This window comes from Embleya sp. NPDC020886 (assembly GCF_044333915.1).
Classification (GTDB): domain Bacteria; phylum Actinomycetota; class Actinomycetes; order Streptomycetales; family Streptomycetaceae; genus Embleya.
Map to the genome: position 1 here is coordinate 1 of NZ_JBIRRX010000015.1, position 57671 is coordinate 57671.

Sequence of the window (57671 nt, forward strand, 5' to 3'; positions counted from 1 at the left end):
ACCGTTTCGGCGGCTTCGCTTTCCTCGCTTTCGGCTTCCACCGCGTTTCCGCGCTTTCCGCCTTCCGGACTCTAGCAGATCCTGCGACCCGCTTTCCGTCCGTTGCTTTCCGCCTTCGAAACTTTCGTTTCTTCGGCTTCCGGCTCTTCGAGCTTAGCAGATTCGGTAACCCGTTTCTGCCACGCTCCGGCCGATTGGGAATTCCAAAACCACACGCACAAGAACAGCAAATAGCCCAACCCGTCGCGAATGAACGCGACCGATGATCGAGTAATTCGATGGTGATGCTGCGGCAGGAATGCGATCCTTGACGGACGCCCCGCTCGACTCTGGCAGAGACTACCAGACTGTCGCGCCGTTGAACAACTTTGCGACAACCCTTCGAATCTACGTGTGCGGCCGGTGGACTGTCAAGATCACCCCTTCAGGCGACCATCGGCAGTTCGTCCGCGACGTCCGAGGATGCCACATCCCCCTGCTCCCCGGCGAATTGGCCTCGGCGGCCCAGGATCACCACGTAGCCCAGGAACAGGGCCTCGGCCGTCACGCCGATCGCGATGCGGCCCCAGGTCGGCAGGCCCGACGGGGTCACGAATGCCTCGATGACGCCGGAGACGACCAGGACCAGGGCCAGGCCGAGGGCCATGCCCAGGGCGATGCGGCCCTCCTCGGCGATCGCGCGGGCCCGGGTGCGGGGGCCCGGGTCGATCACCGTCCAGCCCAGGCGCAGGCCCACGCCCGCCGCGATGAAGACCGCGGTGAGTTCGAGCAGGCCGTGTGGGGTGATGAGGCCGAAGAACACGTCCAGGCGACCCGCGTCGGCCATCAGGCCGGCCGAGATGCCGACGTTCATCGCATTGCTGAAGACGATGTAGATCACCGGCAGGCCGAGCAGGATGCCCAGGGCCAGGCAGCCGGCCGTCACCCACGCGTTGTTCGTGGCCACCTGGGCGGCGAAGGAACTCGCGGGGGCGCTGGAGTAGTAGGTCTCGAAGTCCCCACCGGGGCGGGTCAACCGGCGGATGTCCTCCGGGGCGGCGACCGCGTCGCGGACCGCCGGGTCGTGGGCCACCCAGGCGGCGATGATCGAGGCCAGTGCGACGAAGACCAACGCGGTGACGCCCCACCAGCGGCGACTGCGGTAGACCGCGACGGGGAATCGAACGGTCAGGAACAGCACCGCCTCCCGCCAGGCCGGAGTACGGGGGGCGGTGACCGCCGAGCGGGCTCGCGCGGTCAGGGTGGAGAGTCGGCCGACCAGCACCGGGTCGGGCGCGGCGGAGCGGATCGTCGACAGGTGGGTGGCCGTGCGGCGGTACAGCGTCACCAGCTCGTCCACCTCGGGGCCCGACAATCGCCGCCGGCGGCGGGTCAGTTGTTCCAGGCGTTGCCACTCGTGGCGGTGTACCGCGACGAACACGTCGACATCCATACGGTGCATCCTCTCTGGGAGTGGCATCGACGCACACACTGGAGGTGGACGTGTCCGAGCTCGTCACGGGGGAGGCGGTCGCGCTCGACCTGCGGCCGGCCCGGTTGCCCAGTCGGGCGATCGCGATGGCGATCGACGTGGTCGCGCAGGTGGCGCTGCTGCTGCTCGCGGTCTGGCTGGTGTCGCTGGCGGTGCCGGTCGCGGACGAGGCGCTCGCGACGGCGTTGTTGTTGTCGATTCTGGTGTTGGTCGTGGTCGGCTGGCCGGTCGCGTGGGAGACGACCAGTCACGGGCGGTCGCCGGGGAAGATGGCGCTGGGGCTTCGGGTGGTTCGCGACGACGGCGGGCCGATTCGGTTCCGGCACGCGTTGGTGCGGGCGTTGATCGGCTTCTTCGCGGATTTCTGGACCACGTTCGGGTGTGGCGCGGTGTTCTCTTCGCTCGCCTCGAAGAACGGCAAGCGGCTCGGCGACATGGTGGCCGGGACGTTCGTGGTGCGGGAGCGCACTCCCGGCGCGCGGCACTTGCCGCTGCCGCTGCATCCGGCCGCGTCGGCGTGGGCGACCGGGATCGAGTTGTCGGGGCTGTCCGACGATCTGGCCTTGGCCATTCGGCAATTCCTGTCGCGGCGGGGTGATCTGGATCCGGCGATAGAGGCGTCGCTGGGCCTGCGGCTGACGGCGGATACCGCGAACCGGATCGGTATCGGCCCGCCACCCGGAATGCACCCGGTGGTGTATCTGGCCGCGGTATTGGCCGAGCGGCAGCGGCGGGACTGGGAGCGGTACGCGGGCGGGCCGCGTGGTTTCGCCGCCGAGGCTCCCGCGGGTGCCGGGGCCGCGGCGTGGATGCCCGCGCCGCCGGCGGCACCCGCCGCGGCACGGCCGTCGGAGCCGGCTCCGGGTCGGACGCCGGCCTGGGCGCCGGTCCACGAGCCGGCCCCCGCGCCCGAGCCCGCTCAGCCGCCCGCCACCCCTGCCGGCACCACACCCGAGGTTCGACCCGCCCCGGTCGTACCCCCCGCCGATCCCGAGCGCGGACCGCGACCCGGGTTCACCCCGCCGTCGTGATCCGCCTGTTCGGGGGTGTGTCGAGGGCTTCGAGTTCGATGCCGGGGGCGGCGAGGACCACGTCGCCGCTCAGGTGCACGGTCGTGCGCTCGCCGGTGGCCAGGTCGTCCACCTCGTAGCGTTCGACGAGCAGGCCGTCGTGGGTTTCGACCTCGGCCAGGGTCCAGGAGCGGTCCACCGTGTGTGCCGCCAGCACCGGCTCGGTCAGCGCGATCAGGCGCAGCCGCGCGGAGCCGCCGGGGGCCAGGTTCAGCAGGGTCGCGGTGGCGATCAGGAAGGCGGGCGAGCGACCGGTGAAGCCGGCGGCCTTCGCCTCGGCCTCGATCGCCGGCTCGTCCACGTTCGGATCGGCCGCGCCGCGCAACCACACCACCCCGGCCGCGCCGTCCACGACCGTCGCGCCGCCGCGCACCCGCCAGCCACCGGCGAGCGCCTCCAGGCGCAGTGGCCGGCCGCGCGCGTCCAGGGTCAGGTCGATGCCGCTTCCGGTGTAGCGCCACCCGATCGGGCCGGGTGCGCAGGAGAAGCGTTCCTCGCCGAGCGGGGTGCCGTCGTGCGGGTCGTGGAAGGAGTAGGTGCCTGAGGGCATGCGCGGACCCTACGACACGCTGGGTTCGCCGGCGGCCACCACGCGCAGGAGCAGGGCGGTGAAGGTGGCCCGCTCGGCGGGGTCGAGCGGGGCGAGCAGTTCGTCCATCGCGGCGTCCACGAGCGGTTCCTGGCGGACCAGCCGCTGTTCGCCGGCGGGAGTGGTGGTGATCGCGTTCTTGCGCCGGTCGCGGGGATCGGGGGTGCGGGTGACCAGGCCGTCGGTCTGGAGAGCGTTCAGGATCGCGACCATGTCCTTGGGGTCGATGCCCACCGCGCGGGCGAGTTCGGCCTGTGCGACCGGGCCGTACTCGCGGACCGCGATCAGCACCAGGTGGTGCAGCATCGGCATGCCGTCCGAAGCCAGTGCCTCCCGGACCAGTCCCCGGCCGTGGGCGGCGGCGCGACCGAGCAGCCAACTGGGCAGGGCGCGGATCCGGGCGGGGGCGGGCAGCTTGTCGACCATGGGGGCAGCCTACCCGGAGAATCGTTGGACTTTCCCACGACCGAGTGCATATCGTTGGGGTTCCCCATGATGTTCGCCAGGTTCTCGGAGGTGTGTGTGCGTCGCGTTCGCTATTACGAGTACGGCGGTCCGGAAGTGTTGCGGGTGGAGGAGGCCGAGGCGCCCGAGCCGGGGCCGGGCGAATTGCTGATCCGTACCGAGGCGATCGGGGTGGGCCTGCCGAGCGTGCGGAAGGTGCGCGAGGGTGGGCCGCCGCTGCCCGGGGTGTTCGGCGGGGAGGTGGCCGGCGACGTGGCGGCGATCGGTGCGGACGTCACCGGATACGCGGTCGGGGATCGGGTGGTCGCGATCTCGTTCACCAACGCCTATGCCGAACTGGCCCCGGCACCGATCTTCACCGCGTCGCACATCCCGGCCGCCGCGAGCACCGTGGACGCGGTCGCGCTGGTGCGCGGCGGCCAGGTCGCGCTCGCCGCACTGGCCTCGGCCGGCTCGGTCGAGGGGAAGTCCGTCCTGGTCACCGGCGCCGCGAGCGGGGTCGGTCATCTGGCCGTGCAACTGGCCCGGGTATGCGGCGCCCGGCGCGTGGTGGCGGCCGTCGGCTCGCTCGACAAGGCCGACTTCCTGCGCGGTCTGGGCGTCGACGACGTGGTGCCCTACGACGCCCGGTCGTGGGGCGAGCCGGTCGACGTCGTGCTCGACGGGGTCGGTGGTGACGTACTGCCGCGCGCGGTGGCCGCGCTCGCGCCGTTCGGACGGCTGGTCTTCTTCAACTCCGGCGGCGGAACGGTGCCCGCGTGGGAACTGCTCGCGGGCGCGCGGACGATCACCGGAATGTCGATGGCGCGGTTCGCCACCGCGTTTCCGGAGCGGTACGAACGGCACGGGCGGGAACTGTGGGACCTGGCGGCGGCGGGCCGGCTCCGGGTCGCGGTGCACGAGACGTTCGCCCTCGCGGACGCGGCGAAGGCGCACGCGGTGATCGAGGCGCGCGCCAACCTCGGCAAGGTCGTGTTGCGACCGTAGGCGGCCCGGCCGGCTTGCTCGCTCGACCGCCGCGAGCGTTCGCCTCGGGGCACGGCCCGAGCTTCGGCGCGACCCGACCGGCTCGCTACTCGCTCACCCGCCGCACTGCGCGAGCATCGCCTGCTTGTCCGCGTCGGTCACCGGCAGGTCGTACTTGATCGAGACCTGCGCGTAGCGCACCACATACGAGCAGCGGACCACCTTGTTCGGCGGCAGCCACGTGGCCGGGCTCGAATCGCCCTTGCCGCCGTTGATCGGGCCGTCCACCGCGAGCAGGTTGAGCGGATCGTTGGCCAGTCGGCGGCGCTTGTCGGCGTCCCACTGCGCGGCGCCCATCTGCCAGGAGGCGCTGAGCGGGACCACGTGGTCTATCTGCACCGCGGACGCCTTGGCCTTGGTGAACGCTATGTCCTTGCCGGAGTACGGATCGGGCAGCGTCATCGTGTTCACGACGCAGCCCTTGTCGTCCTTCCACCGGGTCCCCTGGCCGTCCCGCTTGAGGATGTCGTCGCGGGTGTCGCAACTGTTCCTGCCGAAGGGGACGTCGGTGACGCTGTCGGTCCAGGCCGGCCCGTACTTCTGCCGGTCGTAACCGGTCTGCGGGCCGCGGGCCTTGGTGTTCACCCGCCCGATCAGCGTCCGGGCCCGGGTCAGGTCGGCGGCCGAGGTCAGCGGCGCCAGGCCCGGGCCGGTGCCTTGCTCGTTCTGCAGCGGGTCGACCGCCGAGCCGCCGGCCGGGGCCGAGGCGCCCGCGGCGGACTTGGACGACTCGGCGCCGGCCGCGGGTTCGGCCTTGGAGCCGTCGCCCTGACAAGCCGTCAGTGCGGCGCCGGCCAGCAGGACGGAGATGGATATGTGCGCGCGCCGTTGCATGCGACCGCCCCCCGAGGGATGTCGTGGTGTCGTTGCCCGATGGTGGTCCGGAAACAGGCCGGGCGGCGCACGATCCGTGCGCCGCCCGGCCTGTCGAAACGATCGGTGTCGAACCGATCGAGGTCGATGTCGGTGCTCGGCACCGACGGTCGGGATCAGTAGCGGTAGGCGTCCGTCTTGTACGGGCCCTCGACCTTGACGCCGATGTAGGCGGCCTGCTCCTCGGTCAGCGTCGTGAGCTTGACGCCCAGCGCGTCCAGGTGCAGGCGCGCGACCTTCTCGTCCAGGTGCTTGGGCAGCACGTAGACGCCGACCGGGTACTCCTCGGGCTTGGTGAACAGCTCGATCTGCGCGATGGTCTGGTTCGCGAAGCTGTTGGACATCACGAAGCTCGGGTGACCCGTCGCGTTGCCCAGGTTGAGCAGCCGGCCCTCGGACAGCACGATCAGCTTCTTGCCGTCGGGGAACGTCCAGGTGTGCACCTGCGGCTTGACCTCGTCCTTGACGATGCCCGGGATCTTGGCCAGACCGGCCATGTCGATCTCGTTGTCGAAGTGGCCGATGTTGCCGACGATCGCCTGGTGCTTCATCCGCTGCATGTCGGACGCCATGATGATGTTGAAGTTGCCGGTCGTGGTGACGAAGATGTCACCGATCTCGACGACCTCGTCCAGCGTGGTGACCTGGTAGCCGTCCATCGCCGCCTGGAGCGCGCAGATCGGGTCGACCTCGGTGACGATCACCCGGGCGCCCTGGCCGCGCAGCGACTCGGCCGAACCCTTGCCGACGTCGCCGTAGCCGCAGACGACCGCGACCTTGCCGCCGATCAGCACGTCGGTGGCCCGGTTGATGCCGTCGATGAGCGAGTGGCGGACGCCGTACTTGTTGTCGAACTTGCTCTTGGTGACCGAGTCGTTGACGTTGATCGCCGGAAAGAGCAGCGAACCGGCCTGGAACATCTCGTACAGGCGGTGCACGCCGGTGGTGGTCTCCTCGGTGACGCCCATGATCCCGGGGGCCATCGCGGACCACTTGCCCGGGTTCGCCGCGAAGCTCGCGCGCAGCAGCGCCAGGAAGACCGTGTACTCCTCGGAGTCGGCGTCGGTCGCGTCCGGGACGGCGCCGGCCTTCTCGAACTCGACGCCCTTGTGCACGAGCATCGTGGCGTCGCCGCCGTCGTCGAGGATCATGTTCGGACCGTCCTGGCCGGGCCAGTTCAGCGCCTGCTCGGTGCACCACCAGTACTCCTCCAGGGTCTCGCCCTTCCAGGCGTAGACCGGCACGCCGCGCGGCTCCTCGGGGGTGCCCTCGGGGCCCACCGCGATGGCCGCGGCAGCGTGGTCCTGGGTGGAGTAGATGTTGCAGGAGACCCAGCGCACCTCGGCGCCGAGCGCGACGAGCGTCTCGATCAGCACCGCGGTCTGCACGGTCATGTGCAGCGAGCCCATGATCCGGGCGCCGGCCAGCGGCTGCGACGCGGCGAACTCGCGACGGATCGACATCAGTCCGGGCATCTCGTGCTCGGCGAGGGTGATCTCCTTGCGGCCGAACGCGGCGAGGGAGAGGTCGGCGACCTTGAAATCGCCGTCGAGCTGCGAAGCCATGGTTGGATCCTTCTGCGGAGGGGGTGGATGGGACTGGAGACACACCGGTGCCGCGGGCGCCGATGCCGTGCCATCCAGTCGGACACTTCTGTGCCTACGGGTCCCGGACCCGACCGCCCTCTGCAGCGACTGTCGTTGTGCGCCAACGACGTTAACACCTCAGTGGTCGGCGATGTGCGGGTCCTTGCCCCCGGGCGTGGCCTCGGGGTCGGCGCCGCGCGCGGCCTCGTCCGGACGGTATATGTCCGGCTCCAGGTAGATCACCCGGGCGATCGGCACGGCCGCGCGCACACGTGCCTCGGCGGCGTCGATCGCCCGGGCCACCTCGGCCGCGGTGTCGTCGTGGTTGACCGCGATCTTCGCGGCGACCAGCAGTTCCTCCGGGCCCAGGTGCAGCGTGCGCATGTGGATCAGCCGCTCGACGTCGGGACCGGCCACGATGGCCGCCTCGATCGCCCGGACCGTCTCCACCCCTGCGGCCTCGCCGAGCAGCAGGCTGCGGGTCTCCAGCGCGAGCACGATCGCGATCAGCACCAGCAGCACGCCGATGCACAGCGTGCCGATCCCGTCCCACACCCCGTCACCGGTGGCCACCGCGAGGCTGACCCCGGCCAGGGCCAGGACCAGGCCGATCAGCGCGCCGAAGTCCTCCAGCAGCACGATCGGCAGCTCGGGCGACTTGGCCCGGCGGATGAACTGCGGCCAACTCAGCGCGCCCCGGTGCAGGTTGGACTCGGCGATCGCGGTCCGGAAGGAGAAGGCCTCCAGCACGATCGAGAAGACCAGCACGCCGACCGCCCAGTACCAGCTCTTCAGTTCGTGCGGATGGGCGATCTTCTCGTAGCCCTCGTAGATCGCGAACATGCCGCCGACGGAGAACAGCACGATGGAGACCAGGAAGCCGTAGATGTAGCGCTCGCGGCCGTAGCCGAAGGGATGTTCGGGCGTGGCGTTGCGCTGCGCCCGTTTGCCGCCGACCAGGAGCAGCACCTGATTGCCGGAGTCGGCCAACGAGTGCACGCCCTCGGCCAGCATCGACGAGGACCGGGTGAAGGCGAAGGCCACGAACTTGCCCACCGCGATGCCCAGGTTCGCCGCCAGTGCCGCGACAACCGCCTTGGTTCCGCCACCCGCGCTCATAGGTCGACTCCCACCCGTTGGTTGACCATCGTCGTCGGCCGCCGACTACCGTTCGTCGGCGATCAGTGTGCCATCGGGCACGCGCCTACTCCGGCAGGCTTGCCTCGATGTGGCCCGCGTCGATCGCGCCGCGGTGCTCAGGGGCACGGGACGGTCGCCCGGAAGACCAGGCCGTCGTCCCCCTCGACAGTGACCGCGACGCGCGGTTCACCCGCGCGAACGTACACCGATTGGCCGCGCGCCAGGTCGAGCACCGCGCCGTCCGCGCCGGTCGCGGTCGCGGCGCCGCGCACGCACAGCAGGATCTGCGGGCCGGCGGTGTCCAGCAGGTACGGCGCACGGCCCGAGGTGGCCCGCAGTCGGGAGAGCCGGAAGTCGGCGACCGGGGTCGCGTAGACCTCCTCGCCCGGGTCGACCTCGGTCGGCTCGGGGCCCAGGATCTCCACCGGGCCGGCCCGGAAGGCCATGATCCGCAGCAGTTCGCCGACGTCGATGTGCTTGTCGGTCAGGCCGCAGCGCAGCACGTTGTCGGAGTTGGCGAGGATCTCGACCACGACGCCGTGCAGGTAGGAGTGCGGCATGCCGGCCGCGAGGAAGACCGCCTCGCCCTCGCGCAGCCGGATGTGGTTGAGCAGCAGCGCCACCGCGACGCCCGGGTCGCCCGGGTGGCGCTCGGCCAGGCCCGCGACCGCGGCGCAGGCCCCCGCGTACGGGGATCCGTTCGCGGCCAGCCGGCGGCAGGCGGCGGCGACCGCGTCGACCACGCCGATTCGCAGGCGGGCGGGCAGCATGAGCACGTGCGTGGTCGCCGCGCGCAGTGCCGCCTCCTGGTCCGGGTTTCGCAACGCCCGTGCGAACGGGGCCAGTTCCGGGACGTCGAGGGCGTCGAGGAGCTTGAGCGTGCCGGCGATCTCGCGGTAGCCGACCAGACCTTCGAAGTCGCCGAGCGCGCAGATCATCTCCGGCTTGTGGCTGGAATCGCGGTAGTTGCGGTGCGGGGCGTCGATCGGGACGCCGCGCGCCTCCTCCTCGGCGTAGCCGTGCCGGGCCTGGAGCGCGTCGGGGTGCACCTGGAGCGAGAGCGGTTCCTCCGCGGCCAGCACCTTGAGCAGGAACGGCAGGCGCGGGCCGAACCGGGCCGTGGTGTCCGCGCCGAGTTCGCCCTCGGGGTCGGCGGCGATCAGCTCGACCAGCGAGCACGGCCCCTGCCCCCGGTCGATCTCGGAGGGCGCGCCCGGGTGGGCGCCCATCCACAGCTCGGCCTGCGGTCGGCCGCTGGGGGCGACGCCGAGCAGTTCGGGGATGGCCGTGAGGGAACCCCACGCGTTGGCGCGGATCCGGTTGACGAGGCGGTCCATGGCTAGCGGGGACCACCTTCGGTCCAGGAGAACAGGCCCGGTACGGCGGGGCCGACGCCGGTGCCCAGGGCCAGGTAGACGGCGGCGAAGTCGGTCACCGCGATCAGCTCGGCGAGCCGTTCCAGCGGGCTGCCGCCGCGGGCGCCGACCTCGCCGACGGCGGACTGGCCGAGCGCGCCCAGCGTGCGTCGGGCCCGGTCCAGGGGCGCGGCGGTGTCCTGGTCGTCGTGGTCGACGAGCAGCACCGGGTACATCCGCACCGGCTCGGGCTCGTCCACCCGGTCGCGGAAGAAGTCGTCCGGGTCGGCGACGTCGGCCGCGTCGCCGGCGGTGAAGACCCGGTCCTGGTAGCGGCCCGCGAGGGGCAGCGCGCCGGACAGCGCGGGGGTGGCGGCGACGCCGACGCACATCGTCGCGAAGCGCTCGGCGGCCACACCGGCGACGGTGCCCGCGCCCCAGATCACCGGGATGGTGCCGGCGATCGCGACGGCCAGCCCCTTGGCGGGGTTGAGGTAGGCGTCGGCGGCGGGCCGGCAGCGGGTGCTCGCCTCGTCGAGGCGGTCGGCCATCGCGTCCACGCTCGCCAGTGCCTCGCCGGGGGCGAACGCGCTCGCGCCGACCGCGCCGGTGAGCGCCAGGAGCGCGGTGAACAGCGGCCAGAACGCGGTCTGCGCGGCGAACACGGTGTGATCGGCGTAGCCGGTCGTGCCGACCGGGGCGGCGTCGACGGGAACCGGGACCACCACACCGCGGGACTGCTGCACGGCGGCGTCGAGCGGCGACCCGGCGGGAGTGGCCGCGGCCACCTGGCAGCCGCGTCGGTACGCCTGCCCGGCGAGTTCGATCAAGCCGGGCTCGTCCCCTCGACCGGCCAACAGCACGAGGTCCATCGGACCGGCCCAGCCGGGCAGCACGCCGCCCGCCGCGAGCACCAGCGGCAGCGCCGCGTCCGCGCCGGTGACCGCGCGCAGCGCATGGCCCAGCGGCCCGTACGCGGGCGCGGCCAGGATCACCGTGCGCGGGCGGTCCCGGGGCGCGATCGCGGCGGGCACCGCCTCGCGCGCGGCCTGCACGGCCCGGCGCACCTGTGCCCCGGCGCCGGCCAGGGCGCGCAGCGTGTCCGCCGCGTCGGCCCGGGCGATGCCGTCCTGGTCGTCCAGCAGGCCCTCGTCGAGGATGTTCATGCCCGCGCGGTACCGGGCCGGCGGGCCTCGTCCACGAGCAGCACCGGAATGTCGTCGACGACCGGGTACACCAGTGCGCACGCGGAGTTGTCGCAGGCCAGCGCGGCGTCCCCGTCCCGGTGCAGCGAGGCGTGGCAGACCGGGCAGGTCAGGATCGCCAACTGCGACGGTTCCAGATTCACGACATCTCCCACTTTTCCGGCCGGCCGCGCCGATTCGTACCCACTCGCCCCGATTCGGCGCGGCGGCCGTCCGATTGAACCCACCACACTACCGAGCCGACCGGTCAGCCCCGGACGAGTGCCAGCACCTCGTCGCGGACCGCGATCATCGTGGGCTCGTCGTCGGCCTCGACATTGAGCCGCAACAGCGGCTCGGTGTTGGAGGCACGCAGGTTGAACCACCACCGGTCGGCCACCACGGTCATCCCGTCCAGGTCGTCCACCACGGCGGTGGGTCGGCCCTCGAACGCGGCGCGCACCTTCGCGGTCGCGGCCGCCTGGTCGGCGACCTCGCTGTTGATCTCGCCGGACGCCGGGTAGCGGTCGTACTCGCTCGCGAACACGGACAGCGGCAGGCTCTGGCCGCCGAGCGCGGCGAGCACGTGGATCGCGGCCAGCATGCCGGTGTCCGCCCGCCAGAAGTCGCGGAAGTAGTAGTGCGCGGAGTGCTCGCCGCCGAAGATCGCGTCGGTCTTCGCCATCTCGCCCTTGATGAACGAGTGGCCCACCCGGGTGCGCACCGCCCGGCCGCCGTGCTCGGTGACGATCTCCGGGACGGCACGCGAGGTGATCAGGTTGTGGATGATCACCGGCGCGTCCTCGCCGTTCGCCCTGGCCCGGGCGATCTCGCGGACCGCGACCAGCGCGGTGACCGCGGACGGCGAGACCGGGTCGCCGTTCTCGTCGACGACGAAGCAGCGGTCGGCGTCGCCGTCGAAGGCCAGGCCCAGGTCGGCACCGCTCTTGCGTACCTCGGCCTGGAGGTCGACCAGGTTCTTCGGGTCCAGCGGGTTGGCCTCGTGGTTGGGGAACGAGCCGTCCAGCTCGAAGTACAGCGGGACGATCTCCAGCGGCAGCCCGCTCGCGGCGCCCAGCACGCTGGGCACGGTGTGTCCGCCCATGCCGTTGCCCGCGTCCACGACCACCTTGAGCGGTCGGATGCCGGTCAGGTCGACCAGGCCCAGCAGGTGCGCGGCGTAGTCGGCCAGCACGTCGTGCTCGGTGATCGTGCCCGGTTCGCCGGTGTACTCGGGCACGCCCGCCTCGGCGAGCGCGCGGATGTCGGCCAGGCCGCTGTCCTGGCCGATCGGGGCGGCGCCCGCGCGGCACATCTTGATCCCGTTGTACTGCGCGGGGTTGTGGCTGGCGGTGAACATCGCGCCGGGAAGGTTCAGGCTGCCACTGGCGAAGTAGAGCTCGTCGGTGGAGGCCAGGCCGATGAGCGTGACGTCCGCACCCTGGGCGGCGGCGCCGGCGGCGAACGCGCCGGACAACTCCGGCGAGGACGGCCGCATGTCCCAGCCGATCACGATCGCGTCGGCCCCGGTGACCCGCACGAACGCCGCGCCCAGTGCCCGCGCGGTGTCGGCGTCCAGTTGCTCGGGGACCACACCCCGCACGTCGTACGCCTTCACGATCTGGGAGAGGTCGCGCACCCGAAGACTCCACTCGCTTGGCCGCGGTCCCGATTCGCCGCGGTAATGGCCGTTGACCGTCGATCCCTGCCCCGCGGACGACGCATCAGACCCTATCGGCCGGCGGTCAGCTCTCGGGTGAGCGCAGAACGCGCAGGTGACCGCGCCGACCGGCCTCGGGACGGCCGTCCCGGTCCGGCGGCTCGGGCGCGGGTTGCGGGGGTTGTGGCGGGCGGGCGGCCTCGCGCACGGCGTTGGCCAGCGCCTCGAGGTCGTCGCTGCTGGGCTTGCCCGCGCTCGGATCCGGCGCCAGGCGCACGACATCCCAACCACGCGGCGCGGTCAGCCGCTCCGAGTGCTCGGCGCACAGGTCGTAGCAATGGGGCTCGGCATAAGTCGCGAGAGGGCCCAGGACGGCCGTGGAGTCGGCGTAGACGTACGTCAACGTGGCGACTGCGGTTCGGCCGCAGGCGGTCCGCGAACAGCGACGTACAGGGCTCACGACGATGGACGGTACCGCAAGCGGGCCGAACCCGCGTCGTATCCGGGTGCGGTGTGACTCACGTGTCGCTCCTCACAGGGTGCGGACGGCGTCTCGCACCGCCGTTCGGCGCCCCGATCCGAGTGCGAACGAGCCCGCCCGGACCGATCCGCATCGGGCCGGCAGGCCCTAAGCTCGTCCCGTGCACAACGAGCACTCGGTCCCCTCTTCTCCTCGTGAGCGTGACCGGCGGCGCCGTAGTCGGCGCGACCGGCACGGCCGCGGCATGCGCGGTCCGCTCGCCCCGCCCCCCGTGCCGATCGCGCTGACTCGCGCGCAGCGGTTCGACGACCTCGCCGCCGACGTCGTCGAACGGCTCGCCAAGCGCTGGCCGCAACTGGAGGAGGTCCGCTTCGCGGTCCTGGACGTGCCCGAGGCCGAAACCGCGGTGAACGGCGACGAGGCGGTGGCGCTGGGCCGGCTGGTGCCGGCGACCAAGGGGGTCCCGGCGACGATCATCTTGTACCGCCGCCCGCTCGAACTGCGCGCCGAGGGCCGCACCGAGCTGGAGATGCTGGTCAACGACGTGCTCGTGGAGCAGGTCGCCGACCTGCTCGGGATGGATCCGGACACCATCGACCCCGACGACTGAGCGGCAGGCAGGAAACGACCCGGCCCGGGTCCCCGTCGAGGGGAGCCGGGCCGGGTCTTTTTCCGCGTACGGCGGCGCTACTTCTGCGGGACCAGCAGGGACAGGTCCTCGCGCGCGTTGGGCACCACGACGGTCTCGGTGGTCGGCACGAACGGCTGCACCGTGAACGCGGCGGTCTTGCCCATCGTCTCGGTGATCGTGCGCACCGCGTGCACCGGCTGCGAGCCCGGCAGCGGTTCGGCGATCACCGCGAACCGGGCGGCGCCGGGGGGCACCGGGGCGGGCACCTGGATCGTGGTGCCGGCCGGCACCTCGACGTCCGCGGACACCGGCTCGCCCTTGTCCCCGATCGAGGTGAGTTTGACCTTGGCCGGGCCCTTGGGCGCGGTGAGCGAGACGGTGCCGGTGACCGCGCCGCCGGAGCGGTTCTCCGCGACCACCGCGCGTCCGGCGAGTTCGGGCGTGGCGGCCAGGAAGGCCACCTCGGCGTCCGCTCCGGTGCCCTGCACCACCCGCACGCCGGCGATGATGTCCGCGCGTCCGGAGGTGAGCCGCAGGGCGCCCGCGTCGCTGCGGTTGACCGGGCCGAGGTCGATCACCGTCAGCTTGGTGCCCTTGACCTCGGTGCTCTCGTGCTCGACCGGCTTGAAGGTGTTCACCTTGCCGGCCACGGACAGTTGCACGTCGGTGTTCTCGCCGCTGGGCGAGAGCAGCATGAGCTGCACGTTGCCCGCGTCGCCGGTGATCGCGGGCAGGCCGGTGATCACCAGGTTGCGGCCCGGCGCCCCGGCCGAGGGCAGCCAGTCGGTGCCCACCGCGCCCTCCTGGTCCCGGATCGCCGCGCCGACGCGGCCGGTGCGGGCGATCACGTGCACCGCCACGCCCGGGAAGACCGCGCTCGGGTTGAGCGTGCGCAGCAGCACCGGCAGCGTCGCGCCGGGCGCCAGGGACAACCCGCGGCCCGCCTCGGCGTCGATCGGACCGTTGGGCCCGAACAGCTCCACGTCGACCACGGCCGGCGTGTCCTTGCTGTTGGACAGGTACAGGTACGCGTCGCGGTTCTCGGCGGTGGAGGTGCCCACGAACCAGCGGTCGGTGGTCGGCGCCTCGCAGGCCAGGCCGGCCAGGCCGCGACCGGCGCCGCTGGGTACCCGGGTGACCGCGCCGGCCGTGAAGCCCGGCGCGAACGCCCCCGCGGCGTTGCCCACGAGCGGCGGGACGTCGATGTTGTCCACGTTGAAACTCGCGAGCTTGCCCGGGGCCTCGACCTTGGTGCGTGCCTTGGTGCGGTCGCCGAGTTCGACGACGCTCGCCTCACCGCCGCTCGTGGGGTTCTGCGCGGGCGGGGTCAACGCGGAGACCACGGTCGAGCTGCCGGGCAGCTCGCGGATCGTCGGACAGCTCAGCTCGGACTGCTGCATCGGCACCCGGCCCGCCGCGGGCGGCGGTGCCGCCTTGCTCTCGGTCGGGCGGGTGACGATCGCCAGGCCGACGACCGCGGCCAGCAGCGCGACGACGACGGCCAGGGAGAGGGTGGTGCGCTTCACGGGCGGTCTCCCTGCGAGGGCGGCGGCCAGGGTTGGTCACCCGGGCTCGGCTCGGGCGGCCAGCCGCCGCCTTGGTCCGGGTAGGCGTTCGGGTCGTACTGCGGCGCGGGCACCACGTTGCCGTACTCGTCGTAGACGGGGTGCTGCGGCTGGGGCGGGACCCAGCCGTAGGAGCCGGCCGCGTCCGACCCGTCCGGCGCACCCGGCGCGGCCGGGGCGCCCTGGTCGTACTGGTAGCCCTGGTAGTCCGGGTAGCCCTGGTACTCCTGCCCGTAGTCCTGCTGCGGGTACTGCTCGTAGGCCGGTGTCGCGGTGGCGTCGTAGGACGCGCCGTTCCACGCCTCCACCGGCACCGGCGCCTCGGCCGGGTCGGTGCGCTGCTCGGGGAAGCCGAACGCGTCCGAGCCCTCGGCGGCCACCGCGACCGGTACCGCCTCCGGGGCCGGCACCGGCTCCTCCGACTCGGCCTTGGCCCGCCGGGCGCGGCGCCCGGTGCCCTCACCGGCGGCCGGGGCCGCCGGGGCGTCGGCTTCCGGCAGGTCGTCGTCGGTGCCGCGTCGACGGGCGGGCAGCGCCATGACGAACACGACGAACACCAGGACGCCCTGGACGAGCAGCCAGATGCCGTGTCCGCCGGACGAGTGCACGATTTCGAGCCGGCCCGCCTCGGGCCGCAACTCGAAGCCCTGCGCCCAGCCGTCCAGCGTGCGGGCGGTCAGCTTCCGGCCGCCCTGGGTGGCCTCCCAGCCCGAGTCGGCGCGCTCCGCGAGTCGCAGGATCCGACCCTGGGGGCCGGCCTCGATCCGGGTGGACACGCCCTCGCGGGTGGAGGGGACGGCCGCGCTGCGACCGTCGGGGTCGACGATCAGCGCGCGGCCGACCGGATATTGCAGACGCCACAGGGTGGCGCCCTGGGTCGCGCCGACCCGGGCCAGGCCCGGCGTGCCGTCCAGGCGGGCGGCCAGTTCGCCGCCCACCGGCGGCTTGAGCTGCACGAACTCGATGCCGTACGGGGCGAGCATGCTCGCGCTCGCGCCGCCGCCACCGGAGAGCAACTTGCCCAGGAACGTGTCGAACTGCCGGTACGTGGACGCCTTGGGCGCCAGTTCGGCGTCGCCGAGCACCGGGCCCGAGCCACGCACGATCGTGTAGGCGACGTTGCCCGGCTCGGGCGAGGTCAGCACCAGCGTGCGCGGATGGCGCGGCCCGGCGGCCTCCTCGGCCACGAACGCGGGCACCACGACCGGGTCGCGGCGCTCCAGCGGCCCGTTCGCGCCCTGCCACAACCAGACGCCGGCCGCCGCGACCGGGGTGAGCCCGGCCAGCACGGTCAGCACCACGGCGGTGGGCTGGCGCCAGCCGAAGCTGCCGGCCGCGACCCGGGTACGGGCGTCCTCGGCGCCGACCATCGCCGCGGCGACGTAGCCGAGCGCGATCACCACCACGGCCGTGCCGGGCCAGGCGGGCACCTTGTCGCCGGTGGCCTCGACGGTGAGTTCGACATGGCTGACCACGATCGCCAGGAGCAGGCCGACCAGGGCCACCGCCCACGCGCCCAGCACCGCCGCACGCCGCGAGTCGCGCAACAGCGCGGCCAGCGCCACCAGCAGCAGCGCGCCGGTCAGCCACAGCGGCAGGGTGCCGGGACCGCCCGGGTCCAGGAGCAGCAGGCCGACCGGGCTGGTGCCCTTCTCGGCCAGCGCGTCGCCGGCCAGCCCGGGCTCGGTCAGGAACAGCTTGGGGTTGCCCGCCAGGGCCAGGGTCCACGGGCCGAGCAGGACCAGCGGGGTGCCGAGCACGACGCCGATGCGCACCAGCAGGCCCGGGCCCGGTCGCGGGCCGAGCAGTCCGGCGAAGGACACCCCGACGGCGATCAGCGCGAGCAGCGCGACCGCGAGCCACAACAACGGGGCGAACGCCGCCGCGACGGCCAGCGCCAGGCCGGTGGCCCAGCCGGCGCGCATGGACGGCTTGAGGTCGCCGGCGCCGAACACCTGGGCCGCGCCGCGCGCGACCACGGGAGCCAGCACGAGGGCGACCGCGGTGCCGATCCGACCGGAGGCGATCGCGCCGGTGGCCACGGGGGTCAGCGCGTACACGGCCGCGCCCCACACCCGCACGCCGGGCGCGGACACCAGTCGGCGGGTGCACAGGTAGGCGCTGATCCCGGCCAACGGGACGCTGCCGATCAGCAGTACCGCGACCGCGGTGCCGGCCTTGCCGAACAGCAGGGTCGCGAACGCGGCGAGCGCGCCGACATAGGGCGGGGCGCTCGCCGCCTCGCCGAAGCCGACGCCGTGCCAGGTGTCGCGGTAGCGGTCCCACAGATCCGCCGCACCCTCGGGTGGGGGCAACAGGGCGCCGCCGAACAGGCTTCCGCCGCCGAGCAATTCGCGGGCGGCGAACAGGGTGATCAGGGTGAGCGCGACGGCGAGCGAGAGTCCGGGGCGGCGCATCAGCACGCGCAGCTTGACGAAGCTCTCCGAGTCGAGCGACTCGGCGTCCTCGTCGACCGGGCCCGATTCCGCGCTGCTGTGTCGGCCGGAGCGGGTCTCCGGCTCCTCGCTGCGCCGCAGGTTGCCCAGCAGCCCCTCGGCGGCATGGCGCACGGTGGCCGCGCGGCTGGGGAACAGGTCGCCCAGGTCCTTGTCGGACGTCGTCCGGGTGCGGGCCCGGGCCCGGCGCGCGGACAGGAATCCGCCGGGGCGCAGCAACACCGAGATGGTGCCGAGCAGTTCGTCCAGGGCCATGCCGGGCAGCTTGCCGAGCAGGTAGCCCAGGCTGCGGAACAGACCGCCGAACAACAGCCGGAACCAGAGCAGCGGCCAGCCCGCGCCGGTGGTGTTCGCCAGCAGGGTGTAGGCGGCCCCCGCGCGGTCCACCCGGTGCGGGCGGTTCGCCGCGACGTCGATCGGTCGGCGCTCGCGCGTGGCCGCCTCGGCGTGTTGCACCACCGCGTCCGGCACGATCACCACGCGGTGGCCGGCGGCGTTGACCCGCCAGCCGAAGTCGGTGTCGTCGCGCGAGAGCGGCAGGTGCGGGTCGAAGCCGCCCAGACCCTCCCACACGTCGCGGCGCACCAGCATGCCCGCGCTGGAGACGGAGAGCACACCGCGCACCGCGTCGTGCTGGCCCTGGTCCTGCTCGCGGCGCTCCAGGCCGGTCCAGCGTCGGCCGCTGCCGGTGAGGGTGGTGCCGACCTCGAGGAGTTGCCTGCGGTCGTACCAACTGCGCACCTTGGGGCCGAGCACGGCCGCGGAGGGCAGTTCGTCGGCGGCGCGCAGCAGCAGGTGCAGCGCGTCGGGTGCGGGCTCGCTGTCGTCGTGCAGGAGCCACAGCCACTCGACCGGTTCGGTCGACCGCGGCGGGCGGTCCTGGTCGGTGTCGCCGTACGGGTCGGACGCGTCGTACGCGTCGATCCGATAGGGCAGGGACGCGGGATCGAGGTGCGGCGCGGCACGCAGGGCTTCACTCACGGCGGCACCGAACGCGGTCCGTCGCTCGGCGTGCAGCACCGAGCCCTGACCGAGCGCGTCCTCCAGCAGACCGGCCGAGGCATCGGTACTGCCGGTGTCGACCGCGACGACGCGCTGGACCGGGCGCTCCTGACCGAGCAGGCCGGTCAGTGTGCCGGGCAACCAGCGTGCCCCGTCATGGGCGACGAGGATCGCGGTGACTATGTGCCGTGAAAAAGCCGGAGCTTGCGCGTATGCCGACTGATGGCTGAAAAGTGACATCGAGTGCGGTGACCCCGGGGGGCTCGAAGCGGCGTGGTACCAGCGGTCCGGCATCCGGCCGAACGGCGAACACACTACGCGACGGGCACCCCGCGCCCGCTCTGCTCGGGGTCGCGGCCTCGGCCGACGCCCCTGGGCGGGCGATGCTCAGCGGGCGTCGCTCAGACGGCCGCCTTCTTGAGTCGGCGCCGCTCGCGTTCGGACAATCCGCCCCAGATGCCGAAGCGTTCGTCGTTGGCCAGCGCGTATTCCAGGCACTCGTCGCGCACCTCGCACGCGAGGCAGACCTTCTTGGCCTCTCGTGTCGAGCCGCCCTTCTCCGGGAAGAAGGACTCGGGGTCGGTCTGCGCGCACAGTGCCCGCTCCTGCCAACCGAGCTCCTCCTCCTCGCTCTCGCCGTCGGCGACCAGTAGCTGGAACAGCTCGCCCATCGCGTGCCTCCTCGACCCGTTTTTGCGTCCCCGTGATTAAGCCGTTACCGGTAACGGTTCACGACGTGTGTGAAATTACAAGCGCGTCGTTGCTGCGACGTCAAGCCGGGCTCTGCTATTAGGGCGGGGATTCACTCCCCGGGACCACAGCAATCCGGATTGACCACATAAATGGACAGATCCGGACAAGCACTGTGCCATGCGATCGCTTCGACGTTCCGGGCGGGAGCGTACCGGCGGGAGTCGCGGCGACATTCGATGCCAACCCGTGATGACCTCTGCAATGGACTACGCCTCACACCGTCCGCGCAGTTCCCGGGACGGGCCCGAAAACCGCGATGATGACCGAGGTCACACATCGACGTCGCTTGCCGATGTCACCCGGAAATGGGCCTCCCCGTGCCCTGCGGGCTTCAATCCCTTCCCAGGATTCCTCACCCGAATCGGGCAGCGGGCGTCCGATTGGGGTGCGGAGCGGCGCGGGCGCACCGCGGCGAGTTGACACGGCCACCCCGTAGACGGTCTTCTTTTCCCATGTCCGCACGCTGCAGCCGGTACCGGAGTCGTCCTGTCGACGTCCGTCGGGTGTTCAGCGCGCTGTGTCCGCCGTGCGACCACGTGTACAGCTGTTGTCCGGGCTGTATCGCCTGAGGACGCCTTTTCGGCTGTCCTCCGCGCAAGCGGCGGCACTCTTTTCCCCCTTTATCGGCACGGCCGTTCGATTCGGTCGAATGTCCGTTCGGGATGTTGTCGGCCGCTCGCGTGTTCGCTTTCGCTCCGTCGCGTTCGCCTGATCCGCCGCGCCAGAAACAAGCGCAGACATCTCGAAGGACTCCCCTATGTCCAGCGACATCACCGTCGCCGGCGACCCGCTCGCCGCCCCCGCCGTGCTCGCCCTCCCCGTCGCTCCCCCCGTGCGTCCGGCCGTCGCCCGGCTCGCCGCGCTCGCCCGGCAGCATGCCGGCCTGGTCGCGGCCGAACTCGACCAGGTCCGCTACGACCCGATCTCCCGCTGGTACAAGCGGCTCGCCGCGACCGAGGACATGGAGGTCTGGCTGCTGAGCTGGCTGCCCGGCCAGGGCACCGGACTGCACGACCACGGCGGCTCGTCCGGCGTGTTCACCGTGGTCTCCGGCGAACTGCACGAGCGCTCCCTGGTGGTCACCCCGCTGCGTCGGGCCGGCGCCCGCGAGCGGGTGCTCACCGCCGGCACCACCCGCGTGTTCGGGCCGACCTATGTACACGAGGTGACCAACATGGGCACCGAACCGGCGATCAGCGTGCACGTGTACACGCCGCGGCTGGACTCGATGAATCTGTACGACGCCGGCGAGGACATCGCGCGGCCCAGCTTCGCGCCGCTGCGTCGGGTCGGCGTCGAGCGTTCGGGAGAGCAGTGGTGAGCGCGGTCGACCGACTCCTGGAACAGGCTCGGGCCAAGCTCGCCCGGGTGACCCCCGAACAGGCGCACGCCGCGTTCCACGACGGCGCGGTGCTGGTGGACACCCGCCCCGACTTCCAGCGCGACGCGGACGGCGCGGTGCCGGGCGCGTTGGTGATCGAACGCAACCACCTGGAGTGGCGCCTCGATCCCGAGGGCACGGCGCGGGTGCCCGAGGCCACCGGCTACGACCTGCGCGTGGTCGTGTTGTGCGACGAGGGCTACGCGTCCAGCCTCGCGGCGGCGTCGCTGGTGGACCTGGGCCTGTCCGGGGCGACCGACCTGATCGGCGGCTTCCAGGCGTGGAAGGCGGCCGGCCTGCCGGTGGTGCCCGCCCCGGGCCGCAATCGTCGGTAGAGCGCCGCGCCGAGCACAAGCAGCAGCGCCGCACCGTAGCCGATCTGGTGGGTGGCCCGGATCTGATCCGGGGTCAGCTCCAGGCCCCAGGTGAGATAGAGGGCATATCCCGCCGGGCCCAGCGCGAGCCACTCCGGGCGCCGCCCGTCCAGCGCCACCAGCGCGACCACGAGCAGCGCGTACCAGGGGTAGGCCGGGGTCAGCACGAACAACATGCCGCCGGTCATCGTGAGCGCGCCCTGCCACGGGCGGTCCGGGTCGGCGCGGGCGGCCACCACGACGGCGAGCACGATCAGTACGACGACGGCCGCGTAGGGGGTGAGGCCGGTCGGCAGCACCAGTCCGAGCAGGCCGAAGCGCGCGCCGTCGTCGTACCGTTCCTCCTCCAGGTAACCGGGCAGGTAGCCGAACACGGCCGGCCCGACCGCGAGCACGTGCGGAAGATAGACCAGCAACACGGTGAGCCCGGCCGAGGCGAGCAGCCGCACCGGCGACCGACGCAGCCCACCGACCAGGGCCGCGGCCGGAAACATCTTCGTCGCGACGGCACCGCCGAGCAGCACCCCGCCCAGGATCGCCCGGCGCCCGGCGACCGCGGCCAGTCCGAGCACCATCAGCAGCACGCCCAGCACGTCCACGTGCGCGTTGTTGCCCGCCTCGATCGCGACCATCGGACACCACGCCCACAACACCGCGTGTCGGGGATCGCGGCCGAACCGGCGCAACATCACGAGCAGCGCGAGGGTCACCAGCACGGCCAGCAACGCGGCGGCGGCCTGGACCGGTTCGCGCCGGCCGGACGGGGTGACCACGTGCACGAGCCAGTAGTACGCCTCGGCCACCGGCGGGTAGATGGTGTGCACGTCGGGCCGGTTGATCCGGGTGCACGAGCCGTCCGGCAGCGGGTGTTTGAACCACCCGGCGCACTCGCCCCTCGGGAACAACCACGCGTCGCGGAAGCCGGCCACCTCGGGATCCGCCGGGGCGTGCGCGTACGGCGAGCGGCCCGCCGCCTGGACCCGCCCGTCGAACGCGTAGCGGTAGGCGTCGTCGCTGGTCCGCGGCGGCGCGCCGGCCGCCAACGCGGGCAGCGCGAGCGCACCGATCAGGATCAACGGCACCGCGCGGCGCACCGGCAGCCGATGCACGAGCCGGACACCGAGCGCGAACAACACCCAGGCGACGCCGTACACGACGTACACGCCCACACTGCCGGGGTGCGTCCACGGGCCGTACACCGCGCAACCGACGGCGCCCGCCAGGCCGAGTCCGGTGCCGGCGGCGGCGATCGTGGTCGTGGTGCTCCTGGTCGGGCCGGTGTCGGCCGTGCTGTTCGGGGTCGCCGTGCTCGATGACATGGCGCGAGTCTGTGCGTCGCGAGGCCGTTTTCGGGGCATCCCGGGCCGACCGTCAGCACTTTGTAAGGCGGTCAATGGGGGCCGGCGGCGGGTTTTCGGCGTTGGCTGGGCACATGAAGCTCGACATCCGCTTGCCGGACCCGCCCGCCGGGTTGCGCCGCGGTCCGTTCCGGGCCGGCGCGTTTCGCGGCGCACTGCACGATCCGCGTACCACCGTACTGGTCGGCCGGCTGCTCGGCCTCGCCTTCCTGATCTGCTTTCTGACCGGCTTGTTCAGTCATCTGCTCCAGCATCAGCCGCACTGGCTCGCGCTGCCGTCCCGGCCGGTGTGGGGGTATCGGGTCACCCAGGGGCTGCACGTGGCGACCGGGATCGCGGCGGTGCCGCTGCTGCTGGTGAAGTTGTGGGTGGTCTATCCGCGGCTGTTCGCCTGGCCGCCGGCGACGTCGGTCGCGCACGCGCTGGAGCGGTTGTCGATCGCGGTGCTGATGATGGCGGCGATCTTCGAACTGGTCACCGGGCTGCTGAACATCGTGCAGTGGTATCCGTGGCCGTTCCCGTTCGTGCCGGCGCACTACTGGATCGCGTGGGTGGCGGCCGGGGCGGTCACCCTGCACGTCGCGGTGAAGCTGCCGCTGATCCTGGCGCACTGGCGGCGTCCCCGGGGCGTCGCGGCCGAGCACGAAGGGCCCTCGCGACGCGGCCTGTTGACCGTGTTGGGCGGCGGCGTGGGCGTGGTCACCCTGGCCACCGTGGGACAGACGGTGACTCCACTGGGGCGGGTGTCGGTGCTGGCGCCGCGGCGGGCGGACCTCGGCCCACAGGGCCTGCCGGTGAATCGCACGGCGCGGGCGGCGGGCGTGTTGACGGCGGTCCGCGATCCCCAATGGCGGCTGGAGGTGGCCGGGCCGAGGCCGTTCGCGCTCACCCGCGCCGAGTTGTTGGCGATGCCGCAGCACGAGGCCACGCTGCCGATCACGTGCGTCGAGGGCTGGAGCGCGTCGGCGCACTGGTCCGGCGTGCGGATTCGGGACCTGATGGCCCGGGCGGGCGCGCCGCCCGGGGCCCGGCTGCGGGTGTTCTCGCACGAACTGTTCAGCCCGTACTCGGTGATGGACATGCCGGACGAGTGGGCGCGCGACTCGCTGACCCTGTTGGCGTTGATGCTGGAAGGCGCGCCGCTGGCCGAGGACCACGGCTACCCGGCCCGGATCATCGCGCCGAACCGGCCGGGCGTGCTCCAGACGAAGTGGGTCGACCGGATGGAGGTGCTGGGATGAGCACGGCGATCGAGCCCGAGCCGGTCCGGCCGCGAACCGGGCGCACGGTGAACGCCGTTCGACTCGTGCTGGGCGCCGCCGGGCTGGCGGGCATCGGCTGGGGCGTGGCGGGCACCTGGGACGACCCGTTCCTGACCGCGCGGGTGGGGCTGGCGAAGTGGTTGGTCGGCGGATTGCTGCTGCACGACGCGGTCTTCGCGGTCGCGGTCTTCACCGTCGCCGCGCTGACGATGCGGGTGCGGCCGGGTCCGCCCGCGTGGGTGCGACGAACCGTCCTGGGCGGCGCGGCGGTGGGGGTGGTGGGCACGCTGATCGCCCTCCCGGCGCTGCTGCGCCCGCTCCCGACACAGAACCCGTCGGTGCTGCCGTTGGACTACGCGCGGGGCCTGGTCATCGTGTGGACGGCGGTCGGGGTGGGGACGGCGGCGGTGCTGGTATTGCGCGGGGCGCGGCGGCGGGGGCGGGGCGGGGGTTGATGTGGTGGGGGTGGGGTGAGGTGAGTTGAGGGCGGGTGGGGGTGGGGTGTCGAACGAGGCGGCTCGGGCGCGGCGGTGTGCGGGGGCACGGCGGTGTGCGGGGGCACAGAGGTGCGCGGCGTGGCCGGGATACGGGTTTGGGTGCGGAGTGCGGTGAGGGTGGCGTTCGGAGGTGGCGCTCCGATTCGAGTGTGAAGTGCGGCGCGAGTGGGGCGCGGGGCCGCGCTCCCGTTCGGGTGGGGAGCGCGGTGAGGGTTGGGCTCGGGGCCTGCGCTCCTGTTCGCGTGCGGAGCGCGGCGACCGGTGGGGCTCGGAGGTGGCACTCCGGGGCGCGGTGAGGGCGGGGCTCGGAGGTGGCGCCCCGGGACGGGCGTGGAGCGCGGTGACGGTGGGGCTCGGAAGTGGCACCCCGAGGCGCGGTGAGGGCGGGGCTCGGAGGTGGCGCCCCGGGGCGGGCGCGGAGCTCGGCGACGGTGGGGCTCGGAAGTGGCACCCCGAGGCGGGCGCGGAGCTCGGCGACGGTGGGGCTCGGAAGTGGCACCCCGAGGCGGGCGCGGAGCGCGGGGGTGGCGCTCCGGGGTGGGTGTTGGTGGTTCAGGGTCGGCGGAGGGTGGCGAAGGCTCGGTTGGGGTGGGTCCAGGTTTCGGTCATGGTGAAGTGGTGGGCGCGGGCCAGGACGCGTAGGGCCGGGGTGCCGATGCGGGCCCAGCGGAACGCGCCGCCGTGGCAGCCGTGGTCGTCCTCGACGCGGGCGGCGAAGCGTTCGTGTACGTCCTGGGCGTCGGTCTCCACCACGAGCAGGCCGCCTGGGGCGAGCAGGCCGTGCATGCGGTCGAGCAGCCGGCCGGGGTCGCCGCCGATGCCGATGTTGCCGTCGGCGAGGAGCGCCGCCGCCCAGCGACCCTCGCCCGGCAGCGGCTCGAACACCGACCGGCACAGCGCGGTGGCGCCGGCGGCCAGGGCCCGCGCGACGGCGGCCGGCACCGGGTCGATGCCGAGCGCGGTCACTCCTCGGCGACTCAGGGCCGCGGCCAGTCGACCCGGGCCGCAGCCGACGTCCAGGGTGGGACCGGTGCATCGGGCGAGCATGGTGTCGTCGGCGATGTCCGGGTCGGCGCACCAGCGGGCCAGTTCCAGGCGTTGTCGACGGTGGCCGTGGCGGCGTACGTAGAGCGCTCCGCCTTCGCGCAGGGCGACCGCGTACGGGTCGGTCCCGGCGCCCGCCGGCCCGTCGGCCGTCGTACCGGCCCGCGTGGCCGCCGGGAGGTCGGCCGTGCGATCGGGTTCGCGCACCAGGGTCATGCGTACACCTCCCCGCCGAGCAACGCGCGGGCCACGCCGGCGCAGTGCGAGTCGGGGATGTCACGGGTGACGGCGGCCAGGTCGGCGACCGTGTCGATGTCGGTCAGGGTGGGCAGATCGCGGACGGTCAGCCCGGCGGCGAGCAGCCGCGCGCGCTGGATCGCGCCGGTCCTCGGCACCGACATCGGCACGCCGGGAAACACCGACGGGTCCGGCTCGCGCAGCCCGATCGCCCAGAATCCGCCGTCGGTCGCCGGGCCGAACCACGCGTCGGCGGCCGACCAGTCCACGGTCAGCAGTTCGGGAGTGATCTGCGGGGTGTCCATGCCGACCAGCAGGGTCGGCCCGGTACAACCGGCGAACGCGGCGGCCAGGCGCAGATCCAGGCCGCCGAGCCCCTGGGGCACCACGTCGAAGCCGGCGGGCAGCCACGGTCCGGGCTCGCCGGCGAGCACCAGTACGCGCCGGCGGGCGGGCGTCGCCAGTACGGCCGCGAGCGTGTCGGTGAGCGCGGCCTCGGCCACGGTCGCGGCCTGGTCCGGGGTCAGCGGCGGGGTCAGCCGGGTCTTGACCCGACCGGGCAGCGGCGCCTTGGCGATCACCACGAGGGTGCTCATGCGGGCCGCCCCGCGCGGGCGAGCACGGCGCTCATGTCCCGAACCGCGGTGACCGTGCCCCGGACCGTACCGGTGACCTTCGAGCGGCCGGAGCGCGGCAGATAGCGCACGTCCACCTCGGCGATCCGCCAGCCGGCGTCGGCGGCGCGGACCACGGTCTCCAACGGATAGCCGGAGCGGCGATCCACGACCTCCAAGGCGAGCAGGTCGACGCGCCGGGCGGCCCGCATCGGCCCGAGGTCGCGCAGCCGAGTGCCCGTGCGCCCGCGCAACCGCCGAGCCAGGACGGCGTTGGCCAGGCGCGCGTGCGGCGGCCAGGAACCCAGGGTCTGGGGGCGGCGGCGGCCGAGCACCAGATCCGCGGCGCCGGCGAGCACGGGGTCGGCGACCTCGGGCAGTTGGCCGGGGTCGAGCGACGCGTCGCAGTCGCAGAAGCACACGACCGGCGCGGTCGCCGCGAGCAGCCCCGCGTGGCAGGCCGCGCCGAACCCGCGCCGCTCCTCGACGACCACGTGGGCGCCGAACGAGCGGGCCAGTTCGGCCGAGCCGTCGCGCGAGCCGTTGTCCACGACGATCGGGCGATATCCGGCGGGCATCCGGGCCAGCACCCACGGGAGCGCGTCGGCCTCGTCGAGGCACGGCAACACGACGTCCACGCGGGGCACGGCGGGAGGCGTTTCGGAGTGCGTTCCGGACGGCATCTCGGAAGGCGTTCCGGAAGATGTTCCGGAAGACGTGTCGGAGGTCGTTCCGGAAGACGTCTCGAAGGTCGTGCCGGGAGGCGCGGCAGGATGCTCGGCGGGAGGCGTGGCGGGATGCGCTGAAGAGGCTTCCATGCGGCTCACGCTAGATACGCACCAGCCGCATACCCAGGCATGACGTGCTTACGGAGTGCTGACGTCGCAGCGATACGGCCATGTGGGTTACGGCCCTCTTACGGATCGACCGCCCGCCGGAATCGTCCCCCTTCGCGCACCTACACTCGCTGGCATGAAGGTGCTCGTCGTCGACGACGATCCGACCGTGGCCGAGGTCGTCGTCGGCTATCTCGAACGCGCGGGGTTCCGCACGGCGCACGCCGCCGACGGGCCCGCCGCGCTCGATCTGGCGTTCGCCGAAATGCCGGACCTGGTGGTGCTCGACCTGATGTTGCCGGGCATGGACGGGCTGGACGTCTGCCGGCGGCTGCGCGAGCGCGGTCCGGTACCGGTGGTCATGCTGACCGCACTGGGCGACGAGGGCGACCGGGTGCTCGGCCTGGAGGTCGGCGCGGACGACTACGTCACCAAGCCGTTCAGTCCGCGTGAGCTCGTGCTGCGCGTGCAGTCCGTGCTGCGCCGGGTCGCGGCCCCGGCTGCGGCGGCGCCCGTACTGCCGTCGGTGTTGCGGCACGCGGACGTCGAGGTGGACGTCGCCGCCCACCGGGTGCTTCGTGCCGGTCGCGAACTCTCGCTCACCGCACGCGAGTTCGACCTGTTGTGCTTCTTTCTCGGCAGTCCGGGCCGGGCCTTTTCCCGGGACGAGTTGATGCGCCGGGTCTGGGGCTGGGAATTCGGCGACCAGTCGACGGTGACCGTGCATGTGCGTCGGCTGCGGGAGAAGATCGAGGACGACCCGGCCGCTCCCCGACTCCTGGTCACCGTGTGGGGCGTGGGGTACCGACTGGAGGTCGAGTCCGCGTGCCCGTGAAGGATTTCGCACTGATCTGCCTGATCGCGGCGGGCAGCGGGCTCGGGGTCACCCTGCTGGGCCTGCTCGGCTTGCGCGCGCTGCGCAATCGCTCGCTCTCGGTCGCGCTGGCCGCGATGTCGATGGTCACGATAGCCGGCATGGCCGCGGGTACGGTCGGGGTCTCCCAGGCGATGTTGCTCTCCTCGCACGACCTGACCGTGGTGATGGTGGTCTGCGCGGTCTCGGCGGTGCTCGCGATCGGCGTGGCGATGTTGCTCGGCCGCCCGGTGGTGGCCGACGTACGGGCGCTGCGGGGCACCGCGCGGGCACTCGGTGGCGGCCCGTCCGGACCGCCGCACCGGATCTCGGCCGTGGCCGAACTCGCGGAACTGGGACTGGAGTTGGAGCGTGCCGGGGCACAGCTCAGCGAATCCAGGGAGCGCGAGCGGGCGGTCGAGCACGCCCGGCGCGAGCTGATCGCGTGGATCTCGCACGACCTGCGCACCCCGCTCGCGGGTCTGCGTGCGATGGCCGAGGCGCTGGAGGACGGGCTGCCGGAGGATCCGGTGCGCTACCACCGACGGATCAGGACCGAGGTGGATCGGCTCAGCGGGATGGTGGACGACCTGTTCGAGTTGTCCCGGATCCAGGCGGGCGCGCTGAAGCTGACCCTGGCGCGGGTCTCGCTCTACGACCTGGTGGCGGACGCGATGGCGGGTACGGAGGAGTTGGCCCGGTCCTGCTCGGTTCGGGTGGCGGGCGAGGACATCGCCGCGGTACCGGTCCGGGTGGACGGCCGCGAGATGTCCCGGGCGTTCACGAATCTCCTGGTCAACGCGATCCGGCACACCCCCTCGGACGGCACGGTCGCGGTCGGCGTACGCACCGCCGAGAACGAGGTCGTGGTCTCGATCACCGACGCATGCGGCGGCATCCCCGAGGAGGACCTCCCCCGAGTCTTCGACACCGGCTGGCGCGGCACCCACGCCCGCACCCCGGCCCCCGGCGGCGGCGCGGGCTTGGGCCTGGCCATCGTCCGAGGCATCGTCGAAGCCCACGCGGGACAGGTGGGCGTGGCGAACACGGGAATGGGCTGCCGCTTCGAGGTGAGACTGCCGGCGGGGTGAGGGTGGCGTTGGGGGCGGGGGCGCGCGAGGGGAGCGGGTGGGCGGTGGTCGTGGGCTGGGCCCGACACCAGACCTGAAATCGTGAGCGAAGCGAGCCGGTCAGCGGAAATGCAAGCCAAGCCCGACACCGGGGGCGAGATCGCAAGCGGAGCCAGTGGGTGGACGGTGGTCGCGGGCCGGGCTCGACGCCTGGGGCGAGGTCGTGAGCGAAGCGAGCCGGTGGGCGGCGGTCGCGGGCCGGGCCCGACACCCGACCCGAAATCGCGAACGGAGCCAGTGGGCTGACACGAAACGCAAGCCTGGCCCGACACCTCGGGCGAAGTCCGAGCGCAGCGAGTCGGTGGGCGGCGGTCGCGGGCCGAGCCCGACACCCGAGCCGTGGTCGAGAGCGCGGCGAGCCGGCGGGCCCCGGTCGCATGGCAAGCCCGACACCCAGGCAAGGTCGCGAGCGGAGCGAGTCGGCAAGCGGCAAATCGCATGCCGAGCCCAACACCGGGAGCAAAATCGCACGCGCAGCGATTCGGTAGGCCCGGCACGCGAACCAAGCCCGACACCCGACCTGAAGTCGTGAGCAAGCTGGCGGGCCGACACGAAACGCAAGCCTGGCCCGACGCCTCGGGCGAGGTCGCGAGCGCAGCGAGTGGGTAGGCAGGGAGGTCGCGGGCCGGGCCCGACACCCGAGCCGGAGTCGCGAGCGGAGCGAGCCGGTGGACCCCGGTCGTGGGCCGGGCCCGACGCCCGAGCCGAGGTCGAGAGCGCGGCGAGTCGGTGAGCGGCAATCGCATGCTGAGCCGGACACCCGACCTGGTCGCGAGCGCAGCGAGCGGGGTGGGCGGCTTTCGGCGATGCAACGCTGCTTTTTATTGGGCGCCTTCGGCGCCGGCTCGCGAGGCACCACTTTTTTGTTCCGTCGCGGGCTCCTCCACAAAAAAGTGGCCCCTCGCTCGTGACTTCGTGTCCCTTCGCTTCGCTACGGGCCACGAAGTCAACGTTCTGCGGCTCCGCCGCTCTCCGCGCTGCGCGCGTCGATCACCGGGGTGGGCCCAAGTCGGGGGCGCTGACGCGCCGGGGCGCGGCGTTGTTCGGCGGCCCGGGGGAGGCCCGACACGTTTCTGCGGCCGACCCGCCCGCCTCCTTCAGAGTCGTGGGGGTGGCGAGCCCGGTCGATCTGGGTCGTGGGTGTGGCGGGGGTGGGCGGGTGGTCAGGTGGTGGCGAACTCTGCCATTCCGTGGGTGAATTCGATCGTTGCCTGCCAACCCAGTTCCTGCTCCAAGCGGGTCGCGGAGGCGGTGATGTGGCGGACGTCGCCGAGGCGGTATTCGGCGGTGGTGATCGGGGGCGGGCCGGCGTGGGCCTCGGACAGCGCCGCAGCCATCTCGCCGACCGTGTGCGGGACGCCGGTGGCGACGTTGTAGGCGCGGAGGCCGGGGCCGGGGCGGTCCAGAGCGGCCAGGTTGGCAGTGGCGACATCGCGAACGTGGACGAAGTCGCGGCGCTGACCGCCGTCTTCGTACACCCTCGGCGGCAGCCCGGCACGCAACATCGAGCGGAAGATCGCGGCGACACCGGCGTACGGGGTGTCCAGCGGCATCCTCGGGCCATAGACGTTGTGGTAGCGCAGCGCCGTGGCCACGCCGCCGGTGGCGCGGGCCCAAGCTCCGGCCAAGTGCTCCTGGGCGAGCTTGGTCGCGGCGTACACGTTGCGCGGGTCCGGCGCGGCCTCCTCGGAGATCCGACCGGGCGTCACATCCCGCCCGCACGTCGGGCACGGCGCCTCGAACCGCCCGGCCACCAGCGCCTCGACCGGCCGAGGCCCCGGCACCACGTCGCCATGCTCCACACAGCGCCCCAGGCCCTCCCCATAGACGACCATCGAACTCGCCAACACCAACCGGCCGATGCCCGCCCGCCCCATCGCCGCAAGCAGCACCGCCGTGCCCAGGTCGTTGCACCCGACATAGTCCGGAGCGTCGTTCAGGTCCAGCCCCAGCCCGACCTTGGCGGCCTGATGACACACCGCATCCACACCGGCCAAGGCCCGCTCCACGACCACCGGGTCACGCACATCACCCCGCACCGCATCCACGCCCTCAACCGGTTCCAGGTCGAGCACCCGCACCTCGTGTCCCGCTTCAGTCAGGCATTCGACCACGTGTGTACCGATGAACCCGGCGCCGCCGGTAACCAGGATTCGCATGCCGTCCACGCTAAACACGCAGACCTCCCCAACAACCACCAACCACGCCAACGTCACTCCTTTGTAAGACCTCCCCACGCGATCACGAACCCGCCCCCCACCGCCCCCTCCACGACCTGCGCCCACCTCGTGATCGCAAGCAGCGCACGACCTTCTCCACCCCTCACACCCCCCTGTGGCATGGTCACGGAGGGGAGGATTAGTAGAAGAAGACGAAGAAGGAGGAGGAGGCGGGGAGGAAAAGGAGGGAGCAAGGAGGCAAGTCCGCTGCGGAAACGTGCCGGGCCACGCCCAGCGCGCCAGTGCCCCCGAAGTGGGTGAAACCTGTCCTCCCGTCCGGCCCACGCGCCTGTCGCCCCCACGACTGGCCAACCGTGCCCACCACCCTCGCGACTCGGGTAGGCAGGGCTCGCCGCACCCACGATCCGACTCCGCCCACTCACCACCCCCGTCCCGGCCTCCCTCCACTGCCCGGCTGCGCCCACGAGTTCACGCCCACGACTCACAGCGGCCTGCGGTTACATCCCGCCCGGCGGTCCGCCGGCAACACACGTACCCGTAGCTGCGGGATCAGGCGGAGGCGGCGGATCGGCTGCGGCAAGTGCCGGGCCTGCCCCAGGCCGCCGAACAAGGCCCGCCCGCTCCGCTCGCGACCTGGAGTCGGTTGCACCCGCTGCACTCGCGTCATGGGTGATTGGGTTCACCGGGCCCACGACCCTGATCGACCGCCCTCGCCACCCACTTCCACCCTCACGCCACGCCCACGACCCCGCTTCCGCCCTCTCACCACCCCGTCCGGGCCTCTACTGCCCGACCGTGCCCACGAGTTCACGCCCGCGACTCACGGCCGCCTGCGGTTACGTCCCGGCCCGGTGGTTCGCCCGCCCGCTCCACCGGTGACACACGTTCCCGTGGCTGCGCAACGAGGCGGGCGGGTCGGCTGCGGAAACGTGTCGGGCCTCCCCCGAGCCGCCGAACAACGCTGCCCCCCGGCGCGTCAGCGCCCCCGAGGCGAGCGAGACCTCGTGATCGACGCGCGCAGCGCGGAGAGCGGCGGAGCCGCAGAACGTTGACTTCGTGGCCCGTAGCGAAGCGAAGGGACACGAAGTCACGAGCGAGGGGCCACTTTTTTGTGGAGGAGCCTGCGACGGAACAAAAAAGTGGTGCCTCGCGAGCCGGCGCCGAAGGCGCCCAACCAGAAGCAGCGTTGCATCGCCGAACGACGCCCGCCCGCTCGCTCCGCTCGCGACCTCGGCTCGGGTGTCGGGTCGGGCCCACGACCTGGGCCCACCGACTCGCTCCGCTCACAACCCCAGCCCGAGCGTCAGGCTTGCCACACGACCCAGGGCCCCCGGCCCGCTCCGCTCACGACCCCGCCTCGGGCGTCGGGCCCAGCCCGCGACCGGGCCCACCGACTCGCTCCGCTCACGACCCCGCCCCGGGTGTCGGGCCCGGCTTGCGTTTCGCGCCGGCCCGCTCACTCCGCTCACGACCTCGGGCCGAGTCGGGTGTCCGGCTCGGCTTGCGCCCACCGCCCACCGGCTCGCCGCGCCCGAGATCTCACGTCGCGTATCGGTCCCAGCCCGCGACCGGGGTCCATCCCCTCGCTCCGCTCACGACTTCGCCCCGGGTCTCGGGCCCAGCTTGCGTTTCGCGCCGGCCCGCTCGCCGCGATCACAACCTCGGCTCGGGCTTCGGGCTTCGGGCTTGCCATGCGACCTGGGCCCCGGCCCGCTCCGCCCACGACCCCGGGTCGGACGTCGGGCCCGGCTTGCGACCGGGGTCCACCGACTCGCTCCGCTCGCGACCTCGACTCGGGTATCGGATTGGGCTCGCGCTTCGCGCCGGCCCGCTCGCTCCGCATACGACCTCGCCCCAGGTATCAGGCCACGACCTCGGCTCGGGCGTCGGGCTGCCGTCCCTGGCCCCCTCCGCTCGCGACTTCGGGGGTGTCGGGCCCGGCCCACGACCACCACCCACCCGCTCGCTCCGCTCACGACTTCAGTTCGGGTGTCGGGCCCAGCCCGCGACTTGGGCCCACCGGCTCGCTCCGCTCGCGATCTCACGTCGGTATCGGGCCCAGCCCACGACCGCCTACGCGCTCGCCGCGCCCCCGACCTCACCTCGGGCGTCGAGCCCGGCCCGCGACCCAAACAAAGCGGGCTCGCCGTACTCGCGACTCAGGCCGGTCGTGCTCGCTGCACTCATGACTCCGACCAGGCCCTGCCGGCCGCCCTCACGACTCGGATCGGTGAACTCACCGCGCCCGCGCCCCCGGCGAAGCGAGCCCGCCGCGCACCTCCCGGGTCGGGTGGGCCCGCCGCCCCCGCGACTTGGGTACGCCGTGCCGCTGTGCCCGCGACCCAGGCGGAGCCGCCGCCCTGGGCGAAGCGATCTCGCCACACCCCCGACCGGTGAAGCACGCTCACTCCCCGAGTCGAATGGGCTCGTCGCCCTCGCGACCCCGTCCAGGCCGCCCCCACGATCCACCCAAGCCGAACCCGCCGCGCTCGGTGCGTCCCCGTCCGCCCCCGACCGAGGTGCCGGCCCGCACCTGCTCGTCGGGGTCCTGCGAGACTGATGTCATGCGCATCGTTGTACTTGCCGGCGGCATCGGTGGGGCCCGGTTCTTGCGGGGCCTCAAGGCGGCCGTTCCGGAAGCGGAGATCACCGTCGTCGGCAACACCGGGGACGACATCCACCTGTTCGGGCTCAAGGTGTGCCCGGACCTCGACACCGTCATGTACACGCTCGGCGACGGCATCAACGAGGAGCAGGGCTGGGGCCGCCGCGAGGAGTCCTGGAGCATTCGCGAGGAAATGGCCGCCTACGGTGTCGAACCGACCTGGTTCGGACTGGGCGACCGGGACTACGCGACGCACATCGTGCGGACCCAGATGCTCGGCGCCGGCTACCCGTTGTCGGCGGTCACCGAGGCGCTGTGCGCACGCTGGCGGCCCGGCGTGCGACTCGTCCCGATGAGCGACGATCGGGTGGAGACGCACGTGGTGATCGACGACCCCGACAAGCCCGGGTCGCGCAAGGCGATCCACTTCCAGGAGTACTGGGTGCGACTTCGCGCCGTGCCGACCGCGCACGCGATCGTGCCGGTGGGCATCGAGACGGCCAAGCCCGCGCCCGGGGTCCTGGAGGCCATCGCCGAGGCCGACCTGATCCTGTTCCCGCCGTCCAATCCCGTGGTCAGCATCGGCACCATCCTGGGCGTGCCCGGGATCCGGGAGGCGCTGGTGGCCGCGCCGGCGCCGGTGATCGGGTTGTCGCCGATCATCGGCGGCGCGCCCGTACGCGGGATGGCCGACCGGGTCCTGGAGGCGGTCGGTGTCGAGACCGGCGCCGCGGCCGTCGCCCAGCACTACGGGCCGGGCCTGCTGGACGGCTGGCTGGTGGACACCGCGGACGCGGACGCCGTGCTCGCCGTCGAGGCGGCCGGCATCCCGTGCCGGGCCATCCCCCTGTTGATGACCGACGTCGAGGCGACCGCCGAGATGGCCCGCGCCGCGCTCGCGCTCGCGGACGAGGTGCGCTGATGGGCGCCCCGCCCCGCGGCTATTCGGTGTTCGGGGTGAGCGGGCTGCCCGAGATCGGCGAGGGCGCCGATCTGGGCCGGCTGATCGCGGACGCGGCGACGGGCCCGGACGGGCCCGGCCTGCTCGACGGCGATGTGCTCGTGGTGACCTCGAAGATCCTCAGCAAGGCCGAGGGTCGGTTGTTGCGCGGGGTCGATCGGGAGAAGGTGATCGACGCCGAGGCGGTCCGCGTGGTCGCGCGCAAGGGCCCCACCCGGATCGTGCAGACCCGGCACGGATTCGTGATGGCCGCGGCGGGCGTGGACGCCTCCAACACCCAGCCCGGCACCCTGCTGCTGCTTCCGGAGGACTCGGACGCCTCCGCCCGCCGGCTGCGCGCGGCGCTGGCCGAGCGGACCGGGGTCCGGGTGGGCATCGTCGTGTCGGACACCTTCGGCCGGCCCTGGCGGACCGGGGTCACCGACGTGGCGATCGGCGTGGCGGGCCTGGACGCGGTGGACGACCACCGGGGCCGGATCGACACGCACGGCAACGAACTCGCGGTCACCGTCACCGCGGTGGTGGACGAACTCGCGAGCGCGGCCGAGCTGGTCAAGGGCAAGGCGGGCGCCGTCCCGGTGGCGATCGTGCGCGGCCTGGGGCACCTGGTCACCGAAGCGGACGGCGCCGGCGTGCGTCCGCTGGTGCGCGGCGCCGAGGACGACATGTTCCGGCTCGGCACCCGGGAGGCGCTCGGCGAGGGCGCCCGGAACGCGATCACCGCGCGTCGCACGGTACGCGCGTTCACCGAGGAGCCGGTGGATCCGGACGCGGTGCGCCGCGCGGTGACCGCCGCGATCACCGCGCCGGCCCCGCACCACACCGTGCCGTGGCGATTCGTGCTCCTGGAGAGCGCGCTGGCCCGGATCGCGCTGCTGGACGCGATGCGCGACGCGTGGGTGGCGGATCTGCGGGCGGACGGGTTGAGCGAGGAGCGGATCACCCGCCGGATCGGGCGCGGCGACGTGTTGCGCGCCGCGCCGTACCTGGTGGTGCCGTGCCTGGTCACCGACGGTGCGCACACCTACCCGGACGCGGTGCGGGCGCGGGCCGAGCGGGAGATGTTCACGGTCGCGGCGGGCGCCGCCGTACAGAACCTGCTGATCGCGCTGACCGCGGAGGGCCTGGGGTCCGCGTGGGTGTCGTCGACGATGTTCTGTCCCGACGTGGTGCGTGCCACGCTCGCGCTGCCCGCGGGCTGGGACCCGATGGGTGCCGTCGCGGTGGGCCGACCGGCCGAGCCGCCTCGGGACCGCCCGGCTCGCTCGGCGGACGACGTGATCGTGGTGCGCTGAGCGGCACGCTCAAGCAATCCGAGCAATCCGAAGTCCAAGCACCCGAACGACCCGAACAACGCCGGCAACCCACAACCCGAAGGGTGGGCGCGTCATCGCGATCGCGATGACGCGCCCACCCTTTCGTGCACGGTCTCTGCCGCTTGGCGCTGCCGGCCCGGATTCGGCGGGCTCCCACCGCTGCCGACGTCGGGTCGTCAGCGATGTCCGGCCGATGTCCGGGGGCGTCGCGCCGCGTCAGTGGCCACCCGCCCAGGTCCCGCCGACGCTCGGCGGTGCCTGCGGGCGCGGCGGCGGGATGTGTCCGCCGCCGGGCGCTCCGGTACGACCGGGAGTCGGCGACATACCGGGGCTGTCATAGGGCGGAGGCGCGTTCTGCGGCCGGCCGGAGCCGGGGCTGCCGGGGGGCTCTACCTCGCCGCGCCAGGCACCGGTCTCGTGCCCGCGTTCCTCCACGAACACCTTGAAGTGTTCGAGGTCGCCCTTGGTCCTACCACGCACGAAGCCGAGCTTGTCCCCCACCGTCTCGACCAGGCCATCGGGGTCGAACTCCATCTGGAGCATCACCCTGGTGTGCACGTCGTCGAGCCGATGGAAGGTCACCACACCCGCCTGGTGCGGGCCGTCCACGGTCTTCCACGCGACCCGCTCGTCGGGCCGCTGTTCGGTGATCTCGGCGTCGAACTCCCGGGACACACCGGCGATTCGGGTGACCCAGTGGGTATGTGTCGGATCGATCTGGTCGATCCGCTCGACCCCGCTCATGAAGCTCGGGAACTCGCGGAACTGGGTCCACTGGTTGTACGCGGTGCGGACCGGCACGTCCACGTCGATCGAGTGCTGGACGGTCGTCACGAGCACTTCCTCCTCGTTCTCGGTGTCGGCTCCGGGCTGCGATGCAACAACAGCCAAGTCCTTCACCCAAACGGCTGCCCGAGGCCCCCGGGGGCAAACGTGGTGTCCTTCGGGCCAGGCACCGCCGGCACCGCACCCCGCGCGCCACACCCCGCACCCCCGGTCACGACACCGCCGTCACAACGCCTTTCCGACGAAGTGCCCCCGCGGCGCATACCGCGGCGCACGGCGCGGCACCTTCACCCCCGACATGCGGATCAACAACGCGGCCCGATGCCGGTGTCCCGGGTAGCCGGCCAGCAATTCGAGCATCCCGGCGTCGTCGACCGCGTGTCCGGCCAGCGCGAAGCCGATCGTCTTGGGCAGATGCAGGTCGCCCACCGACAACGCGTCCGCGTCGCCGTGCGAACGCTGCATCGTCTCGGCGGCCGTCCAGATCCCGATCCCGGGCACCAGTCGCAGCAGCCGCGCCGCCTCGGGGTGGGCCACGCCCGTGGTCGCCTCCAGCCGGCCGGCCACCCGGACCGCCTCGATCACGGTGCGCGAACGGCGCCCGTCCACGCCGGCCCGCGCCCAGTCCCAGGACGGGATCATCGCCCAGGTACGGGCATCGGGCACCACCCGCAGGCCCGTCGGCGCGGGCCCCGGCGCCGCCTCGCCGTACTTGCCCAGCAGCAGCCGATAGGCCCGGCGCGCCTCGATCGTGGTGACCTTCTGCTCCAGGATCGAGGGCACCAACGCGGTCACGACCAGCGTCGTGCGCGGCATCCGCAGGCCCGCGAACCGGCGTTCGGCGTCCCGGACGATCGTGTGCCGGGCGACGAAGGCGTCCGGGTCGTCCTCGGCGCCGAGCAGGGCCGGCAGCGCGTCGAGTTGCCATTCGGCGCCCGGTCCCCACGCGCTCGCCTCGACCTCGCCGGTCGCGGGACGGTCGATCAGCCGCAGCGTGCACGGTCCGTTCGGGGTGCGCGAGGTCCGCCACACCGAGCCGTCGGTGCCCGCGTGGTGGGTGGGGTCGCTGTGGCCGCGGCGCAGTTGACCTACGGTGAGCCGGAGGTCGAGCGGGAAACCGGGACGCCACACACGATGGAGGGCACTCGGGTGCAACGGGCTCTCCTCGCGATCCGGGTTCGGACCGCCACGGTACCTTCCCGGTTTTGCCCCGATGTGCGCAGAGCAGACTTCACCTATGCGGGTGATGGCGTTCGGCACGTATGACACGACCGTCCACCCCCGGGTGGGAATCCTCATCGAGGGCTTGCGGCGCCACGGTATCGAGGTGGTGACCTGCAACGTTCCCCTCGGACACATGGATGCCGGGCCGATGGTCCCACCACCCTCGGCCCATCCGGGGATCCCCCGCCAGCGGATCCGGCACGCGCGGTGCATCGCCGAGCTGGTCGCCAAGGCCCGCCGCGCGCCGCGGCCGGACGTGGTGATCGTCGGCTATCAGGGTCGGCTCGACATCCAGATCGCCCGCCGGTTGTTTCCCGGCATCCCGCTCGTGCTCGACCACCTGGAGAGCGTGGACGACGTGGCCGATCGGCTCGGTCAGGCGGCGCAGGCCGAGCTGCGCAAGGTCGACCGGATCGAGCAGGCCGCGATCGCGGCGGCCCGACTGGTGCTCGTGGACACCGAGGAGCATCGTCGGGTGCTCACCCCGGGGCATCGCGATCGGGCGGTGGTGGTGCCGATCGGGGCGGCACCGGCGTGGTTCGACGCGGGTCGCCCGGGCGCCGATCCGGGCCCGGTGTCGGTCGAGGCGGACTTCCGGCCCGGCGAGGATCTGCGGGTGATCTCGTTCGGGTTGTACTCGCCGGTGCAGGGTGCGCCGGTGATCGGTGCCGCGCTGAGTCGGCTGGAGGGCTATCCGATCGCGGTGACGATGATCGGTCGGGGCCTACAGGCGCAGCGCACTCGGGACCTGGTCGGCCCGGACGCACCGCGGGTGACCTGGCGGACCTGGGTGCCGGAGGCCGAACTGCCGCATCTGGTCGCGGCGCACGACGTGTGCCTGGGTGTGTTCGGCACCGGTGCCAAGGCGTTGCGGCTGGTGCCGAACAAGGTCTTCCAGGGCGCTGCGGCGGGGTGCGCGGTGCTCACCTCGGACACCGCGCCGCAGCGCCGACTGTTCGGGCCGGCCGGGTTGTTCGTGCCGGCGGGCGATTCGGACGCGTTGGCCGACGCGCTGCGCCGGTTGGCCCAACACCCGGCCGAGGTGGCCCGGTTGCGCGCCGCGACGGTCGCGCTCGCGCGCGAGCGGTTCGTCCCCGAGGCGGTGGTGGCGCCGCTGGTGGAGCGGCTCGGGGAGATCGTCGGCAAGCGGGCCTGAGCGGCCGGCCCCGAAGCCGCGTTCAGCCCACGCGCAGCGCCACGTCGGTGCGGATCGCGGGCAGTTGGTCGTAGAGCGCCTGACCGGGGCACTCGGTGTTGAACGCGTCCCGGTGGCCGGAGATCACGTCGAACGAGTGGGTGCTGCCCTTGGGGTAGCGGCTGCCGCTGTCCGACGAGGTCAGGGTGACCTTGCCCTTGGGGTCGCGGTCGTGCAGGCCGAGTTTCCAGGCCAGCACCCGGGAGATGGAGATCAGCATCGGTGCGGGCGGCGCGGTGGTGGTGTAGGTGCCCATGGCGGCGACGCCCGTGCTGTCGGTGTTGAACCCGAGGGTGTGGGCGCCCAGGACCGGTTTGTCGGTGCCGCCGGCGCGCCCCTCGAAGATCGTGCCGCACTTGTCCACCAGGAAGTTGTAGCCCACGTCGGCCCAGCCGTTGGTCTTCACGTGGTAGCGGTAGATCGACCGGAGCACCTTGGCCGAGTCGCTGCACGGGAAGTCGTTGCCGTCGGCGGTGTGGTGCACGAAGGCGGCCCGAACCGTGTTCGTGTACTTGAACTTCGCGTCCCGCAGCGACTCGTCGGCGCCCCAGTCGCTGCGGGCCACGATCGCCGGTTTGTCGGCGTGGCCCTTGACCGTGCGGCCGTCGGTGAGGTCGGGCAGGGTCGGGCGGGCCGGCATCCGGTCGAGGATCGAGTCGCCGGGGTCTACCAGTTCGGCCCGCAGGTCCTTGGGCGATGCGCCGGTCAGGACGCCGACGCGCACCTGGACGCCATTGGATCGGCCCGCCCAGAACGGCTCGGTGCCGCCGCGCCCGCCGCCCTCGGCGTCGCCGGTGCCGTGGCCGCCGGCGTGCAGTTCGTGCCACGGGCTCCACACGCCGCCGGTGCGGGTGCGCACGTGTACCGCGACCCGCTCGCCCGCGCCCGGGTCGGCCCAGGTGACGCCGAGCAACGAGTAGGCGGGGGTGGCGCGTTCGGCCGTCAACACCTCGGTCCGGCCCACGCTCGGCGCGGCGGCGTCCGGTTCCTGTTCGATGCCGGTCAGCGGGAGGGTCACGGTCGAACCGGGAGTGCCGGGTGGCCGGGAGTCGGCCTGCGCGGGCGCTCCGGCGAGCACTGCGGGTACGGCGAGCGCGGCGATCGACAACGCGATTCTGGTGTACACGGGCAGGCCCCTCCGTCGTGGGTCGAGCTCTACCGGTTCCCGCATGGCACTGGATGCCGTACTAAATATGACAATTGCACCCATTTGCGCCATCGATTCATCGAGCTGGGTAGGCTGATCTCATGCCCAGCACCCCGGTCGATCAGTTGCGCACCACGCTCGCCGCCGACTCCGCGCGGCCGTTCACCACCTTCTACGACGACGCCACCGGCGAGCGAGTCGAGCTCTCCGTCGCGACGTTCGACAACTGGGTCGCCAAGACCGCGAACCTGCTGCGCGACGACCTCGCGGTGGAGCCGGGCGCGCGCGTCTCGTTGCTGTTGCCCGTGCACTGGCAGACCCAGGTGTGGCTGCTCGCGGCCTGGTCGCTGGGCCTGGTGGTGAGCTTCGACGGGGATCCCGCCGACGCCGACGTGGTGGTGTCCGGCCCGGACACCCTCGACCGCGCCGCGACCTGCCCGGGCGAGCGGGTCGCCCTGGCGCTGCGGCCGATGGGCGGACGCTTTCCCACGCCGCCGGCCGGCTTCCTGGACTACGCGGCCGAAGTGGCCGGGCACGGCGATCGGTTCGTCGCCGAGGGTCCGGTGCCCGCGGGTGCCGCCGCGTTGGTCGAGGCCGGCCGCGAGTGGACGGCCGGCGAGCTGGCCGAAGCGGGCGAGGCCGCCGCGCGCGAGTGGCGGCTGGTCCCCGGCGATCGCCTGCTCACCTCTTTGAGCTTCGCCCGAACGGGTGGATTGCGGGCGGGCGTTCTCGCGCCGCTGGCCGCGTCCGTACCGGTCGTCGTATGCCGTCACCTGGATGAATCCCTGCTGGAGCGGCGGATCGAGGCCGAGCGGGTCACGCGTGCCGTCACCCGTTCCGCCGAGCAGGCATGACAAGACGGGTCGAGCTGCGCTTTCGTGGCCCCGACCGCCCGTAGTGCCGTGCCCGGCGGTCCCTCAGCAGGCGGGGAGGCGTGGGGTTCATGGATGCGTGGGATCACCTGTACCGGTCCGAGGACGCGGCCGAGCCCGCCGCCGCGCCCGAGGCGCCGCCCCCGACCCCCGAGCCCGGGGCGGCCGCACCGGTCGAATCCGGCGCCGGCCGGGCCGCCACGCGCCGCGCCCGCAAGAAGCGCAACCGGCGGCGCAAGGTGTTCCTGCCGATCGGCGTCGGCATCTCGCTGATCCTGCTCACCGGCGTATCCGCCGCCTACGTCGCGTACCAGCGGCTCAACGGCAACCTCGAGACCGACGCGGTGGACGGCAAGCTCAACGCCGACCGCCCGGAGGCGGGCGGCAACGGCAAGGGCAAGCCGCTGAATCTGCTGATCATCGGCTCGGACTCACGGGCGGGCGAGAACCGCGCCCTGGGCGGCGGCGGGGACAACGGCGAGCGCTCGGACACCACACTGTTCGTGCACCTGTCCTCGGACCGCGAGCACGCGGTGGTCATGAGCATCCCGCGCGACCTGCTGGTCACCGTCCCCTCGTGCGTGACCCGGGACGGCGCGCGCTCCGCCGAGCAGCGCGGGGTGATGTTCAATGCGGCCTTCGAGCTCGGCGGCGCCGCGTGTACGCGCAACACCGTCGAGAAGATCACCGACATGCGCGTGGACCACCACATCATCGTGGACTTCTCCGGCTTCAAGGGCATGGTCGACGCGGTGGGCGGCGTGGAGATCTGCCTGCCCAGGAACGTGCAGGACCACGAGGGCAACATCTCCTTGTCCGCCGGCCGACGCAAGGTGCACGGCCGGGAGGCACTGGACTACGTCCGACTGCGGCACGACGTCGGGCTCGGCGGGGACGGCAGCGATCTGGGTCGGATCAAGCGGCAACAGGCTTTCGTGGCCTCGCTCGCCAAGCAGATCCGCAGCGGCGACACGCTCTCCAGCCCGTCCCGGCTGTTCGCCCTGGCCGACGCGCTGACCAAGTCGATCCGGGCCGACGAGGGCCTGGACTCGGTGTCGGCCCTGGTCGACCTCGCGCGCGGGATGCGGGACTTGGAGACCCGGGACATCACCTTCGCCCACGTCCCGGTGTACAACCCGCCCGAGGACAACAACCGGGTCGCCCTGATCCAGCCGGACGCCCGGCACCTGTTCGACGCGATCAACCACGACGAGCCCTTGGACGGTCGGCGCAGACCGGACGCGGCGGCGGGCACGCCGGGTGAGGCGCCGTCGGTCGAGGCCGCGCCCGGCGCGTCCGCCGGGCACGGCCGGCGACCGGGCGGAGCCGCCCCGGCGGCCGGGGTGCACGTCGCCGGCGCCACCGGCACCGGCGAGCCGTCCGATTCGGCGAAGGCACCGGTCCGGGCCGACACCCGCAACGCGGATCAGGACATCTGCAAGGCGAACTGACGCTCCATCACCCCATTCGTCCGTAGACGCCCACCTGCACGGCGCCGGATACGGTGGCGCACCGTAGCGTGCTCGCCGATACACGGGCCGCTCCGGTGTGACGTGCGGCTTCTTCAACCAGTGACCTGCGTCACAGGGGGAAGGGCGCACGCAACTCGGGGAACCGGCAGCACGTCTATCACTAGCAACGGCCGCTCCACGCGCGGTTCGTCGCTCTTGATCGGCGTTGGGCGCCCTGGGGAAAGAAGCAGACACGACGTGAGTGACAGCGAACGGGCCGGCAAGCAGGCCGAACCCGGTCGGGACACGAGCCCGGAAACGGCGCCCGAGGCTTCGACCGAACCCGAGATATCGACTCCGCCGAGCACGGCGGACGAGCCGGGCGCGCAGGCCGAGTCGAATGCGCCGGCGGTCGGCGAGCCGGCCGAGGCGGGCACGCGAACCGAGCCGGCGCCGGTCGAGGCGGACGCGCCGGCCGAGCCGGGCGCACGAGTCGAGCCGAGTGGTGCGCCCGCCGCCACCGAGCCGGGCGCGCCGAACGCGCAGGCCGAGCCGAGTGCGCCCGCCGAGGCGACGCCCGCCGCGGCCGCCACCGAGGAGCCGCTCGCCGCCGCCGTCGCCGCGATGGCCGCCGCCGGCGAGGCCGGGGCGCCGGACCGACTCTCCCGGCGGGATCGACGCAGGCGGGTGTACAAGCGGGTCCTGATCGGCGTCACGGTCACCGTGGCGCTGTGCCTGGTGGCCGGCAGCATCGCGGTCTACGCGATCTACCGCAAGCTCGACGGCAACATCACCACCGAGGACCTGACCGCCAAGCTGGGCCCGGAGCAGGAACGCCCGCAGGTCGTCGCGCACGACGCGACGAACATCCTGCTGATGGGCTCGGACGACCGCAGCGGCGACAACAAGCAGTACGGCGACATCGGCGAGGGCACCAAGCGCTCGGACACCACGATCCTGTTGCACCTGGCCGCCGACCGGAAGAGCTCGGTCGCGGTCAGCATTCCGCGCGACCTGATGGTCGACATCCCCTCGTGCGTGCGCCAGGACGGCAGCAAGTCGCGGGCGTACCGCGACCAGTTCAACCACGCGTTCGAGATCGGCGGCGCGGCCTGCACGATCAAGACCATCGAACAGATGACCAAGGTCCGCGTGGATCACCACATCGTGATCGACTTCTCCGGCTTCAAGGAGATGGTCAACGCGGTGGACGGCGTCGAGGTGTGCCTGAGTCGGCCGATGCGGGACACCGCCGCCAAGCTCGACCTGCCCGCGGGCAAGCACCGACTCGACGGCGAGCAGGCGCTCGGCTACGTCCGCGCCCGCAAGAACGTCGACGACGGCAGCGACACCCAGCGGATGACTCGCCAGCAGCGTTTTCTGGCCGCGCTCGTTAAGAAGGTCAAGGTCGGCGACATGCTGACCCAGCCGTGGAAGTTGTACGACCTCCTCGACGCCGGAACCCGGTCGATCACCGCCGACCCGGGACTGAGCTCGCTTAGGGATCTGATGGACCTGTCCGACAGCGTCAAGGGGATTCCGAACGACAAGTTCGCGTTCCTGACCGTGCCGCGGCAGCCGTACCGGCTCGACCGCGACCGGGACGAACTGGTCCAGCCCCAGGCCGACCGGCTGTTCGACGCGATCCGGCTGGACCGGATCGCGGTCGGCGCGGCCGTGACCGGCAAGGACGACAACGGGTTCGAGAACAACGGCGAGGTGCGGATCGAGCAGTCGGCGACGCCGAAGCCGTCCACCCGCACCACCATCGACGAGGACGGCAACCGGGTCACGGTCACGCCGACCGCGCCGGGTACCGGCGGCACCGGGAAGGGGACCGGCACCCGCTCACCCGCGGGCACCGGAGCCCCGGGCTCGTCGGCTTCCACGGCCGACCCCACATCCACCAGCGGCGGCACCTCGTCGGCCGAGCCGACGTCGGCCGCGGACACGGGCGCGATCGTCACCGTATCGGGACGAACGGCGGAACAGGACGTGTGCGCGGGCTGATTGCATCGATACCGCACAGGGGAGCCGGGTCGCCGCGGATCGGCGGTGACCCGGCACGTTGCCGGAGGGGATTCGTCACATGGGCACGGACGCGGATACGGAGGTCGGGGAGGCTGCGGCACCCGACCGGCGGGGCACGCGCAGAAAGAGCACCGTGAAGAAGCGCCTCAAATGGATCGCGATCTCCGTGGTCGGCATCCTGGTGATCCTGGCCGGCAGCGCGTACGGGTACATCCGGTACCTGAACGGGAAGCTGCACCACAGCCAGATCACCGCCGACAAGAACAACCGACCACCGGCGGCGGCGAAGGACGAGCAGGGCCGAAGTCCGATGAACATCCTGCTGATCGGCAACGACAGCCGGATCGGCGAGGGGCGGCGCTACGGCGCGGAGGGGCACGAGGGGCTCGCCGACGTGGCGATCCTGATGCACCTGTCCGCCGACCGCTCCAATGCCACACTGGTGAACATCCCGCGCGACACGATGGTCGACATCCCGCGCTGCGAGATCGGCAAGGGCAAGGACAAGAAGGTCACCGAGGCCCGGTTCGGCCAGTTCAACGACAGCTTCCGCAGCATCGGCGCGTCCTGCACGGTCGCCACCGTGGACCGCATGCTCCAGGTCCGGATCGACCACTACATCGAGGTCGATTTCAAGGGTGTCCGTGATCTGACCGAAGCGGTCGGCGGGGTGCCGATCTGCCTCGACTCGCCGATCCACGACCCCGTCCTGGGCAACTCGCAAGGCGGTACCGGACTGGAACTCCCGGCCGGCCCGAACACCCTGAGCGGCGACAACGCGCTGCAATTCCTGCGCGCCCGGCACGCGTTCGGAGACGGCAGCGACCTGGCCCGGATCGAGGCGCAGAAGGTCTTCCTGATGTCGCTGGCGCGCGAGCTCAAGAGCAACGCGAAACTGAGCAACGTGGACGGCCTGTTCAAGATCGCGAACAGCGCGGTGAGCGCGCTCACGGTCGACAACGACCTGGCCGGCGTGGACAGGCTGATCGATCTGGCCGACGAGATCAAGAAGGTGCCGGAGAAGCGGATGGCGTTCACCACGCTGCCGACCGAGACCTACCGTCCGGCCCCGGACCAGGTCCAGCCCAGGCGGCCCGCGGCGGACGACCTGTGGGCCACCGTCCGGGCCGACCGGCCGTTGACCAAGGGCGACGGCACGACCGATCCGCCGCCCGCGCCGGTGACCACGACGCCGCCTCCGCCGCCGGCCACGATCGCGCCCGGCGACGCGGCCCGGATCAGGGTGACGGTGGACACCGGGACCGCGAAGAAGCGCATCACCCCGACGGTGGAGACCCTCAAGCGGCTGGGTTTCAAGGCCACTTCGGGTACCACGATGCCGGACGGCCGGGAACACGCCAACAGCCGGATCACCTACCCCGACGGCAGTCGGGATCAGGCCAAGGCGATCGCGACCGCGCTGGGCGTGCCGGAGACCGCCCTGGAGGTGGCCAGGCCCGGCGACACCACGATCAAGCTGTTGATCGGGGCGGATCTCCCGGATCCGGGCACCGGCGACCCGACGAGTTCGGCCACCGGCGGCCCCGGCCGTACGCCGGAACCGCCCAAGGCCGCCGACCTGAACCTGGAGACGGCCGACAACACCAAGTGCGCCTCGCCGCGCAAGAAGCAATAGAGCTCACAGGCACGTTCGCAGACACGTTCGAGGGGGTCGCGGTGGGAAGCACACAAATGCGTCCGCCCGTGACCCCCATCGATCGAACAACGATCGACCGATACTGGATCAGGAACGATCGATGAAGGGTTTTATCCCTTTTCCGACGATCCGAGTGTCAGGACTTCGCAGTCTCTGTGACCATGGCGAGATCTCGCCGGTTATGGTGGCTGCTTCCAAACCGACCATCACGTATCACCGTCGGGTTCCGTACGGATGCCTCCGGGACCCCGGTGTCGCCCTTGAGGGACCGAGCACAGCCGGGGGGGCAGTGCGGCGGATACAGCCGGAGGGAATCTCGGCGTGAACAGAGGGAACGGGCCGCACCGTGGCGCGCCCGGGGACAACGATCCCCTGGGCGGCATGGACGACGCGGACGTCGCGGACATGTGGGTGATGAACCCGGACACCGGCAGCTTCGAGCTGCGGGCGCCGGGCGGCCCCGGTGCCGCCGGAGCCGGAGCCGGAGCCGGCAGCGGGTCCGCCGGTGCTCCCGGCACGGACGACTCCGGTGCCGCGCGGCCGCGCTCGCGGGCGGCGAATCCCGAGGGCCGGCGCCCGTCCGCGGTGGCGGCGGCGTCCGGTCGGGAAGCCGACGAGGACCCACCCCGGCGCCGCGAACGCGCGGGCAACGCCCCCGCCGGACGCGCGGCGACCCGCAGCGGTGCGCGCGGCGAGGGACCGCCGAAGAGCAAGGTCAAGCGGCGGCTCAAGTGGATCGCCATCTCGGTGGTCGGCATCATCGTGGTCCTGGCCGGCAGCGCGTACGGGTACATCAAGTACCTCGACAGCAAAATAACCACCACCGCGAAGAACGCGGGCAGCGAGGGTGTCCCCAAGACCGAGGAGGACGCGTTCGGGCGCAAGCCGCTGAACATCGTGCTGATCGGCAACGACAGCCGTAAGGGCCTCGGCAAGAAGTACGGCGCGGCCGAGCACACCGAGGGCTTGGCCGACGTCACGATCCTGATGCACGTCTCGGCCGACCGCAGCAACGCGACCCTGGTCAGCATCCCGCGCGACACCATGGTGCAGATACCCAAGTGCGTCGTGGACGGCAAGACCTACCCGGCGTCCAACGGCCCGCAGTCGTTCAACGAGAGCCTGGCCAACGGCGGTCCGCCGTGCACGGTGTCCACGGTCGACAAGATGCTCGGGGTCCAGGTGGACCACTACATCATGATCGACTTCACCGGCGTGAAGAAGATGACCGACGCGGTCGACGGCGTGGACATGTGCATCTCGGAGCCGATCAACGACCCGGTGCTGCCCAACCAGCAGGGCGGCACCGACCTCAAGCTCGACGCGGGCGACCAGAACCTCAGCGGCGAGACGGCCCTGAAGTTCCTGCGCGCGCGGCACGCCTTCGGCGACGGCAGCGACCTGGCCCGGATCAAGGCGCAGAAGGCGTTCCTGATGGCGCTCACCCGCAAGCTGAAGAACAGCGCGTCGCTGACCAACGTCGAAGGCATGTTCAAGCTCGCCAACATCGCGGTGGAGTCGCTGACGGTGGACAACGGCCTCGGCGGCGTGGACAAGCTGATCTCGCTGGGCAACCAGTTGAAGAAGGTCCCCGAGAAGCGGATGGCGTTCACCACGCTGCCGATCGAGGAATACCCGCCGATGGCCAAGTCGAAGGTGCAGCCCAAGCAGCCCGAGGCGAACAACCTGATGGCGATGTTGCGCAACGACACGCCCGTCACCAAGGACGACAAGCCCGCGACCGAGCAGCCGGCGACGTCGCCGACCCCCGACGTGCCGAAGATCGACCCGGCCACGGTCAAGGTCGACGTCCGCAACGGCAGCGGCGTCAACAAGCGCGCCAACGAGGTCGCGGCGGACCTGGTCGGACGCAAGTTCGTCGCGGTCCCGTCGGGCAACGCCAGGGACGGCAAGATCCACCCGACGAGCACGATCACCTATCCCAAGGGCCGCCTGGACGCCGCGAAGGCACTGGCCGCCGCGACCGGACTGGGCGACGGCGCGCTGGTCGAGAGCACCTCCACGACGCTGACCCGCTTCGAGGTCCTGATCGGCAAGGACTTCCCCACCACGCCACCGCCGGCGGCGGGGACCCCACCGACCGACCCCCCGAAGAACATCGACCTGGAGACGGCGGACAAGAACGTCTGCGCACCGAAGAAGAACAAGTAACCACCGCCCACCACGGCCGCCCGTCCCTTCCGAACGAGGAGGGGGCGGGCGGCCGTTGGCGATCACGGGACGGCGCCCGGGCCGGGGCGGGCACTCCCGCGGGAGTGGACGCCGCGCGGCCGGCCGGGTGGGCGCCGTCGCGGTGACGACGGGCGCGGCACCCGGGGCGCCGTCCGGGTGCCGAGGGCACGGCGCGCGCCAATGCGTTTGACGGCGGTCGCCGAAGCCGGACAGGCTCCCGGTGTGGACAACGCACGGGTGCAACTGCGCCGCCTGGACGAAGACTTGCTGACCGCCCTCCTGGACGCCGCGGTGGCCGACGCCGATCCGACGGAGGTGATGCCTCCCGTACCCGGCCCACCCGGCTGGACCGCCGACCGCCGCGCCGCCTTCCTGGCCTTCCATCACGAATGGGCCGCCACCCCCACCACCTACGCGATCCTGGTCGCCGGCCACGTGGTCGGCGCGGCCCGCCTGCAACCCGCGCCCGAGGCCCCGGACGACGCCCTGGAAACCGGCCTGTGGATCGGCCGCTCCCACCGCGGCCGAGGCGTCGGCCACGCCGTCCTCGCGCTCCTGCGCACCGAGGCGAAATCCCAGGGCGCCACCCGCATCGTGGCCACCACCACCGAAGCCAACACCGCCGCCCGACGCCTCCTCACCACGGCCGGCGCCGACCTCCGTCCGCGCACGACCCCCACCCCGAACGGCGACACCATCGAAGCCACCCTCCCCCTGGACTGAGCCACAACCGCCGGCCACTACGGAGCCGGTCGGCGCACCTCCGGGGACGGATCCCCGGAACCCGGCGCGCGTGCTCGGCGCGAAGACGCACGGCCCGGGTCGCCGGGACTGCCCGGTCGTTTCGGCGCACGGCGCATGTCGTGGAGTTGCTCGTGGCGTAGGGAGTTGCTTGCGGAACCTGCGGCGACTAGCCGTTCGCCGGTGACGTCAGGGCCAGTTCGCCGTTGTGTTCCGTGTAGATTTCGGCGGTTTTCGGGCAGCGCCAGGTACTGTCACCGGCCGGGGTCAGGGGGACGCCGGCGCGACCCACCCACTTGACGCGGCGGGCCGGGACGCCGGCCATCAGGGCGTGGTCGGGGACGTCGCGGTGGACCACCGCGCCGGCCGCGATCAGGGCCCAGCGGCCGATCGTGACGCCCGCGACGATCACGCTGCGGGCGCCCACCGCGGCTCCCCGGCGGACCGTCACGCCCTGGGCGTCCCAGTCCTGTTCGCCCTTGAGCAGGCCCTCGGGAGTGATCGCACGCGGGTACATGTCGTTGGTCAGCACGACCGCCGGGCCGATGAAGACGCCGTCCTCCAGGACCGCCGGTTCGTAGACCAGCGCATGGTTTTGCACCTTGACGTTCGCGCCGATCCGGACCGCGGGCCCGATGTAGGCGCCCCGGCCGATCACGCAGTTCGCGCCGAGGACCGCATCCTCCCTGATCTGGGCGAGGTGCCACACTCGGGTGCCCTCGCCGATGATCGCCGACTCGTCCACATCCGCGCTCGGGTCGATAGCCACCCCCGAACGCTAGTGCTCACTCGGCCGCCACGCCCAGGAAATCGGCGAGGACGCGGGCCGAGCGCCGCCCGTCGTGATGCTCGGCGACGTACGCCGGGCCGCGCGCGGCCAGTTCGCGGGCCGCCGCCGGTTCGGCGACCACCTCCTCCAGCACCTCGGCCAGCGAGTTCGGGTCCGCGCCGCGGATCGGCAGGTCGGCCGGCAGGTGTTCGGTCGCCGACTCGTGCAGGTAGCAGATCGTCAGCCGACCCGCCGCCAGCGCCTGACACGACGTCAGGCCATAGGAACCACACGCGAACTGGTCGAGCACGATGTCGGCATCCGCGAACAGCGCCGGGAGTTCCGCGGCCGGTCGATTCAGGATGCGGCGGTACTCGATCAGACCGATCTCGTGCAGTCGGTACAGGGTCGGTTCGATCCGCGCGGTGCCGTGCAGGAACGGACTGGTCATCACGTGCACCACGACCGGGCGTTCGCGAGCCAGCACCGGCTTTTCGGTCCGCCAGGTCGAAGGATCGAGCGCGGCCGGCAGCCACACCGCGTCCGGCACGTCCGCGATCAGGTCGGGCGTGGCCACGAAGGTCGGTACGTCCAGGCCGCGCAGGATCGGCAACAACCGGTCCACCTTGCCCTGCAACGCGTGGGTCAGTTCGTAGCGCGGGTCGAACGGCGAGAACTCCACCCGGGCCCGATGCGCCGCCGGATCGCGTGCCTCCGAGCCGTACAACACCAGCCCGAGCGCGATCCCGGCCGCCCGCAGCTCGGCCAGGTCGGTGTCCACCCACGAGCCGCCGAGCCGGCCGAACGCGGGCATCCCGCCCTCCGCCAACACGTGCGTGTAGCGATCCAGCACCCGGGCCAGCCGCCCCAACTGCCAGCGGGTGGACAGCCAGTCGTCGGTGGCGATCGCCTGGTCACTGGGATGACCGAGGGTGTTCGCCGAACTGAGCGCGGACGACTCGGCCCGCACCCCCGGCAGGTGTCGCTCGACCGCGCGGGCCCACGCGTGCCCCTGCCCGGCGGTGTTGGTCGGGCCGATCCCCAGCACCGGCGAGGACGTGGGCACCGGCTCGGCGTCGGCCGCGAACGCGCGCTCGTACGGCTCGTACGCCTGCGCACAGCGCCGCGCCCACGCCTCCGCGTCCCGTTCGGCCTCCGCGCGGTGGGTGCGCCGGACCGCCTCCAGGTCGCGCTGGGCCATGATCCGCCGCAGCCCCTTGAGTACTCCGCCGCCGTCGAGCGCCTCGACCGCGGCCCGCGCGGCGGCCAGCCGGGCGGTGCGTTCCGGGTCGACCGGCACCCGCAGGGAACGCACCACGCCGGTCTCGGTGACCTCGACCGAGGTGGTCACCGCGACGGTCTCGGCGGGGGTGACCCGCAATACGTAGGCACCCTCGACCGGGTCGTTCGGATACTCCTCACCCACCTCCGTGTGGGTGACGACGAGCCGCCGCAACCGCTCCGGCGGGGTGAAATCGCCATCCTCCGCAGCCTGCCGGGCGTCCGGGATCGCCACTCCCGCGGCCACAGCCGAGTCACTCTCGCTCATCGCCGTCGTCTCCCAAGGCCGTGCCGACTGTTCACAGACTGTCACCGGGGACGAGCGGTGACCAGGGCGGCCACGTTACTTGGCTTTACCGAAAGCACCCGGTTTCCGACCGGGAAGACGGCGCGTCGGGCCGAGCGGGCGGCCCGCGACACCCCCGTACACGCACGTCGGCCCGAGTCGCACACACTGGCGACTCGGGCCGACACGGCACTGCACAGGCGGACTAGCCGAGTTCCTCCTCGGCCTGCGCGGTCCCCGCCTCGACCCGATCGGCCAGGCTCTTGGGACTGGTCAGGAAGCCCGCGCCCCAGGATCCGTGCATCGTGGCGAGCACGCCCGGCAGCCGAACCAGCGCGCCCGGGCTCAGGTCGCGGCCCTCCCACGCGGCGCCGGCCAGGATGCCCGCCGCGTACCCGCCCGGCACCAGCCAGCCGACCTTGCGTCCGGACAGGCCCACCACGGTGCCGGCGGCCACCGCCGCGAGCGCGGCCGGCGGAGCCAGGTAGCGCAGGTTCACCGAGCCCTGGTGGTGCCGGGAGACGACCCGACGCCACCGGCCGTAGTTGAAGTACTGCTTGGCCAGCGCCTTGGTGGTCGGCCGAGGCCGGTAGGAGACCTCCAGCTCGGGCGAGAACCAGATCAGGTAACCGGCTTCGCGGATCCGGTAGTTCAGCTCCCAGTCCTGGGCCCGCTCGAACTCCTCGTTGTAGCCGCCCAACTCCTCCAACACCTCGCGCCGGAACACGCCGAGGTAGACGGTGTCGGAGGGCCCCGCGCCGCCGCCGGTGTGGAAACGCGCGTTGCCGACGCCCAACTTGGAGGTCATCGCGCGCGCGACGGCCTCCTCGTACGGGGTGGTGCCCTCGGCGTGCATCAGCCCGCCGACGTTGGCCGCACCGGTCTCCGCGAGCAGCCGGACGGCGGTGGAGATGTACCGGGCGGGCAGGATGCCGTGGCCGTCCACCCGCACGATCACGGGGTGCCGCGACGCGCGGATCGCCGCGTTGAGCGCGCTGGGGGTACGACCGGTGGGATTGGGGACGGTACGCACTCGGGAATCGTTGGCGACCAGCCGGGCGGCGATCTCGTCGGTGTCGTCCGTGGACGGTCCGAGCGCGATCACCACTTCGATCTCGCCGGGGTAGTCCTGGGCGAGCACACGACCGACGGCCTCTTCGAGGTGTCGGGACTCGTTGAGCACCGGCATGATCACGGAGACGGGCGGTTTTTCGGGAAGCGGCTCCGCTCGGCGAACCGGAGGTTCGTGGGTGGCGGGCTCGTCGGCAGTGGGATTCATCGCTTCGGAGCGTACTGCGAACGACCCCGACGACCGACATCGACCGAGCGGGAGAGCATCCGGACCCCTCGGCGTGCCGCGGCCGTTCCCGCTCGATCCCGCTTTACGGTGGTTCGACGCGCAGCACCGCAACCGTGGTCGGCCGCACAGGCGTCCTTCGGGTGTACACGGGTACGGATGAACATCCGCACGACGCGCGCCGGGAGGGTGCGCAGCCGACGGCGGGACGAGATCGGTCCGCGAGGAGGGAAACCGCACCCCATGGCGACCACCGGCGGACGACCCTCGGCGAGAATCGCGAACGGCGACCGGAACGGCCGCAATGTCGGCCGCAATTGGTTCGTGTTGATCACCGGCGTGCTGGCGGCGGCGATCCTGGCGACCAGCGGCATCGGCTGGGCCTGGGTCAAGCACTTCGACGGGAAGATCCAGCGGATACAGCCGTTCAAGGGCCTGGACAACCGCCCGGACACCGGATCCGGCAGCGACCTCAACTTCCTGATCGTGGGCTCGGACAACCGTGCCGGCATCTCCAAGGACACCCTCCAGAGGCTGCACGCCGGCGGTGAGTCCTGCGACTGCACCGACACGGTGATGATCGTCCACCTCAACGGCAAGCGGGACCGCGCGACCATCACCAGCCTGCCTCGGGACAGCTACGTGGAGTTCCCGGCGCACAAGGACAAGACCACCGGCGAGCAACGCGGTCCCTCCAGAGGCAAGATCAACGCCGCGTACACGCTCGGTGGCCCGCCGTTGACGGTGGCCACCGTGGAGAAGGCGACCGGGATCCGGATCGACCACTACATCGAGGTCAACTTCGTCTCCTTCGTCTCCGTCGTGGACACCCTCGGCGGCATCGAGATGTGCACGCCCAAGCCGCTGCGCGACCCCAAGTCCGGTCTCGACCTGCCTGCGGGCACCAGCAAACTGGACGGCGTCAAGGCCCTGCAGTTCGTCCGCGCCCGGTACATCGCCAGTGATCCGACCGGCGACATCGGCCGTACCCAGCGCCAGCAGAAGTTCATGACGCAGGTACTCGCCAAGGCGACTTCCTCCGGCACGCTGACCAACCCGATCAAGCTCAAGAACGTGCTGGACGCGGTGCTCGGCTCGATCAAGGTGGACGAGGGCATGAGCCCGCAGTCCTTCCTGGATCTGGGCAGCAAGCTGCGGAACCTGTCCAACTCCGGGGTCACCTACGCCCAGGTGCCGCTCAAGAGCATCGACCACCAGGTCCCGGACTGGGGCTCGACGGTGTTGTGGGACGACGTGAAGGCGGCGGGCCTGTTCAAGGCGATCCGCGAGGACAAGGACCTGATCGCGCCGTCGCCGGACAAGACGAACACGCCGGGCCCGACCAACGCGCCCGCGCCCTCCCCGGTATCGGTCGAGGTGGCGCCCGGCGACATCTCGCTGCAGGTGTACAACGGCGCGCCGAGCACGGGCCTGGGCACGCGCGCGCACGAGGAGCTCAAGGGCCTCGGCTTCGCGATGGCCGGCCCGCCGCGGACCTCGACCTCGACCGACGGCGTGCGCACGATCATCCGGTACGACCCCAAGTGGAACCGCTCGGTCAAGACCGTGCAGGCCGCGTTGCCGGGCGCGACCCTGGAGCCGGTCACCGGCCTGGGCCGCACGATCGAGGTGATCGCGGGTTCGTCGTACGCGGGGGCGACTCCGGTGCGCGTCGGTGGGGCGTCCGCCGAGCAGCCGTCCGTCGGCGTCACGCCGAATCCGGCATACTCCGCCAAATCCGGCGACGAGGTCTCATGTAAGAAGTGAGCATCAACTGTGGAACAGATGGTCGATGAGGTCGACATTCGGTTGCCTCGGGGCTGATCGAGTGAAAGCTTCGGTCCCATGAACAATTGGCCGCCGGGATGGGCGGACGGCGACCAGCAGCCGCAGCAACCTCCCCCGGGAACGATTCCGAGCCGCCCCGGCGGCTACCCGCAGCAGGCACCGGGCGGGTATCCGCCACAGGCGCCGAACGCCTATCCGGCGCAGCCGCCCGGTGGGTATCCGCCGGCTCCCCCGAGCCACTCGCCGCACGGCGTGCCGCCGGTACAGCGGCCGCCCGGCGCGGACGCCTATCCGCCGCAGCCGCCGATCGCCGACGCGCACGGCGCGCCGGCGGGGCCACCGCCGCAACGCGGTCCCAGCGGTCCCGAGGGACCCGGCGGTCCCGGCGAGCCGCCCGGCCCGGGGGGTCCCGGTGGCCCCGCCGGCCGGCCGCGGCGTCCGCGCGGTCCGGTCAACTGGAAGAAGCGCATCCTCATCGGGGTCGGCGTCTTCGTCGCGCTGGTGCTGGTCTTCGGCACGGTGACCTACTTCTGGGCCGACTCGAAGATCCAACACGAGGACGTCCTGGACAACTACAAGGGGCGACCCGCCTCGTCCGCGGGAACCACGTGGCTGATCGTCGGCTCGGACAGCCGCGAGGGCCTGGACGCCACCGACCGCAAGAAGCTGCACACCGGCAAGGCCCAGGGCAAGCGCACCGACTCGATGATGCTGCTGCACAAGGGCAAGGGCGGCACCGCGCTGATCAGCCTCCCGCGTGACTCCTACGTGGACATCCCGGCGTTCAGCAAGAACGGCAAGACGGTGAAGGCGCACAAGGACAAGCTCAACGCGGCCTTCGACTCCGGCGGCGCCCCGCTGCTGGCCCGCACCGTGGAGATGGCCACCGGTCTGCGACTCGACCACTACGCGGAGATCGGCTTCGGCGGGTTCAACAACATCGTCAACGCGATGGACGGCGTGGACATCTGCCTCAAGGGGCCGATCAAGGACAAGAAGTCCGGCGCGAACCTGGAGGCCGGCTGCCAGACGCTGGACGGCGCCGAGTCGCTGGCCTTCGTCCGCTCCCGCTACTACGACCCGGCGCGCTCGGACCTGGCCCGGATGGAGAACCAGCAGCAGTTCCTCAGCGCGCTGGCGAAGAAGGCCAAGTCGGCCGGCGTGCTGCTCAACCCGTTCAGCGCCTTCCCGGTGGCCGACGCCTCGCTGAGCGCGGTGACCGTGGACGACGACACCGGCCTGTTCGATCTGTACGACCTGTTCAAGGACATGGGCAGCCTGTCCGGGGGCGACGGGGTCACCACCACGGTGCCGATCTCGAATCCCGGATACAACGTTCAGGGCGTCGGCTCCACCGTGTTGTGGGACGACAAGGGCTCCAAGGCGCTGTTCCAGGCGCTGCGCGACGGGCGGACGGTGGACGCGCCCAAGCGCTGAACCCGGCTCGGCGGGGACCGGCGGTCGGCTCGATGATTCGCCGCCTGTCCCCGCCGTTTCGTACCATCAGCACTCGGCCGGGATGTCGGCCGGCGATCCTGCCCCGAGGTGACGAAGTCCGCATGAACGATGCCGCGATAACCGCCGCTGACCACACCTTCCAGGTCGATCTGCGCGGTCTGGTCGACCTGTTGTCGCACCACCTCTACTCCAGCCCCCGGGTATACCTGCGCGAGCTGCTGCAGAACGGCGTCGACGCGGTCACCGCGCGGCGGGCCGCGGACGCGCAGGCCCCGGCGGCGATCACCATCACGGTGGAGGACGGCGGACTTCGGGTCACGGACACCGGCGTCGGGTTGACCGAGGCCGACGTGCACCGCTTCCTGGCCACCATCGGGCGCAGTTCCAAGCGGGACGCGCTGGAGAGCGCCCGGCGCGACTACCTCGGCCAGTTCGGCATCGGCCTGCTCGCCTGCTTCGTGGTCGCCGACGAGATCACCGTGGTCACCCGCTCGGCCCAGGCGCCGGACGCGCCGCCGGTGGAGTGGAAGGCCGGTTCGGACGGCCGCTACACGGTGCGCACCCTGGCCCACGAGGAACGCGAAGAGCCGGGCACCACGGTGTTCCTGACCCCGCGTCGGGGCAGCGAGTCCTGGTTCGCCGCCGATCGGGTGGTCGAACTCGCCCGTGACTTCGGCGCGTTGCTGCCGTATCCGGTCACCGTCGTGGCCGCCGGCGAGCACACGCCGATCACCGACACGCCGGCGGTCTGGGACCGCCCGTACCCGACACCGGAGCGTCGCCGGGCCGCGCTCACCGCGTATTGCGAGAGCCGACTGGGTTTCACCCCGCTGGACGTGATCGACCTGGACGTGCCGCTCGCGGGGGTGCGCGGCGCGGCGTTCGTGCTGCCGGAGGCGGTCAGTCCGGCGATGCGCGGCAAGCATCGGGTGCATCTCAAGGGCATGTTGCTCACCGAGAACGCCGACGGGCTGCTGCCCGACTGGGCGTTCTTTGTGCGCTGCGTCGTGGACACCGACACGCTGCGGCCCACCGCGTCGCGGGAGAGCCTGTACGACGACGAGTCGCTGGCCGGGGTGCGGGACGCGCTCGGCGGGCATATCCGGGACTGGCTGGCCGAGTTGGCCGCGCACGACCAGCCGCGGCTGGCGCGGTTCCTGAGCGTGCATCACCTGGGCGTGAAGGCACTGGCCCGGCACGACGACGAGTTGTTGCGGCTGGTGCTGCCGTGGTTGCCGTTCGAGACCACCGACGGACGGATCGCGCTGGACGAGTTCGCCCGCCGGCATCCGGTCGTGCACGTGACGCCGACGGTGGAGGAATACCGCCAGGTCGCGCCGATCGCGGCGGCGGCCGGGCTGGGCGTGGTCAACGGCGGCTACACCTACGACCTGGACCTGGTCCACCGGCTCGCCGACATCCGCCCGGGCACCACCGTCACCGAACTCGACCCGGACACCGTCACCGCGCACCTGGACTCGGTCGACCCGACCGCCGAACTGGCCGCGGCGAGCTTCCTCGCGCACGCGCGCGCCGCGCT

At 72.2% G+C, this 57671-nt stretch carries 45 protein-coding genes and 2 pseudogenes (1 of these 47 running past the window's edge); 22 read left to right on the top strand and 25 right to left on the bottom strand.

The features are described from left to right. Window positions 1-266, top strand: a 266-nt coding sequence (locus ACH4U8_RS36580) for a hypothetical protein (protein ID WP_395782583.1), incomplete at its 5' end; no start/stop codon positions are given. Window positions 267-424: 158 nt separating this feature from the next. Here the strand turns inward: ACH4U8_RS36580 and ACH4U8_RS36585 are convergent. Continuing rightward, a complete protein-coding gene (locus ACH4U8_RS36585) occupies window positions 425-1432 on the bottom strand; it encodes a stage II sporulation protein M (RefSeq protein ID WP_395782584.1) in 1008 nt (335 codons plus the stop codon). Between the two features lie 50 nt (window positions 1433-1482). On the opposite strand from ACH4U8_RS36585, the gene ACH4U8_RS36590 reads away from it, so the two are divergent. Beyond that, on the top strand, window positions 1483-2502 hold the full coding sequence (locus ACH4U8_RS36590) for an RDD family protein (RefSeq protein WP_395782585.1): 1020 nt from the start codon (window positions 1483-1485) through the stop codon (window positions 2500-2502). Here ACH4U8_RS36590 and ACH4U8_RS36595 read toward each other — a convergent pair. Then, window positions 2486-3091: a hypothetical protein gene (locus ACH4U8_RS36595; protein WP_360323340.1), complete on the bottom strand. Its 606-nt coding sequence runs from the start codon at window positions 3089-3091 to the stop codon at window positions 2486-2488. The genes ACH4U8_RS36590 and ACH4U8_RS36595 overlap by 17 nt on opposite strands. A gap of 9 nt (window positions 3092-3100) precedes the next feature. Further along, window positions 3101-3556 (bottom strand): MarR family winged helix-turn-helix transcriptional regulator, encoded by a 456-nt coding sequence (locus ACH4U8_RS36600; protein WP_395782586.1) that lies wholly within the window; start codon window positions 3554-3556, stop codon window positions 3101-3103. 96 nt (window positions 3557-3652) lie between these two features. On the opposite strand from ACH4U8_RS36600, the gene ACH4U8_RS36605 reads away from it, so the two are divergent. Beyond that, entirely contained in the window at window positions 3653-4582 is a 930-nt protein-coding gene (locus ACH4U8_RS36605; RefSeq protein ID WP_395782587.1) for a zinc-binding alcohol dehydrogenase family protein, read from the top strand. 93 nt (window positions 4583-4675) lie between these two features. On the opposite strand, the gene ACH4U8_RS36610 is transcribed toward ACH4U8_RS36605, so the two are convergent. The 8 genes from ACH4U8_RS36610 to ACH4U8_RS36645 all read right to left on the bottom strand — a co-directional run bounded on the left by ACH4U8_RS36610 (window position 4676) and on the right by ACH4U8_RS36645 (window position 12879). Further along, window positions 4676-5455: an HNH endonuclease family protein gene (locus tag ACH4U8_RS36610; protein WP_395782588.1), complete on the bottom strand. Its 780-nt coding sequence runs from the start codon at window positions 5453-5455 to the stop codon at window positions 4676-4678. Between the two features lie 155 nt (window positions 5456-5610). Continuing rightward, on the bottom strand, window positions 5611-7059 hold the full coding sequence (ahcY, locus tag ACH4U8_RS36615; protein WP_379992248.1) for an adenosylhomocysteinase: 1449 nt from the start codon (window positions 7057-7059) through the stop codon (window positions 5611-5613). 159 nt (window positions 7060-7218) lie between these two features. Further along, a complete protein-coding gene (locus ACH4U8_RS36620) occupies window positions 7219-8199 on the bottom strand; it encodes a cation diffusion facilitator family transporter (RefSeq protein ID WP_395782589.1) in 981 nt (326 codons plus the stop codon). Window positions 8200-8336: 137 nt separating this feature from the next. Continuing rightward, the gene (manA, locus tag ACH4U8_RS36625; RefSeq protein WP_360323350.1) at window positions 8337-9557 is read right to left on the bottom strand and encodes a mannose-6-phosphate isomerase, class I; all 1221 of its coding nucleotides are present in this window, start codon (window positions 9555-9557) and stop codon (window positions 8337-8339) included. A 2-nt stretch (window positions 9558-9559) separates the two neighbouring features. Continuing rightward, window positions 9560-10741, bottom strand: coding sequence for an SIS domain-containing protein (locus tag ACH4U8_RS36630; protein ID WP_360323352.1), 1182 nt, complete (start codon window positions 10739-10741; stop codon window positions 9560-9562). Next, a complete protein-coding gene (locus ACH4U8_RS36635) occupies window positions 10738-10923 on the bottom strand; it encodes a Trm112 family protein (protein WP_360323354.1) in 186 nt (61 codons plus the stop codon). Before ACH4U8_RS36635 ends, ACH4U8_RS36630 begins: the two co-directional genes overlap by 4 nt. 104 nt (window positions 10924-11027) lie before the next feature. Then, window positions 11028-12398, bottom strand: a complete 1371-nt coding sequence (locus ACH4U8_RS36640) for a phosphomannomutase/phosphoglucomutase (RefSeq protein WP_395782590.1) — start codon at window positions 12396-12398, stop codon at window positions 11028-11030. Between the two features lie 106 nt (window positions 12399-12504). Beyond that, window positions 12505-12879: a DUF3499 domain-containing protein gene (locus ACH4U8_RS36645; protein WP_026219631.1), complete on the bottom strand. Its 375-nt coding sequence runs from the start codon at window positions 12877-12879 to the stop codon at window positions 12505-12507. 265 nt (window positions 12880-13144) lie between these two features. Between ACH4U8_RS36645 and ACH4U8_RS36650 the strand changes: the two genes are divergently transcribed. Continuing rightward, window positions 13145-13510, top strand: coding sequence for a metallopeptidase family protein (locus ACH4U8_RS36650; protein WP_355545354.1), 366 nt, complete (start codon window positions 13145-13147; stop codon window positions 13508-13510). 77 nt (window positions 13511-13587) lie between these two features. Here ACH4U8_RS36650 and ACH4U8_RS36655 read toward each other — a convergent pair whose 3' ends face one another. The 3 genes from ACH4U8_RS36655 to ACH4U8_RS36665 all read right to left on the bottom strand — a co-directional run bounded on the left by ACH4U8_RS36655 (window position 13588) and on the right by ACH4U8_RS36665 (window position 19225). Further along, window positions 13588-15057, bottom strand: a complete 1470-nt coding sequence (locus tag ACH4U8_RS36655) for a DUF5719 family protein (RefSeq protein ID WP_395782591.1) — start codon at window positions 15055-15057, stop codon at window positions 13588-13590. Beyond that, window positions 15054-18848, bottom strand: coding sequence for a glycosyltransferase (locus tag ACH4U8_RS36660; RefSeq protein ID WP_395782592.1), 3795 nt, complete (start codon window positions 18846-18848; stop codon window positions 15054-15056). The genes ACH4U8_RS36655 and ACH4U8_RS36660 overlap by 4 nt, the downstream gene beginning before the upstream one ends. A gap of 107 nt (window positions 18849-18955) precedes the next feature. Further along, complete coding sequence (locus tag ACH4U8_RS36665; protein WP_360323362.1) at window positions 18956-19225, bottom strand: WhiB family transcriptional regulator; 270 nt, start codon at window positions 19223-19225, stop codon at window positions 18956-18958. Window positions 19226-20064: 839 nt separating this feature from the next. Between ACH4U8_RS36665 and ACH4U8_RS36670 the strand changes: the two genes are divergently transcribed. Both ACH4U8_RS36670 and ACH4U8_RS36675 read left to right on the top strand, forming a co-directional pair. Then, window positions 20065-20628, top strand: a complete 564-nt coding sequence (locus tag ACH4U8_RS36670; protein ID WP_360323364.1) for a cysteine dioxygenase family protein — start codon at window positions 20065-20067, stop codon at window positions 20626-20628. Continuing rightward, complete coding sequence (locus ACH4U8_RS36675; protein WP_379991016.1) at window positions 20622-21023, top strand: rhodanese-like domain-containing protein; 402 nt, start codon at window positions 20622-20624, stop codon at window positions 21021-21023. Before ACH4U8_RS36670 ends, ACH4U8_RS36675 begins: the two co-directional genes overlap by 7 nt. 212 nt (window positions 21024-21235) lie before the next feature. Here the strand turns inward: ACH4U8_RS36675 and ACH4U8_RS36680 are convergent. Continuing rightward, a pseudogene (locus ACH4U8_RS36680) lies at window positions 21236-22420 on the bottom strand (glycosyltransferase 87 family protein); the annotation flags it as partial. A 74-nt stretch (window positions 22421-22494) separates the two neighbouring features. Here ACH4U8_RS36680 and ACH4U8_RS36685 point away from each other — a divergent pair. Together ACH4U8_RS36685 and ACH4U8_RS36690 are read left to right on the top strand one after the other, a co-directional pair. Beyond that, the gene (locus ACH4U8_RS36685; protein WP_395782593.1) at window positions 22495-23661 is read left to right on the top strand and encodes a molybdopterin-dependent oxidoreductase; all 1167 of its coding nucleotides are present in this window, start codon (window positions 22495-22497) and stop codon (window positions 23659-23661) included. Continuing rightward, window positions 23658-24137 carry a hypothetical protein gene (locus ACH4U8_RS36690; protein ID WP_395782594.1) on the top strand — a complete coding sequence of 160 codons (480 nt, stop codon included), beginning with the start codon at window positions 23658-23660 and terminating at the stop codon, window positions 24135-24137. The genes ACH4U8_RS36685 and ACH4U8_RS36690 overlap by 4 nt, the downstream gene beginning before the upstream one ends. A 594-nt stretch (window positions 24138-24731) precedes the next feature. On the opposite strand, the gene ACH4U8_RS36695 is transcribed toward ACH4U8_RS36690, so the two are convergent. Genes ACH4U8_RS36695 through ACH4U8_RS36705 form a run of 3 tightly spaced genes read right to left on the bottom strand, consistent with a single transcriptional unit; the run spans window position 24732 to window position 26757 of the window. After that, the gene (locus ACH4U8_RS36695; RefSeq protein WP_395782595.1) at window positions 24732-25439 is read right to left on the bottom strand and encodes a class I SAM-dependent methyltransferase; all 708 of its coding nucleotides are present in this window, start codon (window positions 25437-25439) and stop codon (window positions 24732-24734) included. Then, a complete protein-coding gene (locus tag ACH4U8_RS36700; RefSeq protein ID WP_379991013.1) occupies window positions 25436-26056 on the bottom strand; it encodes a DUF2064 domain-containing protein in 621 nt (206 codons plus the stop codon). Before ACH4U8_RS36700 ends, ACH4U8_RS36695 begins: the two co-directional genes overlap by 4 nt. Continuing rightward, a complete protein-coding gene (locus tag ACH4U8_RS36705; RefSeq protein WP_395782596.1) occupies window positions 26053-26757 on the bottom strand; it encodes a glycosyltransferase family 2 protein in 705 nt (234 codons plus the stop codon). Before ACH4U8_RS36705 ends, ACH4U8_RS36700 begins: the two co-directional genes overlap by 4 nt. 289 nt (window positions 26758-27046) lie before the next feature. On the opposite strand from ACH4U8_RS36705, the gene ACH4U8_RS36710 reads away from it, so the two are divergent. Both ACH4U8_RS36710 and ACH4U8_RS36715 read left to right on the top strand, forming a co-directional pair. Further along, complete coding sequence (locus ACH4U8_RS36710) at window positions 27047-27745, top strand: response regulator (protein ID WP_395782597.1); 699 nt, start codon at window positions 27047-27049, stop codon at window positions 27743-27745. Then, the gene (locus ACH4U8_RS36715; RefSeq protein ID WP_395782670.1) at window positions 27742-28854 is read left to right on the top strand and encodes a sensor histidine kinase; all 1113 of its coding nucleotides are present in this window, start codon (window positions 27742-27744) and stop codon (window positions 28852-28854) included. Before ACH4U8_RS36710 ends, ACH4U8_RS36715 begins: the two co-directional genes overlap by 4 nt. A gap of 1202 nt (window positions 28855-30056) precedes the next feature. Here the strand turns inward: ACH4U8_RS36715 and ACH4U8_RS36720 are convergent. Further along, window positions 30057-31052, bottom strand: coding sequence for an NAD-dependent epimerase/dehydratase family protein (locus ACH4U8_RS36720; RefSeq protein ID WP_360325201.1), 996 nt, complete (start codon window positions 31050-31052; stop codon window positions 30057-30059). 2585 nt (window positions 31053-33637) lie between these two features. On the opposite strand from ACH4U8_RS36720, the gene cofD reads away from it, so the two are divergent. After that, window positions 33638-34600: a 2-phospho-L-lactate transferase gene (gene cofD, locus ACH4U8_RS36725; protein ID WP_395782598.1), complete on the top strand. Its 963-nt coding sequence runs from the start codon at window positions 33638-33640 to the stop codon at window positions 34598-34600. Continuing rightward, window positions 34600-35934 carry a coenzyme F420-0:L-glutamate ligase gene (locus tag ACH4U8_RS36730; protein WP_395782599.1) on the top strand — a complete coding sequence of 445 codons (1335 nt, stop codon included), beginning with the start codon at window positions 34600-34602 and terminating at the stop codon, window positions 35932-35934. The genes cofD and ACH4U8_RS36730 overlap by 1 nt, the downstream gene beginning before the upstream one ends. Window positions 35935-36345: 411 nt before the next feature. Here ACH4U8_RS36730 and ACH4U8_RS36735 read toward each other — a convergent pair. Both ACH4U8_RS36735 and ACH4U8_RS36740 read right to left on the bottom strand, forming a co-directional pair. Then, window positions 36346-36789 (bottom strand): annotated as a pseudogene (locus tag ACH4U8_RS36735) (SRPBCC family protein); the annotation flags it as partial. A 177-nt stretch (window positions 36790-36966) separates the two neighbouring features. Next, on the bottom strand, window positions 36967-37896 hold the full coding sequence (locus ACH4U8_RS36740; protein WP_395782600.1) for a DNA-3-methyladenine glycosylase family protein: 930 nt from the start codon (window positions 37894-37896) through the stop codon (window positions 36967-36969). Between the two features lie 217 nt (window positions 37897-38113). Here ACH4U8_RS36740 and ACH4U8_RS36745 point away from each other — a divergent pair, with 217 nt between their 5' ends. Continuing rightward, window positions 38114-39121 (top strand): glycosyltransferase, encoded by a 1008-nt coding sequence (locus ACH4U8_RS36745; protein ID WP_379992443.1) that lies wholly within the window; start codon window positions 38114-38116, stop codon window positions 39119-39121. A 22-nt stretch (window positions 39122-39143) separates the two neighbouring features. Here ACH4U8_RS36745 and ACH4U8_RS36750 read toward each other — a convergent pair whose 3' ends face one another. Continuing rightward, window positions 39144-40286, bottom strand: coding sequence for a peptidoglycan recognition protein (locus ACH4U8_RS36750; RefSeq protein ID WP_395782601.1), 1143 nt, complete (start codon window positions 40284-40286; stop codon window positions 39144-39146). 122 nt (window positions 40287-40408) lie between these two features. On the opposite strand from ACH4U8_RS36750, the gene ACH4U8_RS36755 reads away from it, so the two are divergent. From ACH4U8_RS36755 to ACH4U8_RS36780, 6 genes are all read left to right on the top strand, one after another. Beyond that, window positions 40409-41161, top strand: a complete 753-nt coding sequence (locus tag ACH4U8_RS36755) for a TIGR03089 family protein (protein ID WP_360320943.1) — start codon at window positions 40409-40411, stop codon at window positions 41159-41161. Between the two features lie 89 nt (window positions 41162-41250). After that, entirely contained in the window at window positions 41251-42630 is a 1380-nt protein-coding gene (locus ACH4U8_RS36760; protein WP_395782602.1) for an LCP family protein, read from the top strand. 258 nt (window positions 42631-42888) lie between these two features. Beyond that, window positions 42889-44640, top strand: a complete 1752-nt coding sequence (locus ACH4U8_RS36765) for an LCP family protein (RefSeq protein WP_395782603.1) — start codon at window positions 42889-42891, stop codon at window positions 44638-44640. A gap of 154 nt (window positions 44641-44794) precedes the next feature. Next, entirely contained in the window at window positions 44795-46297 is a 1503-nt protein-coding gene (locus ACH4U8_RS36770; protein ID WP_360320952.1) for an LCP family protein, read from the top strand. A 402-nt stretch (window positions 46298-46699) separates the two neighbouring features. Further along, window positions 46700-48490: an LCP family protein gene (locus ACH4U8_RS36775; protein ID WP_395782604.1), complete on the top strand. Its 1791-nt coding sequence runs from the start codon at window positions 46700-46702 to the stop codon at window positions 48488-48490. 243 nt (window positions 48491-48733) lie between these two features. Continuing rightward, window positions 48734-49234, top strand: a complete 501-nt coding sequence (locus ACH4U8_RS36780) for a GNAT family N-acetyltransferase (RefSeq protein WP_395782605.1) — start codon at window positions 48734-48736, stop codon at window positions 49232-49234. A 187-nt stretch (window positions 49235-49421) separates the two neighbouring features. Here the strand turns inward: ACH4U8_RS36780 and ACH4U8_RS36785 are convergent, their stop codons facing one another. From ACH4U8_RS36785 to ACH4U8_RS36795, 3 genes are all read right to left on the bottom strand, one after another. Then, entirely contained in the window at window positions 49422-50021 is a 600-nt protein-coding gene (locus ACH4U8_RS36785; RefSeq protein WP_395782606.1) for a DapH/DapD/GlmU-related protein, read from the bottom strand. 16 nt (window positions 50022-50037) lie between these two features. Then, window positions 50038-51570, bottom strand: a complete 1533-nt coding sequence (locus tag ACH4U8_RS36790; RefSeq protein ID WP_395782607.1) for a glycosyltransferase — start codon at window positions 51568-51570, stop codon at window positions 50038-50040. Between the two features lie 223 nt (window positions 51571-51793). Then, a complete protein-coding gene (locus ACH4U8_RS36795; protein WP_360320964.1) occupies window positions 51794-52867 on the bottom strand; it encodes a glycosyltransferase family 2 protein in 1074 nt (357 codons plus the stop codon). A 261-nt stretch (window positions 52868-53128) separates the two neighbouring features. Between ACH4U8_RS36795 and ACH4U8_RS36800 the strand changes: the two genes are divergently transcribed. The 3 genes from ACH4U8_RS36800 to ACH4U8_RS36810 form a co-directional block, all read left to right on the top strand. Continuing rightward, window positions 53129-54652 carry an LCP family protein gene (locus ACH4U8_RS36800; RefSeq protein WP_360320967.1) on the top strand — a complete coding sequence of 508 codons (1524 nt, stop codon included), beginning with the start codon at window positions 53129-53131 and terminating at the stop codon, window positions 54650-54652. A 78-nt stretch (window positions 54653-54730) separates the two neighbouring features. Beyond that, a complete protein-coding gene (locus tag ACH4U8_RS36805) occupies window positions 54731-56110 on the top strand; it encodes an LCP family protein (protein WP_379991681.1) in 1380 nt (459 codons plus the stop codon). Between the two features lie 122 nt (window positions 56111-56232). Continuing rightward, window positions 56233-57671 carry the 5' portion of an HSP90 family protein gene (locus ACH4U8_RS36810; protein WP_360320973.1) on the top strand. The gene runs 397 nt beyond the window's last position, so 1439 of the gene's 1836 nt are visible here — the first part of the coding sequence; it begins with the start codon at window positions 56233-56235; its stop codon lies beyond the right edge, outside the window.

Coding starts and splice junctions, on each gene's coding strand:
- ACH4U8_RS36585 (WP_395782584.1), bottom strand. CDS start 1,432: ATGGATGTCGACGTGTTCGTCGCGGTACACCGCCACGAGTGGCAACGC.
- ACH4U8_RS36595 (WP_360323340.1), bottom strand. CDS start 3,091: ATGCCCTCAGGCACCTACTCCTTCCACGACCCGCACGACGGCACCCCG.
- ACH4U8_RS36600 (WP_395782586.1), bottom strand. CDS start 3,556: ATGGTCGACAAGCTGCCCGCCCCCGCCCGGATCCGCGCCCTGCCCAGT.
- ACH4U8_RS36610 (WP_395782588.1), bottom strand. CDS start 5,455: ATGCAACGGCGCGCGCACATATCCATCTCCGTCCTGCTGGCCGGCGCC.
- ahcY (WP_379992248.1), bottom strand. CDS start 7,059: ATGGCTTCGCAGCTCGACGGCGATTTCAAGGTCGCCGACCTCTCCCTC.
- ACH4U8_RS36620 (WP_395782589.1), bottom strand. CDS start 8,199: ATGAGCGCGGGTGGCGGAACCAAGGCGGTTGTCGCGGCACTGGCGGCG.
- manA (WP_360323350.1), bottom strand. CDS start 9,557: ATGGACCGCCTCGTCAACCGGATCCGCGCCAACGCGTGGGGTTCCCTC.
- ACH4U8_RS36630 (WP_360323352.1), bottom strand. CDS start 10,741: ATGAACATCCTCGACGAGGGCCTGCTGGACGACCAGGACGGCATCGCC.
- ACH4U8_RS36650 (WP_355545354.1), top strand. CDS start 13,145: ATGCGCGGTCCGCTCGCCCCGCCCCCCGTGCCGATCGCGCTGACTCGC.
- ACH4U8_RS36660 (WP_395782592.1), bottom strand. CDS start 18,848: ATGCCGGACCGCTGGTACCACGCCGCTTCGAGCCCCCCGGGGTCACCG.
- ACH4U8_RS36665 (WP_360323362.1), bottom strand. CDS start 19,225: ATGGGCGAGCTGTTCCAGCTACTGGTCGCCGACGGCGAGAGCGAGGAG.
- ACH4U8_RS36670 (WP_360323364.1), top strand. CDS start 20,065: ATGTCCAGCGACATCACCGTCGCCGGCGACCCGCTCGCCGCCCCCGCC.
- ACH4U8_RS36685 (WP_395782593.1), top strand. CDS start 22,495: ATGAAGCTCGACATCCGCTTGCCGGACCCGCCCGCCGGGTTGCGCCGC.
- ACH4U8_RS36690 (WP_395782594.1), top strand. CDS start 23,658: ATGAGCACGGCGATCGAGCCCGAGCCGGTCCGGCCGCGAACCGGGCGC.
- ACH4U8_RS36695 (WP_395782595.1), bottom strand. CDS start 25,439: ATGACCCTGGTGCGCGAACCCGATCGCACGGCCGACCTCCCGGCGGCC.
- ACH4U8_RS36700 (WP_379991013.1), bottom strand. CDS start 26,056: ATGAGCACCCTCGTGGTGATCGCCAAGGCGCCGCTGCCCGGTCGGGTC.
- ACH4U8_RS36705 (WP_395782596.1), bottom strand. CDS start 26,757: ATGCCGTCCGGAACGCACTCCGAAACGCCTCCCGCCGTGCCCCGCGTG.
- ACH4U8_RS36710 (WP_395782597.1), top strand. CDS start 27,047: ATGAAGGTGCTCGTCGTCGACGACGATCCGACCGTGGCCGAGGTCGTC.
- ACH4U8_RS36720 (WP_360325201.1), bottom strand. CDS start 31,052: ATGCGAATCCTGGTTACCGGCGGCGCCGGGTTCATCGGTACACACGTG.
- cofD (WP_395782598.1), top strand. CDS start 33,638: ATGCGCATCGTTGTACTTGCCGGCGGCATCGGTGGGGCCCGGTTCTTG.
- ACH4U8_RS36730 (WP_395782599.1), top strand. CDS start 34,600: ATGGGCGCCCCGCCCCGCGGCTATTCGGTGTTCGGGGTGAGCGGGCTG.
- ACH4U8_RS36745 (WP_379992443.1), top strand. CDS start 38,114: ATGGTCCCACCACCCTCGGCCCATCCGGGGATCCCCCGCCAGCGGATC.
- ACH4U8_RS36755 (WP_360320943.1), top strand. CDS start 40,409: ATGCCCAGCACCCCGGTCGATCAGTTGCGCACCACGCTCGCCGCCGAC.
- ACH4U8_RS36760 (WP_395782602.1), top strand. CDS start 41,251: ATGGATGCGTGGGATCACCTGTACCGGTCCGAGGACGCGGCCGAGCCC.
- ACH4U8_RS36775 (WP_395782604.1), top strand. CDS start 46,700: ATGGACGACGCGGACGTCGCGGACATGTGGGTGATGAACCCGGACACC.
- ACH4U8_RS36790 (WP_395782607.1), bottom strand. CDS start 51,570: ATGAGCGAGAGTGACTCGGCTGTGGCCGCGGGAGTGGCGATCCCGGAC.
- ACH4U8_RS36795 (WP_360320964.1), bottom strand. CDS start 52,867: ATGAATCCCACTGCCGACGAGCCCGCCACCCACGAACCTCCGGTTCGC.
- ACH4U8_RS36800 (WP_360320967.1), top strand. CDS start 53,129: ATGGCGACCACCGGCGGACGACCCTCGGCGAGAATCGCGAACGGCGAC.
- ACH4U8_RS36805 (WP_379991681.1), top strand. CDS start 54,731: ATGAACAATTGGCCGCCGGGATGGGCGGACGGCGACCAGCAGCCGCAG.